The sequence below is a fragment of the Nostoc sp. DedVER02 genome (assembly GCF_034530675.2).
Taxonomy (GTDB): domain Bacteria; phylum Cyanobacteriota; class Cyanobacteriia; order Cyanobacteriales; family Nostocaceae; genus Nostoc.
Genome location: NZ_JAVRCP020000001.1, coordinates 803,145 through 859,175, shown reverse-complemented (window position 1 = coordinate 859,175; position 56,031 = coordinate 803,145). Strand labels below are relative to the sequence as shown.

Annotated in this window: 57 protein-coding genes, 1 tRNA gene and 1 pseudogene; 23 read left to right on the top strand and 36 right to left on the bottom strand. The window is 41.2% G+C overall.

Annotated elements, in window-relative coordinates; translation table 11 throughout:
- Positions 1-77: 77 nt before the first annotated feature.
- Positions 78-965, bottom strand: coding sequence for an alpha/beta hydrolase (locus tag RMZ41_RS03835; protein ID WP_322644175.1), 888 nt, complete (start codon positions 963-965; stop codon positions 78-80).
- 285 nt (positions 966-1,250) lie between these two features.
- Between RMZ41_RS03835 and RMZ41_RS03830 the strand changes: the two genes are divergently transcribed.
- Complete coding sequence (locus RMZ41_RS03830) at positions 1,251-2,906, top strand: metallophosphoesterase family protein (RefSeq protein WP_322644176.1); 1,656 nt, start codon at positions 1,251-1,253, stop codon at positions 2,904-2,906.
- Positions 2,907-2,951: 45 nt separating this feature from the next.
- Here the strand turns inward: RMZ41_RS03830 and RMZ41_RS03825 are convergent, their stop codons facing one another.
- Positions 2,952-3,884 (bottom strand): serine hydrolase, encoded by a 933-nt coding sequence (locus RMZ41_RS03825; RefSeq protein ID WP_322644177.1) that lies wholly within the window; start codon positions 3,882-3,884, stop codon positions 2,952-2,954.
- Between the two features lie 9 nt (positions 3,885-3,893).
- Between RMZ41_RS03825 and RMZ41_RS03820 the strand changes: the two genes are divergently transcribed.
- The 3 genes from RMZ41_RS03820 (at position 3,894) to RMZ41_RS03810 (ending at position 7,025) form a co-directional block, all read left to right on the top strand.
- Entirely contained in the window at positions 3,894-4,601 is a 708-nt protein-coding gene (locus RMZ41_RS03820) for a C40 family peptidase (RefSeq protein ID WP_322644178.1), read from the top strand.
- A gap of 14 nt (positions 4,602-4,615) precedes the next feature.
- Complete coding sequence (locus tag RMZ41_RS03815) at positions 4,616-5,629, top strand: glycosyltransferase family 2 protein (RefSeq protein ID WP_322644179.1); 1,014 nt, start codon at positions 4,616-4,618, stop codon at positions 5,627-5,629.
- 142 nt (positions 5,630-5,771) lie between these two features.
- Positions 5,772-7,025, top strand: coding sequence for an MFS transporter (locus tag RMZ41_RS03810; RefSeq protein WP_322644180.1), 1,254 nt, complete (start codon positions 5,772-5,774; stop codon positions 7,023-7,025).
- Between the two features lie 71 nt (positions 7,026-7,096).
- Here RMZ41_RS03810 and RMZ41_RS03805 read toward each other — a convergent pair.
- A tRNA-Arg gene (locus RMZ41_RS03805) sits at positions 7,097-7,170 on the bottom strand.
- A 34-nt stretch (positions 7,171-7,204) separates the two neighbouring features.
- Here RMZ41_RS03805 and moaC point away from each other — a divergent pair.
- Positions 7,205-7,714 (top strand): cyclic pyranopterin monophosphate synthase MoaC, encoded by a 510-nt coding sequence (gene moaC, locus RMZ41_RS03800; RefSeq protein WP_322644181.1) that lies wholly within the window; start codon positions 7,205-7,207, stop codon positions 7,712-7,714.
- Positions 7,715-7,785: 71 nt separating this feature from the next.
- On the opposite strand, the gene RMZ41_RS03795 is transcribed toward moaC, so the two are convergent.
- Positions 7,786-8,478, bottom strand: coding sequence for a Uma2 family endonuclease (locus RMZ41_RS03795; RefSeq protein WP_322644182.1), 693 nt, complete (start codon positions 8,476-8,478; stop codon positions 7,786-7,788).
- Positions 8,479-8,620: 142 nt separating this feature from the next.
- Between RMZ41_RS03795 and RMZ41_RS03790 the strand changes: the two genes are divergently transcribed.
- From RMZ41_RS03790 to RMZ41_RS03780, 3 genes are all read left to right on the top strand, one after another.
- On the top strand, positions 8,621-8,878 hold the full coding sequence (locus RMZ41_RS03790; RefSeq protein ID WP_322644183.1) for a hypothetical protein: 258 nt from the start codon (positions 8,621-8,623) through the stop codon (positions 8,876-8,878).
- A 119-nt stretch (positions 8,879-8,997) separates the two neighbouring features.
- Positions 8,998-9,306: a DUF3181 family protein gene (locus tag RMZ41_RS03785; RefSeq protein ID WP_322644184.1), complete on the top strand. Its 309-nt coding sequence runs from the start codon at positions 8,998-9,000 to the stop codon at positions 9,304-9,306.
- A gap of 275 nt (positions 9,307-9,581) precedes the next feature.
- Positions 9,582-9,797, top strand: coding sequence for an acetyltransferase (locus tag RMZ41_RS03780; RefSeq protein WP_322644185.1), 216 nt, complete (start codon positions 9,582-9,584; stop codon positions 9,795-9,797).
- Positions 9,798-9,929: 132 nt separating this feature from the next.
- Here the strand turns inward: RMZ41_RS03780 and RMZ41_RS03775 are convergent, their stop codons facing one another.
- The 8 genes from RMZ41_RS03775 to glmM all read right to left on the bottom strand — a co-directional run bounded on the left by RMZ41_RS03775 (position 9,930) and on the right by glmM (position 20,097).
- Complete coding sequence (locus RMZ41_RS03775) at positions 9,930-10,400, bottom strand: ABA4-like family protein (RefSeq protein ID WP_322644186.1); 471 nt, start codon at positions 10,398-10,400, stop codon at positions 9,930-9,932.
- 117 nt (positions 10,401-10,517) lie between these two features.
- A complete protein-coding gene (gene cobW, locus RMZ41_RS03770; RefSeq protein ID WP_322644187.1) occupies positions 10,518-11,558 on the bottom strand; it encodes a cobalamin biosynthesis protein CobW in 1,041 nt (346 codons plus the stop codon).
- A gap of 266 nt (positions 11,559-11,824) precedes the next feature.
- Complete coding sequence (gene hpsP / locus RMZ41_RS03765; protein WP_322644188.1) at positions 11,825-13,003, bottom strand: hormogonium polysaccharide biosynthesis glycosyltransferase HpsP; 1,179 nt, start codon at positions 13,001-13,003, stop codon at positions 11,825-11,827.
- Positions 13,004-13,144: 141 nt separating this feature from the next.
- Entirely contained in the window at positions 13,145-14,320 is a 1,176-nt protein-coding gene (gene hpsO / locus RMZ41_RS03760; RefSeq protein ID WP_322644189.1) for a hormogonium polysaccharide biosynthesis glycosyltransferase HpsO, read from the bottom strand.
- An 81-nt stretch (positions 14,321-14,401) separates the two neighbouring features.
- Positions 14,402-15,382 carry a hormogonium polysaccharide biosynthesis glycosyltransferase HpsN gene (gene hpsN / locus RMZ41_RS03755; protein ID WP_322644190.1) on the bottom strand — a complete coding sequence of 327 codons (981 nt, stop codon included), beginning with the start codon at positions 15,380-15,382 and terminating at the stop codon, positions 14,402-14,404.
- A 76-nt stretch (positions 15,383-15,458) separates the two neighbouring features.
- Entirely contained in the window at positions 15,459-17,114 is a 1,656-nt protein-coding gene (gene hpsL / locus RMZ41_RS03750; RefSeq protein WP_322644191.1) for a hormogonium polysaccharide biosynthesis protein HpsL, read from the bottom strand.
- Positions 17,115-17,303: 189 nt separating this feature from the next.
- On the bottom strand, positions 17,304-18,071 hold the full coding sequence (locus tag RMZ41_RS03745) for a glycosyltransferase family A protein (protein ID WP_322644192.1): 768 nt from the start codon (positions 18,069-18,071) through the stop codon (positions 17,304-17,306).
- Positions 18,072-18,624: 553 nt separating this feature from the next.
- On the bottom strand, positions 18,625-20,097 hold the full coding sequence (gene glmM, locus RMZ41_RS03740) for a phosphoglucosamine mutase (protein WP_322644193.1): 1,473 nt from the start codon (positions 20,095-20,097) through the stop codon (positions 18,625-18,627).
- A gap of 556 nt (positions 20,098-20,653) precedes the next feature.
- Here glmM and RMZ41_RS03735 point away from each other — a divergent pair.
- Positions 20,654-21,370, top strand: a complete 717-nt coding sequence (locus RMZ41_RS03735) for a heme oxygenase (biliverdin-producing) (RefSeq protein WP_322644194.1) — start codon at positions 20,654-20,656, stop codon at positions 21,368-21,370.
- Positions 21,371-21,545: 175 nt separating this feature from the next.
- On the opposite strand, the gene RMZ41_RS03730 is transcribed toward RMZ41_RS03735, so the two are convergent.
- Positions 21,546-21,782, bottom strand: coding sequence for a tetratricopeptide repeat protein (locus RMZ41_RS03730; protein ID WP_322644195.1), 237 nt, complete (start codon positions 21,780-21,782; stop codon positions 21,546-21,548).
- Between the two features lie 306 nt (positions 21,783-22,088).
- Here RMZ41_RS03730 and RMZ41_RS03725 point away from each other — a divergent pair, with 306 nt between their 5' ends.
- Positions 22,089-22,727 carry a peroxiredoxin gene (locus RMZ41_RS03725; RefSeq protein ID WP_012412697.1) on the top strand — a complete coding sequence of 213 codons (639 nt, stop codon included), beginning with the start codon at positions 22,089-22,091 and terminating at the stop codon, positions 22,725-22,727.
- A 114-nt stretch (positions 22,728-22,841) separates the two neighbouring features.
- Positions 22,842-23,426 (top strand): Uma2 family endonuclease, encoded by a 585-nt coding sequence (locus RMZ41_RS03720; protein WP_322644196.1) that lies wholly within the window; start codon positions 22,842-22,844, stop codon positions 23,424-23,426.
- Between the two features lie 222 nt (positions 23,427-23,648).
- Here RMZ41_RS03720 and RMZ41_RS03715 read toward each other — a convergent pair.
- Positions 23,649-23,876: pseudogene (locus tag RMZ41_RS03715) on the bottom strand (ATP-binding protein); the annotation flags it as partial.
- Between the two features lie 78 nt (positions 23,877-23,954).
- Between RMZ41_RS03715 and RMZ41_RS03710 the strand changes: the two are divergent.
- Positions 23,955-24,029 carry a hypothetical protein gene (locus RMZ41_RS03710; RefSeq protein ID WP_409874716.1) on the top strand — a complete coding sequence of 25 codons (75 nt, stop codon included), beginning with the start codon at positions 23,955-23,957 and terminating at the stop codon, positions 24,027-24,029.
- Positions 24,030-24,041: 12 nt separating this feature from the next.
- Here RMZ41_RS03710 and RMZ41_RS03705 read toward each other — a convergent pair whose 3' ends face one another.
- From RMZ41_RS03705 to RMZ41_RS03680, 6 genes are all read right to left on the bottom strand, one after another.
- Positions 24,042-25,295, bottom strand: coding sequence for a DUF4336 domain-containing protein (locus tag RMZ41_RS03705; RefSeq protein WP_409874704.1), 1,254 nt, complete (start codon positions 25,293-25,295; stop codon positions 24,042-24,044).
- 152 nt (positions 25,296-25,447) lie between these two features.
- Positions 25,448-26,149 (bottom strand): DUF305 domain-containing protein, encoded by a 702-nt coding sequence (locus tag RMZ41_RS03700; RefSeq protein WP_322644197.1) that lies wholly within the window; start codon positions 26,147-26,149, stop codon positions 25,448-25,450.
- A 108-nt stretch (positions 26,150-26,257) separates the two neighbouring features.
- A complete protein-coding gene (locus tag RMZ41_RS03695; RefSeq protein WP_322644198.1) occupies positions 26,258-28,504 on the bottom strand; it encodes a dynamin family protein in 2,247 nt (748 codons plus the stop codon).
- A gap of 700 nt (positions 28,505-29,204) precedes the next feature.
- Entirely contained in the window at positions 29,205-31,286 is a 2,082-nt protein-coding gene (locus tag RMZ41_RS03690) for a dynamin family protein (RefSeq protein WP_322644199.1), read from the bottom strand.
- 16 nt (positions 31,287-31,302) lie between these two features.
- A complete protein-coding gene (locus RMZ41_RS03685) occupies positions 31,303-31,623 on the bottom strand; it encodes a DUF3040 domain-containing protein (protein ID WP_322644200.1) in 321 nt (106 codons plus the stop codon).
- 202 nt (positions 31,624-31,825) lie between these two features.
- Positions 31,826-32,218, bottom strand: a complete 393-nt coding sequence (locus RMZ41_RS03680; RefSeq protein WP_322644201.1) for a hypothetical protein — start codon at positions 32,216-32,218, stop codon at positions 31,826-31,828.
- A 630-nt stretch (positions 32,219-32,848) separates the two neighbouring features.
- On the opposite strand from RMZ41_RS03680, the gene RMZ41_RS03675 reads away from it, so the two are divergent.
- The gene (locus tag RMZ41_RS03675) at positions 32,849-36,328 is read left to right on the top strand and encodes a tetratricopeptide repeat protein (protein WP_322734402.1); all 3,480 of its coding nucleotides are present in this window, start codon (positions 32,849-32,851) and stop codon (positions 36,326-36,328) included.
- Positions 36,329-36,451: 123 nt separating this feature from the next.
- On the opposite strand, the gene RMZ41_RS03670 is transcribed toward RMZ41_RS03675, so the two are convergent.
- On the bottom strand, positions 36,452-36,847 hold the full coding sequence (locus RMZ41_RS03670) for a type II toxin-antitoxin system VapC family toxin (protein WP_322644203.1): 396 nt from the start codon (positions 36,845-36,847) through the stop codon (positions 36,452-36,454).
- Positions 36,844-37,086 (bottom strand): hypothetical protein, encoded by a 243-nt coding sequence (locus RMZ41_RS03665; protein ID WP_322644204.1) that lies wholly within the window; start codon positions 37,084-37,086, stop codon positions 36,844-36,846. The genes RMZ41_RS03670 and RMZ41_RS03665 overlap by 4 nt, the downstream gene beginning before the upstream one ends.
- Before the next feature lie 433 nt (positions 37,087-37,519).
- On the opposite strand from RMZ41_RS03665, the gene RMZ41_RS03660 reads away from it, so the two are divergent.
- Genes RMZ41_RS03660 through RMZ41_RS03650 form a run of 3 tightly spaced genes read left to right on the top strand, consistent with a single transcriptional unit; the run spans position 37,520 to position 39,842 of the window.
- Positions 37,520-38,494 (top strand): cysteine synthase A, encoded by a 975-nt coding sequence (locus RMZ41_RS03660; protein ID WP_322644205.1) that lies wholly within the window; start codon positions 37,520-37,522, stop codon positions 38,492-38,494.
- A gap of 52 nt (positions 38,495-38,546) precedes the next feature.
- Positions 38,547-38,879: a (2Fe-2S) ferredoxin domain-containing protein gene (locus RMZ41_RS03655; protein WP_322644206.1), complete on the top strand. Its 333-nt coding sequence runs from the start codon at positions 38,547-38,549 to the stop codon at positions 38,877-38,879.
- Between the two features lie 54 nt (positions 38,880-38,933).
- Positions 38,934-39,842: a DUF5331 domain-containing protein gene (locus RMZ41_RS03650; RefSeq protein ID WP_322644207.1), complete on the top strand. Its 909-nt coding sequence runs from the start codon at positions 38,934-38,936 to the stop codon at positions 39,840-39,842.
- Positions 39,843-39,847: 5 nt separating this feature from the next.
- On the opposite strand, the gene RMZ41_RS03645 is transcribed toward RMZ41_RS03650, so the two are convergent.
- The 7 genes from RMZ41_RS03645 to RMZ41_RS03615 form a co-directional block, all read right to left on the bottom strand.
- Positions 39,848-40,843: a folate-binding protein gene (locus RMZ41_RS03645; RefSeq protein WP_322644208.1), complete on the bottom strand. Its 996-nt coding sequence runs from the start codon at positions 40,841-40,843 to the stop codon at positions 39,848-39,850.
- A 116-nt stretch (positions 40,844-40,959) separates the two neighbouring features.
- Positions 40,960-41,055 carry a type II toxin-antitoxin system RelE family toxin gene (locus RMZ41_RS03640; RefSeq protein WP_409874715.1) on the bottom strand — a complete coding sequence of 32 codons (96 nt, stop codon included), beginning with the start codon at positions 41,053-41,055 and terminating at the stop codon, positions 40,960-40,962.
- A gap of 166 nt (positions 41,056-41,221) precedes the next feature.
- On the bottom strand, positions 41,222-41,629 hold the full coding sequence (locus tag RMZ41_RS03635) for a type II toxin-antitoxin system Phd/YefM family antitoxin (protein ID WP_322644209.1): 408 nt from the start codon (positions 41,627-41,629) through the stop codon (positions 41,222-41,224).
- Between the two features lie 43 nt (positions 41,630-41,672).
- Positions 41,673-41,969: a hypothetical protein gene (locus RMZ41_RS03630; protein ID WP_322644210.1), complete on the bottom strand. Its 297-nt coding sequence runs from the start codon at positions 41,967-41,969 to the stop codon at positions 41,673-41,675.
- On the bottom strand, positions 41,956-42,249 hold the full coding sequence (locus RMZ41_RS03625) for a BrnT family toxin (protein WP_322644211.1): 294 nt from the start codon (positions 42,247-42,249) through the stop codon (positions 41,956-41,958). The genes RMZ41_RS03630 and RMZ41_RS03625 overlap by 14 nt, the downstream gene beginning before the upstream one ends.
- Positions 42,250-42,317: 68 nt before the next feature.
- A complete protein-coding gene (locus tag RMZ41_RS03620) occupies positions 42,318-42,887 on the bottom strand; it encodes a hypothetical protein (RefSeq protein ID WP_322644212.1) in 570 nt (189 codons plus the stop codon).
- The gene (locus RMZ41_RS03615; protein WP_322644213.1) at positions 42,884-43,315 is read right to left on the bottom strand and encodes a helix-turn-helix transcriptional regulator; all 432 of its coding nucleotides are present in this window, start codon (positions 43,313-43,315) and stop codon (positions 42,884-42,886) included. The genes RMZ41_RS03620 and RMZ41_RS03615 overlap by 4 nt, the downstream gene beginning before the upstream one ends.
- Positions 43,316-43,451: 136 nt before the next feature.
- Here RMZ41_RS03615 and RMZ41_RS03610 point away from each other — a divergent pair, with 136 nt between their 5' ends.
- Positions 43,452-43,712, top strand: coding sequence for a hypothetical protein (locus RMZ41_RS03610; protein ID WP_322644214.1), 261 nt, complete (start codon positions 43,452-43,454; stop codon positions 43,710-43,712).
- 62 nt (positions 43,713-43,774) lie between these two features.
- Here the strand turns inward: RMZ41_RS03610 and RMZ41_RS03605 are convergent, their stop codons facing one another.
- Entirely contained in the window at positions 43,775-44,263 is a 489-nt protein-coding gene (locus tag RMZ41_RS03605) for a hypothetical protein (RefSeq protein ID WP_322644215.1), read from the bottom strand.
- Between the two features lie 165 nt (positions 44,264-44,428).
- Here RMZ41_RS03605 and RMZ41_RS03600 point away from each other — a divergent pair, with 165 nt between their 5' ends.
- Positions 44,429-46,318, top strand: a complete 1,890-nt coding sequence (locus RMZ41_RS03600) for a serine/threonine protein kinase (protein ID WP_322644216.1) — start codon at positions 44,429-44,431, stop codon at positions 46,316-46,318.
- Positions 46,319-46,413: 95 nt separating this feature from the next.
- Here the strand turns inward: RMZ41_RS03600 and RMZ41_RS03595 are convergent, their stop codons facing one another.
- From RMZ41_RS03595 to ndhL, 4 genes are all read right to left on the bottom strand, one after another.
- The gene (locus RMZ41_RS03595) at positions 46,414-47,082 is read right to left on the bottom strand and encodes a heterocyst differentiation related protein (RefSeq protein ID WP_322644217.1); all 669 of its coding nucleotides are present in this window, start codon (positions 47,080-47,082) and stop codon (positions 46,414-46,416) included.
- A 241-nt stretch (positions 47,083-47,323) separates the two neighbouring features.
- Positions 47,324-48,151, bottom strand: a complete 828-nt coding sequence (gene trpA, locus RMZ41_RS03590) for a tryptophan synthase subunit alpha (RefSeq protein WP_322644218.1) — start codon at positions 48,149-48,151, stop codon at positions 47,324-47,326.
- A gap of 92 nt (positions 48,152-48,243) precedes the next feature.
- A complete protein-coding gene (locus tag RMZ41_RS03585) occupies positions 48,244-48,555 on the bottom strand; it encodes a DUF3007 family protein (protein ID WP_289797391.1) in 312 nt (103 codons plus the stop codon).
- A gap of 25 nt (positions 48,556-48,580) precedes the next feature.
- Entirely contained in the window at positions 48,581-48,793 is a 213-nt protein-coding gene (gene ndhL / locus RMZ41_RS03580; RefSeq protein WP_322644219.1) for an NAD(P)H-quinone oxidoreductase subunit L, read from the bottom strand.
- 1,048 nt (positions 48,794-49,841) lie between these two features.
- On the opposite strand from ndhL, the gene RMZ41_RS03575 reads away from it, so the two are divergent.
- Complete coding sequence (locus RMZ41_RS03575; RefSeq protein WP_322644220.1) at positions 49,842-51,161, top strand: hypothetical protein; 1,320 nt, start codon at positions 49,842-49,844, stop codon at positions 51,159-51,161.
- A 12-nt stretch (positions 51,162-51,173) separates the two neighbouring features.
- Here the strand turns inward: RMZ41_RS03575 and RMZ41_RS03570 are convergent, their stop codons facing one another.
- A complete protein-coding gene (locus RMZ41_RS03570) occupies positions 51,174-52,091 on the bottom strand; it encodes a lysylphosphatidylglycerol synthase domain-containing protein (RefSeq protein WP_322644221.1) in 918 nt (305 codons plus the stop codon).
- Positions 52,092-52,432: 341 nt separating this feature from the next.
- Here RMZ41_RS03570 and RMZ41_RS03565 point away from each other — a divergent pair, with 341 nt between their 5' ends.
- The 4 genes from RMZ41_RS03565 (at position 52,433) to RMZ41_RS03550 (ending at position 55,246) form a co-directional block, all read left to right on the top strand.
- Positions 52,433-53,002 (top strand): DUF6658 family protein, encoded by a 570-nt coding sequence (locus RMZ41_RS03565; protein WP_322644222.1) that lies wholly within the window; start codon positions 52,433-52,435, stop codon positions 53,000-53,002.
- A gap of 99 nt (positions 53,003-53,101) precedes the next feature.
- Positions 53,102-53,704: a hypothetical protein gene (locus RMZ41_RS03560; protein ID WP_322644223.1), complete on the top strand. Its 603-nt coding sequence runs from the start codon at positions 53,102-53,104 to the stop codon at positions 53,702-53,704.
- 251 nt (positions 53,705-53,955) lie between these two features.
- A complete protein-coding gene (locus RMZ41_RS03555) occupies positions 53,956-54,435 on the top strand; it encodes a YbjN domain-containing protein (protein ID WP_322644224.1) in 480 nt (159 codons plus the stop codon).
- Positions 54,436-54,577: 142 nt separating this feature from the next.
- Positions 54,578-55,246 carry a biotin/lipoate A/B protein ligase family protein gene (locus RMZ41_RS03550; protein WP_322644384.1) on the top strand — a complete coding sequence of 223 codons (669 nt, stop codon included), beginning with the start codon at positions 54,578-54,580 and terminating at the stop codon, positions 55,244-55,246.
- 2 nt (positions 55,247-55,248) lie between these two features.
- On the opposite strand, the gene RMZ41_RS03545 is transcribed toward RMZ41_RS03550, so the two are convergent.
- On the bottom strand, positions 55,249-55,851 hold the full coding sequence (locus RMZ41_RS03545) for an HD domain-containing protein (RefSeq protein ID WP_322644225.1): 603 nt from the start codon (positions 55,849-55,851) through the stop codon (positions 55,249-55,251).
- Positions 55,852-56,031 lie beyond the last annotated feature (180 nt).

Below are 56,031 nucleotides of genomic sequence, written 5' to 3'. Positions count from 1 at the left end.
TTATTCTCCTTGTCCCCCTGCCCCCTTGCCCCCTGCCCCCTGCCCCCAGTCCCCAATCCCCAATCCCCAGTCCCCAGTTACCCAAGATATCGTTGCAATAGACCAATCACAATTTCTGGCATTTCTAAATGAGGTAATATTCCGGCATCTGCGATCGCATAAAAATCTCGAATTGCTCTTGGATTTAAATTTGCTAACCGTCGTCCTAGTTTGATCTTGGTAAATTGTGCTTTTTCTCCCCAAAAAATCACAGTAGGAATTGTCAATTGCTGAATATATAAACTCAGATCAAAGTAAAGATCGCCACGTAAAAATGCCAAGGCGGAAAATTTGGCATTCGGCTGTTGTGCAGAGGTTAAATAAGCATCCACCATTTCTTGAGATACTCGTTGTGACTTAGCAAACAGAAAACTTTGTAAAAAATTTCTGACTGCAATTTCATTTTCAGCACCAAGGATATAAATAAAATTGTCCAACAGAGGCGCATTGATTACCGAAAGCGGAAGTCTGCGTCCAGCACCTTGCCCAAAATCATCAAATCCAGAGGGAGACACTAAAAACAGTGCTTTGAATAAATTGGGTTGAACAATAGCTAGGCGGATAGCAAAAGCGGCTGTTAGAGACGAGGCTACCACCGTTACTGGCTGGCGACACGTTTCGATGATAAACTCTGCGATCGTACTGAGATAATCTCTAATTTTATAATCCCGGACGGGATGAGCCGATTCTCCCCAGCCGATTAAATCGGGGGCTAAAATTTGGTAATTAGAGGCAAAAGCCGGATAAACTTTAGACCATTCATAGGCAGATGCCCCACCACCAAAGTTATGGAGAAACAGCAGTGGAGGTAAGTCTTCAGTAACAGCGTTCGCCCAAGGTGCATTCGTTTGGGTATAGTAAACCATTGCCCCTAATGATGTATGGATAAGTTTATGTCCAAAGCCAGAAGGTTGAAACTGAAGCATAAAATTAGAGAGTTAGTTTAATAGCACTTTACCCGAAAGCAAAATTAGTCAGCAGCGTTCAGAGGGTGTAAAGAACACGAAAAACAGCCCCAAAATTAAGCAATAAAAATAGGCCGCTTTCAACAAGCTAATAATAAAATTGCGTTCAGTCATAGACACCCGATAAAATTTGGTATGTTACTCATGCTCAAACGTTTACGCAGCCGTAAAATTTCCTTAGTGGCTATATTTGCGCTTGTTATATGCTTTACTCTGGTAAGCGTGCGTTCATTTGGGCAAACAATTATGACATCAGCACCCCAACTACTCACCGATCCATTTTTGCAATTGCCAACTAAAACCTCAGTGCGAGTAGTTTGGTTTACTGAGTTTGCTGGTGTTAATCACACAGTAACCTACGGTGAAAATCTTAAACAAACTGCTAAGGCAAATACTACCAAACTCAGTCGCACTCGTGAAGACCAACAATCAAGAGTTGGAAACCAAACCAAAGACGGCGAAATTTATCAAAAACCCGTCTGGCGTGACATTTGGCGACATGAAGCTGAGGTAACTGGGTTAACTCCTGGTGTGCGGATAAACTATCGTGTTACGAGTGTGCGAGAGGATAAGGAAAGTATTAGCAGTGATGTTTTTAGTCTTGCAGCTACTCCCAAACCAGATACACCACTAAAAATTTTACTTACCTCTGACCATCAATTAAAGCCGATGACAGCAGCAAATCTGCAAAAGGTGGTAGAAACCGTTGGACGAGTTGATGGAGTGTGGTTTGCTGGTGATTTGGTCAATGTTAGCGATCGCGCCTCCGAATGGTTTGATGATAATGGTGGTGGTGCGTTGTTTCCCGGTTTACAAGGTCGTGCTAAATATGAAATGATGCACAACAACGTTAAGACAACCTACACTGGTGGACAAATAATTCAAAATGCACCCATGTTTTCTTGCATTGGTAATCATGAGGTGATGGGGCGATTTGCCAGAACGGGAAGTTTAAATGATGAATTTGATGATACAATTCCCCGCGTTGTTGCTCAAAAAATTTATCGAGACAAATCTTTAATAGATAATTCTTTTAATACTAAGACTTACGAAGAAATTTTCTCTTTACCAAAAAGTAAAGAGGGTGAAAAAAGGTATTATGCAGTTAGTTTTGGTAATGTACGTTTGGTAGTACTATACGCTACGAATATGTGGCGGACTCCCAGTTTAAATGGGAAGTATAAAGGTAGATATCGAGAAGCCGAAAAGGATTTAAATAATCCTGAAGATTGGGGTTATGGACAGGTGATTTATGAGCCGATTGCTAAAGGTAGCAAACAATATAATTGGCTAGAAGCAGAACTCAACAGCCCTGAGTTTCAACAAGCAAAATACAAAGTTGTGATGTTCCATCATCCGCCTCATACTCTAGGTGATAACATAGTTCCTGCTTATACTGAACCTGTTCAAATAGTTGAACGGGATGAGGATAATATCAAAGCTGTGCGTTACGAATACCCCAAAGATGCAGATTATATTATCCGCGATGTTGTGCCTTTATTAGAAGCGGCTAATGTGCAATTAGTATTCTATGGACATTCCCATTTGTGGAATCGTTTTGTTAGTTCTAGTGGAATGCACTTTTTAGAAACATCTAATGTGGGCAATACTTACGGTGCTGCTTGGGGTGACAGAAAGCGAGAAGTGCCAACTGGATATCAAGAGGATTATGTTAAGCTTGGCGATCCCAATGGTTTAGAACCGATAGTGCCAACAATTTCCCCCTTGTTGGGTGAAGATGGTAAGCCGATGCCTTATATTTCGAGTAATGATATTACAGTTTTTAGTATTTTTGATACGGGAACGGGTACGATAAGTAGTTATCGATTTGATACTCGTAAACCTGATTCAAAAGTAGTGAAGTTTGATGAATTTAAGTTGAAATATACCAATCCTATCTGAAGCCTCAGATCCCCGACTTCTTGAAGAAGTCGGGGATCTTGCTGTTCATAAACTAGCGATCGCTTCGGCAACTAACTTAGAAACAAAGGGCAAAATATCCCGATTCTTAGCCTGGGCTTTACCTTCAGTAAATACCACTAAGAGGTAAGGGCGTTGTTCTGGTAACTCAATATATGCAGCATCATGGCGAACTTGACTTGTCCAGCCTGCTTTTGACCAAATTTGAGCATTTTTAGTCAGTCCGTCTCCCAAAAAACCTGTTATCTGATTTTCCTCAGTGTCAGGGGACAAATCGTTGAGAGGACGTTTCAGTAAAGCCATCATTGCTTGCGATCGCGTACTAGAAACCGCCACTCCACCTACAATACTATGCAGTAACCTAGCGATCGCATTTGTTGTCAACATATTACGATTTTCTAGTAACTCTCCCACAAACGCCCGTTCCCGTCCATAAGGGCCATCACCCCAAGTTTTTTGACAGACGTTAATCGTCTCCATTTCTTCCCAACCCAAAGATTGGTAATAGCGGTTAATGATATTACGTTGATATTTCCAAGTTTCAAAAGGCCCGATTGGTAATTCTGGCCCTGATGTAGTACCACTTAAAATATCTACAACTAAGCTAGTAGCATCGTTACTAGAATCGACAATCATATCCCGCAAAGCGCGTTCCAACTCCTTGGAGGTTTGACTCATGCCTTTTTCTAGCCATTCATTTACCGCCACTAGGTAAAATAACTTGACTACACTGGCGGGATAAATCCGTTCAACACCGCGATAAGTAAAACCACGGACTGGATGATCCCAAAAAGCATTGGGAGTCAGCGCCCCACCAGTATTTACTAGCACTGGTGGATCGTAAACAACCCAAGTCAAGGCAATTTGATTCCGGGCTAAAGTCGGAAATTCTGCCCAAGTTGCATCTAAAATGCCATTACCAATATTTTCGAGTTGTTCGTCTTTATTAAAAAAAATCATTCTCTAGTAATGTCCTTTAATCTAAAATCCGACATCCAAAATCCAAAATCAGGGGAGTATCAGTGTTTTGCTGACCTTAATTTATATGATTCTCCTGAATGTACACGTTTATCAACTCAATCTGCATCTGGAAGACATTTGTGGGTAACATCAAATCATCAAAATTTAGCGGTCGAGGTGTATTTGTGCGAAGATGACTATCCGGGATGGGTATCTCTTTCAGATTTTGATTCATTACAACCTGCTACTGTACCTTATCAGGCGGCAACATTTTCTGAATCTGAAATTAAAAAACTCCTAGCAGAGGTTATTGCTTTTACCCAAAAAGCGATGCAACAATCCAATTATTACCTTTGGGGTGGTACGGTTGGGCCAAATTATGATTGTTCTGGGTTGATGCAGGCGGCGTTTGCTTCGGTGGGTATTTGGCTACCTAGAGATGCCTATCAACAGGAAGGTTTCACCCAACCAATTACTATTGCAGAATTAGTGGCTGGGGATCTGGTATTTTTTGGCACTATTCAACAAAAGGCAACTCATGTCGGGCTTTATTTAGCTGATGGTTATTACATTCATAGTTCTGGGAAAGATCAGGGACGAGATGGGATTGGGATTGATATTCTCTCGGAACAGGGAGATGCTATTAGTCAGTCGTACTATCAGCAGCTACGAGGGGCTGGTAGAGTTTTTAAGAGTTACGAACCACAGAGACGCTGAGGGCGCAGAGGTATATGAGGAGTGGGTTTGTTGATCGAGGGTTGAGTGAGGAAAATGGGGCGATTTCAGCAATTGTCCCAGATGTTTCGGTGGTGCTACCAATCCATGATGAGGTGGAGAGTTTGCCGCTTTTATTAGAAGCGATCGCATCTACTTTATCTTCTAGTCAGGTAAATTATGAAATAATCTGTGTTGATGATGGTTCTACAGATGGTTCTGGGGATTTTCTGAAAAAAGAGGCGCAAACCCGCACTGATTTAAAGGCGGTGATTTTGCGTCGTAACTACGGACAAACTGCGGCGATGGCTGCTGGGTTTCATTATGCAGTGGGGAAAGCGATCGTTACTTTAGATGCTGATCTCCAGAATGATCCGGCTGATATCCCTATGTTATTAGCAAAGCTGGATGAAGGTTACGATTTAGTAAGTGGTTGGCGGCAAAATCGCCAAGATGGTGCTGTAAATCGGTTACTTCCTTCCAAAATTGCCAACTGGCTAATTCGCCGCACCACTAGCGTGAATATTCATGATTATGGCTGTTCGCTGAAAGCCTATCGTGCAGAACTGTTGGCAGATATGAACCTCTACGGCGAACTACACCGATTTTTACCTGCTTTAGCGTACATCGAAGGAGCTAGAATTACTGAAGTACCCGTGCGTCATCATGCCCGTCGCTTTGGTCGTAGTAAGTATGGAATTTGGCGGACATTTCGGGTGTTGATGGATTTGTTAACTATTCTGTTTATGAAAAAATTCCTCACCCGCCCAATGCACGTTTTTGGGCTGTTGGGCTTGATTTCAATGGTTTCGGGGACTGCGATCGGAATTTACTTGACTTTCGTCAAATTAGCTTTAGGTGAAATGATTGGCAATCGCCCGTTGCTAAGTTTAGCAGTTCTCTTACTAGTAACTGGAGTGCAGTTATTTTGCTTCGGTCTTTTAGCAGAGTTACTCATGCGTACATACCATGAATCCCAAGGGCGGCCTATCTATCGCGTGCGAGAAGTTGTAGCAAAAAATGTTAAGTAACGTAACAATAGTCATTAGTCATTGGTCATTGGTCATTGGTCATTGGTCATTAGCAAATAATTAAGAGTAAATATTGGTTGACTCTATACAAATGACAAAGGACAAATGACAAATGACAAAAAACCATTAAATTGCATCTACCTTGAAAGCATTTAATACTTTTGACACCGAACTGCGGCGCAACCTGGTAGTTTTATTTACGGCAGGTTTATTATTCTGGTCGAGTTTGTCTGCACTCTTACCAACCTTACCGCTTTACATCGATGATGTGGGCGCAAGTAAGCAAGAAATTGGGATTGTAATGGGCAGTTTCGCCATTGGCTTATTGCTATCTCGCCCAACCCTGGGACAGTTAGCCGATAAACGTGGTCGAAAAATTGTCTTGCTGATTGGTACGATAGTAGCCGCGATCGCACCCTTTGGTTATTTGGCAACCCAATCAATCGGATTATTAATCTTGGTGCGGATTTTTCACGGTATTAGTGTTGCCGCTTTTACCACTGGCTACAGTGCCTTAATAGCAGATTTAGCCCCCGCAGAACTTCGTGGCGAAATCATTGGTTACATGACTCTCGCAACTCCCCTTGGTTTAGCGATTGGCCCCGCGTTGGGAGGATATTTAGAAGCTACAAGTGGTTACGGAATATTATTTCTGTTATCCGCCGAATTGGGTTTTCTTGCTTTCTTGGGGATTATACAAGTCACGAATCCGCCAGTGCAAACACAGGAACAAACTGAGGAAAATAATCGCAACTTTTGGCAAATTTTGAATAGTCCACAGGTAAGAGTTCCAACGATAGTAATGTTGTTGGTTGGTTTGTCTATCGGTGCTGTACATACCTTTGTGTCATTGTTCCTCAAATCCAGTCAGGTAGACTTCAACGGCGGACTATTTTTTACAGCTGCGGCAATTTCTAGTTTTAGTATCAGGGTGTTTGCTGGTAAGGCAAGCGATCGCTTTGGTCGTGGTTTATTTATTACCTTTGGTATTTTTTTCTACGTTCTAGCGTTAATACTGCTATGGCAGGCTGACAGCGCGATGTTTTTCTTATTGGCTGCGATCGCTGAAGGTGCTGGTGGTGGTACACTAATCTCGATGATGATTACGCTGATGGCAGACCGCTCGCTGCCGCAAGAACGAGGGCAAGTTTTTGCTCTATGCGTAGCTGGGCTTGACCTGGGAATTGCGATCGCTGCTCCTCTTTTGGGTAGCATCGCTGAACTTGTAGGCTACCGCGATATGTTTGGCTATGGTGCTGCAATAACTTCTCTTGCACTTGTCATCTTCCTCACCCAGTCGAGCAAAAACCTATCTAACTCCCTGCGCTTTGCACTAGGTTTAGCTCCAGATGTTTATGCCTTGAAAAACTTAAAAATTAGGAGTGAGGAACTTTAATTTCTCACTCCTAACTAGGAGTGAGGAACTTTAATTTCTCACTCCTAACTTTCAACTCTTAACTTTTAAAACGGGCGAGGAGGGATTCGAACCCCCGACACCGTGGTCCGTAGCCACGTGCTCTAGTCCACTGAGCTACACGCCCTCACCGACAATCTATATTAACACGTTCTAACTAAATGGCGCAAGATAATTTTTCATCTAATTTTGCCAGCTTAACCCATCTAGATCAACACGGACAGGCACAGATGGTAGATGTGTCTGAGAAAGCACCCACCGCCCGCCAAGCAGTAGCCGAGGCCAATGTGCGAATGCTGCCAACAACCTTTGCTGCTATTCAAGCCGGAAATGTCCCAAAAGGCGATGTATTAGCAACTGCAAGATTGGCGGGGATTATGGCAGCCAAGCAAACAGCCGCTTTAATTCCTCTATGTCATCCGTTGCCTTTGCAAAAAATTGCGGTCGAAATCATACCCGATCCCCAATTACCTGGTTATCAAATTCAAGCTACAGTCAAAACTAAAGCTGAAACAGGTGTAGAGATGGAAGCCTTAACTGCTGTTTCTGTGGCTGCACTGACTTTATACGATATGGCAAAAGCCTTAGAAAAGTCGATTCAAATTGAATCGATTCGTTTAATAAGTAAGAGTGGGGGGAAATCAGGAGATTATTTCCCGCCAGGGCAATAAGCTTTTAGGAAATGGGAAATTGGGAATGGGGAATTGGTTATTAATTCTTCTCCCTCATCCCCACTCGATACTCACGGGAGATTGTCAGGATCAATGCCGAGATTACGCAAATATGCTGCCAGTTGTTCAGCGCGTTGGCGTTCTTGTTCAGCGCGTTGACGTTCTTGTTCTACCAATAACTCAGCTTGTTCTGCCCGTTGATTGAGTTCCAGGGAATTCAAAAATCTTTGTCCATCTGGACGGTAAATTACCAACTCTCCAAGCCCCGTTTGAAATCTAATTCCTAACCGGGGGCTGACCCAACCATCCATTTGCCATAGTTTATTCAAATGGTTGTTTTGCCGCAACCAGCCATCTAGTTGAAAGCTTTCAGGATCGTATAAATAATATTCTTCAACACCGTAAGTATCGTAAAACTCTAGCTTCCGCTCCATTTCCTTAGTATCATTACTATAAGAAAGAATTTCAAAGACTACTTGCGGTGGAATATTATCTTCTTGCCACTGACGGTAAGAACGACGTTTTCCCTTTGATCTACCGAAAACAACCATTACATCAGGTGCAGTTGGTGTAATCAGCCGAGAACGGACGGGATACCAAAGTAAATCTCCTGCAATTAAAATATCGTCATTATTAGCAAACAGAATCTCTAAATTCTCCTTAATCAGGACAATCCAACGATATTGTTCTGTATTGTCTGCCATTGGTTTGCCGTCACTATCTGGATAGAGGAGATCGGGGTCTATTTGCTCAAAGATCGTCATCGGATTTAATCTAGTAGCTCTTGACTTACAATTCAATTATGACTGGCAATTCAATTATGACTGCTTGTAAGGGTCTAATAGCAACCAATGCCACAAAAACCTTAGAATGAATAGGGTGTATTTAAATCTGTAACAAATATTTATGCCTCCTCGTTGGCCTCGCAAACCCGATCGCAAAGACCCTGATTACCGCAAGATCGATGACCGGATGAATTTTGCTGTGCATGTAGCGATCGCTGCTACGATTAACTCTGGATTGTGGTTTTTCCACATTTTGAAAGACACTACCTGGGAGTGGCTGCCTTTGCTGACGTTAAGTTGGACAGGAATCGTGTTAGCGCATCTGATTTATATTAGTGCGATCGCTAACTACACCGAAACTCCACCAAAATCCACCTGAAGATGGATTACTCATGCTGGGGCGATTGTAACCTCTGGTAGTAGGATTAGGCTGTTAATTGAGCCATAATGTAAAAAAGCCTGAGATTTCGCACTTTTTCTTAATGTAGGGTTATTTTTATGGCTAAGACTAACACCACAGAACTACTGGAAGCCCTAGCAGCTGAAATTGGCGAAAATGTCTACATAGACGTTGCCAAATGGCATCTTTATTTATCTAATGCCAAACTGCATACAGTTGTTGCCGAGCAACTGTATCCTTTAATTACTTCTAACTCTGTAAATGAAGACCGAGTTTTACAGGTTTTGGGAGCGATTCCAATAAAAATTGGCGGCGGGAAACGTGAAGTTCCTTTAATTGATTTACTACCCCTACAATGCCAGGTTACTTTAGTTGATATTTTGGAAAAATATCAACGGGATTTTTAAATAGATAAAACTAAATTTATCTTAGTTAGACAATTTTGTTAATCAGCATTTCCTGATTCTAGTTTAAATTAGGGATCTGTTTATTTATATTGTCAATTTTATATAAATTAATACAGATACACATAGATGAATCTCGTGTAATTTATGTGTGAATATCTGATAAAAATTTCCTTTAACAATTAAGGAATCTCCGCGTTCAAAATCAGTTTAGATTTGAGCGAGTTTATATTGGGACTCGCTTTGAACTTTCATGCAAACTCATTGAGGCAATTTCTATGCTTTTACAAGTCAAAGATAGTGGTGAATTAGTCAAGATTGTTGAAATTCAGGAATTACTTGACCCGAATAATGATGTTGTTCACGCAAAAGACCAAGAAGGTCAAGAAGAACAGCAACCTGAAACTTTTAAGAAAGAAAATCTCGTTTTCCCTTCAGGTGAAGTTTTACCACGCTGTTGGTTAGATGCCGATTATAGACACGACAACGGTTAATGATTTTAAAATCAGGTAATTGGTAATGAGAGTAAACTGATTCCCTAATTATTAAGTCATAAATCCCCGACTTCTCAAAGAAGTCGAGGATTTGGTTTTTTACAATTTATGATTGCTAAACTATGTGCCAAATTATGAAGTAGCTTTTTCTTCTACCGTCACCGTTTCATTCTGCTGAGAATTAGGGAAAAATGCCTTAGTAATCCAGTCAGTCAAGACGTGAGACAGTAATCCCATAGGGCCAGCAAACAAACACAGTGCAAGGGAATGAATTGTCCAAACACCTGTTTTTTGCCCTTCCCAATAAATCCAACGACCAACGAATAAATCCATCACTAAAAAATGAATCCAACCCGTTGCAGCAGCCGTTTCGTCTGCAAAAAATTTAGCGATATCAGCTAATTGTGGATTCGATAAAGCTTGGGCATTTTCTGGTGTAATACTGCTGATAAACAAATATAAATACGCTCCAGCCAACAGCACAAATGGTAAATATGATGACATTATCTGCCGTGTAACTTTCCAATTTGGCAATAAAATCATCAACGCCCAAAAAGGCAACACAAAAAGGTTGGCGAAGTTAAAAAGTTGAGAAATCGTCATATTGTTGTAAAGTGAATAATTTTCAGTTATTGTTTTGAATTCATTAATTATTCATAGCTCGTAACCTCAGCTTTATAGATCCCCAACTTCTCAAAGAAGTCGGGGATCTAGCTATACTTATAAAGCTACAAGTTGCGATTCGATTTCTGAAGATTTCAAATCACGTCCGATGAAAACTAAGCGGGTTTGCCGCGCCTCTTCGGGTTTCCAGGGGCGATCGTAAAATTTATCAAATCGAGTTCCTACACCTTGCATCACTAAACGCATGGATTTATTTGGCACTGCCACAAAGCCTTTAATCCGGTAAATTTCTTGTTGTTGTGCTAATTTCTCTAACTGCTGTTGCAGCTTTTCTGGGTCGAATGTACGATCCAAAATTAAATTAGTTGAGATAATTTCTTCGTCGTGATCGTGGTCTTCTTCGGTATCGTGATGACTAGGACGAGAATCTAAATTGTCTTCGACTGCGGCTTGAAATCCTAATAATATAGATGCGTCTAGTTGAGAACGATCGCTCTCGACAATCTTCACCACTCTGGGTAACTCTTGCTTAATTAATTCCTCAACTCTGGCTTTTGTCTCGGCATCCACCAAGTCAATTTTATTTAACACCACTAAGTCTGCACAAGCAAGTTGGTCTTCAAACAGTTCTTGCAAAGGTGTTTCATGTTCTAGATTATCATCTGCTTGTCGTTGGGCTGCGATCGCATCTGGATCGCTAGCAAATGTCCCGGCTGCAACAGCCGCACAATCCACCACGGTAATCACAGCATCCACAGTGGCGGCGTTGCGAATTTCTTGCCAGCGAAAAGCTTTCACCAATGGTTTTGGTAAGGCTAAACCAGAGGTTTCAATCAAAATGCAGTCGATGCTTTCTCGCCGCTTGATTAACTCTTGCATCGTCGGGTAAAATTCTTCTTGCACGGTGCAGCATAAGCAACCGTTAGTTAATTCAAAGATATTAGTGTCGCCCTCAGCATCTTCCGGGCAAATTTGACAAGATTTTAACAATTCGCCATCAATACCGAGTTCGCCAAATTCATTGACTAAAACAGCAATGCGGCGGCCTTGGTTGTTTTGTAGCAGGTGGCGAATTAGGCTGGTTTTTCCACTACCTAAGAAGCCTGTAATCACTGTGACAGGAATTTTCGTAGCCATATTTTTGCCTGATTTACTCAGTATGAAAAGTTTTAAGGGTTACAAACTTAAATACTGAGATTAAGCTTGATTTGAAGATTGACTTAGTTATTTTAAGCTGAAAGTCTATAGTAAGTCTGAAAATATCTCAAAACAAGCATCAACAACTCAGGGAGGGTGAGTTGAGAAAAATATATATTAATTGGGATTGGTTTTGTGATTGCGGATATCGTTGTCAAAGCAGTTCTAGCAACTATTTAGGAAAAACTGCTCTTGTCTGCGTTGGGTTAAATTCGTTTGTTTGTGAGAATTTTTTGGTAGGCTTGGATTGTTTGCTTTGCGATCGCATCCCAGCTAAAATTCTCCAAGGCATATTTTTGGGCGTTTAATCCCCGTCGTTGTCGTTCTGCGGGATTTTGCAAAGCTTCTTGCAGTAACTCTACCAGTACTTGGACATCTGTTGCACCCACCCAACCCGACTCGCTATCGCGTATCTGTTGACAAATATGCACTTGGTCAGAAATGACTACGGGTACACCTGCAACCATTGCTTCAGCTACAGCAATCCCAAAATTTTCGTAGTAGGAAGGCAAGACAAATAAATCAGCAGCTTGTAGTAAACTAGCTTTGAGTTCACCAGTAACAAAGCCTGTAATCGTAGTGTGCGATCGCAATAATGAATTTTGAATTTGAGATATGATCTTTTGTTCGTAATCTGGTTCTTGAGGATTAGTCCCAGCTAAGACAAAATGAAACTTATAACCAAGCGCTAACAGCTTCTCTAGCGCCGGAATCAACAAATTTAACCCTTTTTTCGGGTCAATTCGTGACATAAACAGCACCAACGGTAAATCTTTTGGCAGTTCTAATTGACTACATACATTTTTAATAGAAGATTGACGTGGAATCACACCCAAGGGAATCACCAAATCTGGTGTAGATACTCCAAATCGTTCTGATATTTTAGCTTCTTGATCGCTGGTAAAATGAATTGCTGCCGCACCAGCTAAATTTTGACGTTCTATAAGTGCAACATAAAGCTGTTTTAATTGCTTCTTCTTGCGTAAATCAGCCGGATCGAGAGTACCTAAAGGACGGAAAATATAAGGTAGCTTTTGCTGACGACACACAATAGCAGCAGCGCTAATTATTGGGGAGAATAGAGCATGAATATGTGCTATGTCAAACTCGTGAGCATGAAGTTTTAGCCAATTTAATAAATCTAGAGAAAATTTGTAGCGACGAAACGGCGCACAACGAAAGTAAATTATTTCATAGCCATCTTGTTTGATTGGGCGATTTAAAGGAACATCCAGAGGAGTTTGACCATTATCGCCATTACTATCAGTTGTGAGAATTGTAACTTCCGCTCCCTCTTTTACCAACGCTGGAGCTAATCCTAGTACCATTTGACTAGGCCCGCCGTAAATCAGAGAAATTGAGGGAACAATTTGTAATATTTTCATTTATTTGTCATTTGTCATTTGTTATATCATGTCCAGTTAAAGACTTATCATAAGGGCAGCAGAGGAGAAAGTTTTTCTGCATATAGCGCGTTCATTATAACTAATTAGCCGGAATTAATATTATTCACTAATGACCAATGACTAATGACTAATGACTAATTCTTGATAAAACTCTAATTGTTGTTTAGCCAAAGCTTTATTTGTATATTTCACCATTGCTTTCTGATAACCCATTTTTCCCAGACTATGAGCAAAAGCTGGTTTATCCATCAATTGAACTAAGCAATTAGCAAGGGCTTGGGCATCACCTTCAGGAAATACTAAACCGGCATCACCAATTACATAGGGAATTTCACCAGAATCAGAACCAATAACAGGTACTTGGCAAGCCATTGCTTCAATTAGTACATGACCAAATTGTTCTTTCCAGCCAGCAGAAGTTAAAGTTTTAAATTTATAAGTTGTTTCTGAAGGCAGTACTAAAGTACTCATTAAATTGATATAGTTTGCAACCTCATTATGAGGAACGCTTTCTATCAAAATTACCCGTTCTTCAATATTGTTTTCTGCTGCAATTTTGACTAATTCAGTTTGCAATTCTCCCCGTCCCAGCAGCAATAATTTCCAAGGTTTATTCTTCAATGCAATTAAGGCTTGTAAAAGCGTTAGCAAACCCTTTTCTTGTACAAATCTACCAACAAAACCTACGACAAAATCCCCTTTATCAATACCAAACTTAGCTTCTAATTCTGGTTGGGCTTGGGGAGTAAATAAACTTTCATCTACGCCCAGTTGAGGCATGACTTTAATTGCCCCTTTATATCCTCGTTGTCGTAAAACTTCTACCCCGTCTTGATTGCCAGAAATAATGCCGTGGCTGTGGTTGAGGTTATATTTTTCTAATAAAGCAACTGGTAATTTTAGATTATATGGTAAATTCCACCAGGTAAAAAATACATTTTTTGCCTTAAGTCCTAATAGCTGATTTAAGGCAATCATCTGAGTATAAGCCAGTCCCCTAGATCCTTGTTCTACTTGGATGATTTGCGGACGAAATTGTTTTAGCAAAGATATCAAATCAGCGCCAAAGGTAAGTAGTCCCTGATGGTTTTGACTAAAATTAGAAACGGGAACTATTCTAAATGTGCCTTCATCACGGTATTCAGTTTCAATAATTCTGTTTTGCACGCCGCCTGGTTTCCAGCGTTTTGGGACTACAACTGTCACTTCAACTCCCGGTTCTAATTGAGATAAAGCGCGTAATTTTTCACAGTTGAGGTCTACGATATAAGTGTGACTAGCAACTAAGATTTTCATTGTTATTTGTTATTTGTCATTTGCCATTTGTCATTTTTTTAAATAACTAATTCCCAATTCCCAATTCCCAATTCCCAGTAACTAAACTTGTTCATCCAATCGGCTGTAAACTTGGCCATCGTTCCATAGTGATTGGATGACAGTACCCAAGGCTTTGAAAAAACCCAAAATGTAGAAAATAGCGCGAGTGGCAATTTTGACGGGTGAACCACTTTTGTTACAAGGTGGTCGTCCCAGAACGTGACAGTCAAATAAACGACCATATAAACGCAAAGCTTGAGTCACAGTCAGGTTTTTCAGCCCTAGTAGGAAATGATTGTGATAGAAGGTGAGTTGATATTTTAGCGATCGCATACTAATATCATGACAACCCCCTGTTTCTTCGCCTAAATGCACCAAATGGGCTTCTGGGTCGTACCAAATCTTATACCCAGTTTTTCGCACTCGCAAACAAAAATCTGACTCTTCACGCACTGCACTACCGCGAAACCTCTCATCAAACCTCAGCCCATACTTAGTAAAGATTTCACGGCGGAATGACATATTACAACCCCTAGCTGTCAACACTTGCTGGGGTTTTATCGTATGTACTAAATCAATATGATACCAAGCAATTCCTGGGTCCATAGCTTCGGGAGGCAGATATTCAATCTGTAAATCTCCTCCAGAATCACCTAATTTCATTCTGTCAAAGACCCGACCGGCTACAGCCCCCACCTCTGGGTTTTGCACATAATTTTTCGCATGGGCTGCTAACAATCCAGGGGTTAACTGAACATCATCATCAATAAATAATATTATTTCACCAGAAGCTCGCCGCACGGCATAATTTCGCGCTCCTGGTAAACTTGCCCAATCTAACCGCAACCATTTAATTTTAGCTGCGATCGCCATCTCTTCTAGGTAAGCTTGAATTTCTGGTTGGTGCGTTGGAGTTTGGTCTACTACTAAAAGTTCAAAATTTGGATAGTCTTGTTTCAGCACATCTACAATACTATCTCGTAGCGCTTCCTCTCTACCATAAGTCGGGATAACTACAGAAATTAAAGGAGAATTATCCATGAGTTTTATTAAGTGATTTTTCCACTTTGATAATAAGTTTATAAGAATTAATTTTCATTAACTATTTTCCTCTGACTTAAATTGTTTTAAGACGTTTTTTCTTGTTTTTTTGGTGAGGGTTGGCATCTTCTTTATCTTGTTTCTCCAATTCTGGCAATTTAAAAAGAACTCCCGCGAAAAACCAATAATAGACAGCAACAGGATCGACATCTAAAGGATAGTAGTAGGTGTTGTAGCTAATAAACAATATAAACACCCATAAAGCCGCTCCGTAACTGCGGAAATTACGGTTCTTTATGGAGCGATAGGTTTTAAAGCCAATAACTGTTAAAGTTGTTACCAAACCTAGAAAAGATAGTATTCCAGGAATTCCAACTTCAAAAAGTACTTTCGGGTAGTAGGTTTCCACCAGCTTAGTTTTACCCATGACGCGGGCAGAGTTAGTTGCTCGACCTAAGCCACTTCCCAAAGGGCCGTCTACGTCTTTCCAATTCTCTTGAAATTGCTGGATGATAAAATCTTGAGGTGGTGAAGCGTCCCAGCGACTGGTAAAACTTGCAGTTCTCTCTTCGACGACGGTAGGGTTAGTTACCATTACAATTCCTAGAACCATAGCCAGTCCTATCCCTATGGGGATAAATCGTTTAAGGTTGCCAATTTGACCAGTTAGCAATAGCAAAATCCCGAAGCAGATTGGTACTAAGGCTAAGGCGATTCTTTGTCCAGAAATTACAGCATTGATAAAGACTGTCACTAAAGAACCTAAACCGACTAGCCGCCAAACTATGGAGGGATCGGTGAAGCCGGTGGCAAAGGTAAAAAAGGTGCTGGAAATTAAGAACCACGCCCATTGCCAAGGGGCTACAAATGTTCCTGGTAGACGAATCACTCCTTCTTCAGGACTATATAAGAGCGCTCCACCAAAATAGCACCGGGCTTCTAATGATGTGACAAATAGGGCATTGCCTTCAAGACCTCTAGTACCTTGACATATACCTGTTAGTAGTAAAAGGTATTGGATAAATCCCAACACGCAACAAACCAGTATGAGGACAATCTGGAGGCGCGATAAAAAGAGAAAATCCCGCTTATCTCGAATTAGATAATAAGCACAACCAAGTAGGGGGACATATCCTAAAAATACTTTCAGTCCTAGAATTCCCATACCTAAAGGTATTTCTTTCTCTGCTTTTCCCAATAGTCCTACACTAGGCGGGTTAAACTGCTGCCCACCATTGACAAATAATAGTGTTAGAAGACTGCAACCCAAGACAATATAAAGTGGAATTTTAATTCCTTTGGGAATAATTAGGGGTAGCCCTTGTTTTCGGCAAGTTTGCCAAAGTCCAATTAGCGCAGGGACATAAAAGGCATCTTTAGCTAATTGGAGTATGGGACTATTACCTAAGTAGTAAGTGATAGTCCCACCAATAGGGACATAAATGATGAAAGCATATAGTGCTTGGCGCGGGTATTTGTAGGAAAGAGATATAACTATTATCCCCAATACACCAGGGACTGCTGCTTTTATTCCAGCTACAAAAAAAAGCACAATGCCAATGAATATACCGCTCAAAGAAGCGGTGGTGAATAAACTAATGAGTTCTTTTCGTGCTAGGGCTGCTTTGCGTTTTTGGGCTAACTGTTCTTTGAGGCTAAGAGTAGAAATTTCCTTAGAAGCCTGCTTTTTCGATTTTTTAGATTTCTTGGATTTTGACTTTATTTTCGGCATATAGGATTACTATTTGATTTTTGAACGAAATTAGGTAGGTATTGTAGAGTGTGTTAGAACAGAGTTCGTAACGCACTATTGTCATGGGTTTGATGCCGTACTCTTTGCGCTCACATCCTACGGATATTTTCTCCAAATCAAACCGGATTCCTATAGTAGCGCTGTCGTCTCTCAGCATCGAGAAATATATTATACTTGAGAAATTTCTTTGGATTGCTGTAAGTTGTACAATCCAAATTCATCTCTAACTGATTGATTTAATAATTTGCGATTAAAAATGCTAAATTTCAACCTTTTAGAATTATCAAAAAGGTTTTCTCCTGTATCCAAGATATAAACTGCTCCGGGAAATGGTAATGATTTAATCGCTTTTCCTTGATTCTCTAAAATATCCTTAACTTTGCCATGATCTATATAATATCTATAGTATCCGTAGCCACGATTATATTCGGCATTTTCAGGCAAATAGTTCAAATCATAGCGAATAATGTTACAGCTGCCGCACATTTTATAAAAATTTCTTCTTTTAATATATATATATTTACTGGCTTCCTGATATTTATAACCTTTGTTGATAACCCATCCATCAGAATCAGGATGTTGTTGAATAAATTGGGCTAATTTTTTGCTAACACAATCATCAGCATCAATTGCCATAGTGTGAGTAGGAGAAAATTTTTGAGCATAAATCAATCCTTTTAAGACTTTACGCCCTTTGTCTGTATCTCCTTTAGCCACAGGGTTAGTTTCATTGGGAGGAGAAAAATCAACTGTAAGGTATGTAATATGAGAATGGGTGAATTCGATTTTTGGCTTTTCGTGACAAACAACAATAACGTGAAAATTAGGTGAGGTTTGATTGCAAACTGATTTCAGGCATCTTTCAAATAATTGTGTAACACGTTCCCAGGAATTGGAGACTTTTGCACTTTTGAGTGGGATCACAAAAACAAGCATGATATTATCTTTAGAACAAGTATAGGAATCTGCTTTGATTTCTGAAGTTACTGAAGGCAGGAGGTAGGAGGTAAAAGATAGGAATTATTCTCTCTGCCTTCATAGTTTAGAGCAACTAAATTTATTTAGTAACAAAGATAAAATATTTTTTTAGAAATACGTAGTATAAGGAAAATACGTCATTATTAAATCCCCTAAATTTCTTTATCGGGATTACTTATGCAATAACTACTTTCTGCTTCCTTAATTGGCTTAAGAGGCAATAGGTAAAAGGCAAAGAAGTATTTTTAAGTGTTGCTGAGTTTTTTCAAAAATCAAACATCAATCCTATATAACAATACAAATATCACAGCTTCTACAGTTAACCAAGGCTGGTCAATTTGTAGAAGCTGTGACAGAAAATTGGCGTTTGTTAAAAGCTGAGATAAGTAGGTGGGCGTAATTAAATATAAGATCAAACCTCACCCTCAATCCCTCTCCTTAGTAAAGAGAGGGAAGCCGGAGGCAGGGTGAGGTTTGATATTTAATTTGATCCACTTACTTAATAGCTAATTTAGTCCATCAGATGTTGCTGGACTTTTGAAACTAATTCATTTGTCCAGTAGTTGGTAAGTTCGGCATTGGCGGCTTCTACCATAACTCTGATTACTGGTTCTGTACCAGAGGCGCGAACCAAAATTCTACCGGAATCACCCATTGCGGCTTCAGCAAGGGCGATCGCTTGTTGCACTGGTTCGCAATCTTGCCATCCCAAACGGCGATCGCGATCTACAACTCGCACGTTCCGCAATAGTTGCGGATATGTTTGGAAGCTTTGATCTACTAATTCGCCAAGAGAAACACCCGCCTCTTTCACCAAAGCTGCTATATGCAAGGCTGTTAACAAGCCATCTCCAGTAACAGCATAATGACGGCAAAGAATATGACCTGATTGTTCGCCGCCTAACATTCCCCCAGTTCGCTGCATTTCGGCTTGCACGTACTGATCGCCAACTGCGGTACGAATTAAGTTACCACCAATTTCTTGCCAAGCTTTCTCAAAGCCTAAGTTGGCCATGACTGTAGATACAATCAGGTTGTCTGGCAGTTGTTGGTTTTGTTGTAAATGCCGTCCCCATAGATAGAGAATGTAATCGCCGTTAACTTGCCTACCAGTGTTGTCTACTGCTAAGACGCGATCGGCATCCCCATCGAAAGCAAAGCCGATGTCGGCGTTGTGTTCTTGGACTGTGGCGGCAAGAATATCTAGGTGGGTGGAACCGCAGTTAACATTAATGCGATCGCCATCTGCTTCGTTATGCAAACAGATGACCTCTGCCCCCATTTCCGTAAATACTGATGGTGCTAACCCGACTGCTGCACCCCACGCCAAGTCTAAAACAATCTTCATTCCCTGAAGATTTAGGGCACTGTTCAAGGGTTTTTTCAACGCCTCGCCATAATGCCCGACTAACTCAGAACGTGAGTAATGCCGTCCACAATTACTAACTTTAGTAATAGGCGATATTTTCCCACGCAGCCCCGCTTCAATTTCTGCCTGTAGTATTTGCGGTAACTTCCCACCATTCGCACCAAAAACCTTAATTCCATTGTCCTCTGGGGGATTGTGACTGGCAGAAATCATCACTCCACCGATGGCATCACTGATACTGGTGAGATAGGCAACGCAAGGAGTGGGACATAATCCCAAATACCAAACCTCTAATCCTGCTGCTGTTAACCCTGCACTCAAAGCCATCGCCAGCATATCGCTAGAGTTTCTAGAGTCCTGTCCAAGAATGACTGGCCCTATTTGAGTCGCATGGTTACGTAAAACAATCCCCGTCCAAAACCCAACTTGCAATGCTAAGGGTGCATTTAGTAATTCTCCAACTCGTCCGCGAATCCCATCTGTACCAAATAAAGGATTTGTCGGTAGTGGAATTAAATTCAACCCAAAACTGCTTTCAATCCCTTTGCTTAATCCTTCAACTTCGGAAGCAGAACCCCCAGGAATGCCCGATGTTCGAGTTATAGATGAAACCATATATTTAAACACTCCACACAATCACACTGAAAAATAGCACTTAAGACTTTATTCAGCAATTTTGACATGCTTTTTCTCTTTAGAAATTCATTTTAAAATAAAGCCACTTTTACGTAATTATACTGAATTAAGAAATTTAAAATTGTAAATTTTCCATAAATTCAGTATTAGCTTTTACGTTATTAGTAAAGTTTCCACATTTTAGCTAATAATTTCTTTTATGCCCTTAACTTGAGTTTTGATTATCTGTATTAGTTCACACTTTGCAATGCTATTAACTGAAAATATGATGTTATAAATATTACTTAAATGTTTTTTAAGAAAACTCAGAATGAAAGCTAAAGTTAGCTAATAACAACAAAAAATTAAAACCCGGCAATGTAAAGTTATATTTCCACAGTCTTGCTGTTGTGTAAAAAAATACAAAATTTTCGCTGCTTAAAAAATTTTAATATAAATTCTCATCAAATAGTTTTAAGGTAACGTTTTAATGGCTTTTTTAGCCGTTAGTGAATTAAAACTCGGCAGTTAACTTTTTAAAGTTGAGAAATTTAGCATGAGCAGCAATTTAGCAACCAAATTACGTGTAGGCACTAAGAAAGCCCACACAATGGCAGAAAATGTAGGTTTTGTCAAGTGCTTTTTAAAAGGAGTAGTAGAAAAAAACTCTTACCGGAAACTAGTTGCTAACTTCTACTTCGTCTACTCAGCGATGGAAGAAGAAATGGAAAAGCACCGCCAGCACCCAATTCTTTCTAAAATCAACTTTCCCCAGCTAAACCGCAAGTATACCTTAGAGCAAGACCTGAGTTATTACTTTGGTGCTAACTGGAGAGAGCAAATCAAACTATCTCCCGCAGGTGAAGCTTATGTAAAGCGCATCCGAGAAATATCTGCCACAGAACCGGAACTGTTAATTGCTCATTCATATACTCGTTACTTGGGCGACTTATCTGGAGGACAAATTCTCAAAAACATTGCTGTAACGGCGATGAATTTGTCTGATGGGCAAGGAACAGCTTTTTATGAGTTTCCAGAAATTCCTGATGAGAAGGCATTCAAAGCAAAGTATCGTCAAAATTTGGATGAATTACCCCTTGATGAGGCGACAACCGATCGCATCGTTGAGGAAGCAAACGCCGCCTTTGGCACGAACATGAAGATGTTCCAAGAATTGGAAGGCAATTTGATTAAAGCGATCGGTGTAATGTTGTACAATAGCCTCACACGGCGACGGACACGCGGTAGCACTGAACTGGTCACTGCTGAGTAAACTTTGTTATAGCAAGGGACTAGGGACTGGGTGAAAAGTCTTTTTGTGTCTAAGTTTCATCATTTGTTGATGTCCTAACCACCAAGGCTTGTGCTATAAGTAAAATTTTGTAAGTCTAGGGGCAACCTCCCTGGGTTCACCTGAATAAAATCAGGCGATCGCGGGGATGTTGCCCCTACTGCTGTTGAAGTTTGTTAAGAGCTTGTGCTGCGTGTTGATGACCAGGATTCAGTTTAAGTGCTTCTTGAAAAGCAGCGATCGCCTCATCGTTTCTATCGTTGTAATAAAATAATATATAATTACCTAGTCTGTAATAGAAACCAGATATCGCCTTTGGGTGAACTTTTGCAGCAAATTGGCGATAAGCAGCCATAACAGACGAGAATCCCTGCTGATCAATATATTGCTTCACTAGTAATTAAACAGGTTTGAAGGTGATAATTAAGTTCAATTACTTGATGGCAAATAGCTAAAGCTTCATCTAGTTTGCCCTGCTGTATGAGTGCTGTAGCTAGCATTCTGTATATATTCATTATGACCCATTAGGTTGGTATTTTAGTCAATAGTTTTTACCTACTTTTTATCCCTTATACAAGAGCCTTAACAACCTAAAATTTTGTTTCAAACTGCTAAAGCCCGATTGGGAAATGGGGGTTTTATGTCATGATGGCATAGCATACTAAAATATATATGCCTTTCTAACTACAGGGAATCTCTCATGGCTCTCCGTCTAGGTGACACAGTACCCAACTTTACGCAAGCCTCAACACACGGCGACATCGATTTTTACCAATGGGCAGGTGACAGCTGGGTTGTGCTGTTCTCTCACCCTGCTGATTTTACACCTGTTTGTACAACAGAACTCGGCACAGTTGCCAAGCTCAAACCAGAATTTGACAAGCGCAATGTCAAAGCGATCGCACTCAGCGTTGATGACGTAGAATCTCACAAAGGCTGGGTGGGAGACATTGAAGAGACTCAAAGCACCACCCTTAATTACCCAATTTTGGCGGATGCGGATCGTAAAGTTGCTGACCTTTACGACATGATCCACCCCAACGCTAATGCGGCTGTAACAGTGCGATCGGTTTTTGTAATTGATCCCAATAAGAAACTCCGCCTGAGTTTCACCTATCCTCCCAGCACGGGACGCAACTTTGACGAACTTTTGCGGGTGATTGATTCTCTGCAATTGACTGATAATTACAGCGTGGCGACACCAGCCGATTGGAAAGATGGAGAGGATGTTGTAATTGTTCCCTCCCTGAAAGATCCAGAAGTACTTAAAGAGAAATTCCCCAAAGGCTACGAGGAAATCAAACCATATCTGCGGATGACTCCTCAGCCTAACAAGTAAATCTGAAAATGATTTCGGATAAAGCAAAGGCGCAAAGATATAATTTTGCGTCTTTGTTTTTTTGCGTGAGAATATAGTGAATGAGCTAGGCATTTAAAGCTGGAGGAAATACTTATGTTCTCATCTCCTTTGGTTTTGCAAATCCCGTCATCAATGCAAATGACAGACGAACAATTTTTTGAATTCTGTCAGGTGAATCGTGACTTACGCATTGAGCGAAATAAATTTGGAGAATTGGTAATTATGCCTCCGACTGGTTCAGAGACAGGAAATAGAGAAGTTAATATCTCAGGGCAGCTATGGGTGTGGTCGGAACAAGATGGTACAGGTATAACTTTTAGCTCTAGTACCGGGTTTAAGCTATCAACAGGTGCAGAACGCTCTCCAGATGCTTCTTGGATTCAACTAGAACGGTGGAATGCTCTTTCAGCAGAACAACAGAAAAGATTTGCACCCATTTGTCCAGATTTTGTAGTCGAACTCAAATCTCCTAGCGATAACCTCCAAACTTTGAAAGAAAAAATGGAGGAATATATGAATGAGCCAGGAATACAGTTAGGTTGGTTGATTGACCGTAAGCAGCGTAAAGTCTATATTTATCGTCCTGGCTTGCCAGAGGAATGTTTAGATAATCCTGCTAGTGTTAGTGGCGAGTTGGTATTGCCTGGGTTTCTTTTGAATATGAGTAAAGTTTGGTAAGAAAATTTTATCGAACAGAATTCAGGAGTCAGGAGTCAGAATTCAGAATGAATTTTGACCGAAAAAGCGGATGAATAACCGGGTTTAAAACCCCCACTAAATTGAAAATTTAGTGGTCTTCAATTCCTGCGCGGTATGAATCCCCGACTGATAGCGCCGGCGGCAAGCGAGCCTGCGAGCGTCTTGATTCTGACTCCTGAATTGTGACTTCTGAATTCTTCTTCAATTAAATTTTGGCTGGCGACGATACAGCAATTTAAATCGGGAAATTGGCGTGACATCAAAGGGTAATTGAATAGTAAAAGTGCTACCTTTGCCTAATTGACTCTGCATGTTGAAACTACCTTGGTGTGACTGAATAATTGCTTTAGCGATCGCTAATCTTAATCCAGAACCGCCAGTTTTACGAGAGCGTAGGCGCAGCCCGCCGTAGGAATCGCTATTTACTCTTAATTCTGAGGGCCCCTCAATGACAGGCGATGAGAAGATGGCAAATTAATAGAGTTCAAGAGTGATAATCATCGGGTGATGACATCTCATGTACTAGGCGATGACGGGCAGTGGCATCAGTTTATGACCATGAACTCTCAACGGAAGCAGTAGTAAAATACCAGATTACACCTTTTCTTTAGGTGGCGTTGCAATACCGCGCTTAACTAGGCTCGCTTCAAGTTCCTTAATGAATCTTAAGTCTTCCTCCAATAGAGGCTGGTTTTCGCTAGAAGAAAAGTTCTTACTTACAGAAGGATTTTTCTCAAGGAAAGCAAATGCTTGCCGGAATTGATGCGGGTTTGCCAAAATTAGCGAGTCAAAATGACAGGGAATAATCTGCTGAAAATCCCAACTTGCAACAGTATCAGCCCAGTTGAGGACTTGTCTTGGTGCTTGGGGAAAAATCAGGATTTGCAGAATCGGTGCAACAAATGGTCGCCCCTGACCTCGTAGAGCATCGAATGCCTGCTTCCAGCTTTCTCGCCAGCGAAAAGGAAATAAACCAAAGTACGTTTTTAGCGATCGCTGTGGTGCTTTAAAAGCATCACGAAACATCTGTCCGATTGCAGTAACTTCCAGCGCACTTGGACGGAAGTAAAGCGCAAACAATGAAATGCGTTGCCATCCCTTGCGGCGGTTGTCTTCATTGTCCTCAATTGTCTCCAAGGCATTATCCCTTGCATGAAACAGTAAGGGATAAGGATCTAATTGTACGATTTCTGGTGGGTCAACTGGAACAGAAAGTATAGAATCAGTTACAAGTAGAGTGCGCGATCGCTTGTGAAATACTGCAACTTCTGCAAAAGATCCTCGTCCCAAATTGATGTCCAATATTGCATAGTCAAACTCCAGAGCAAAAGGAGCAAGGCTTGAGTCCTCTGGGAGTTCTTGAGTTCGTTTTTGGGGAAAGCCTAGCCAACTAAGCGGCAGGTTGAACGGGAAACTCCACTGGTGCGGGGCAACAAAGACTTGTGCTTGAGGAAAGTGGCGAGAAAAGGGGCCAACAAAGACTTTATGCTCCAGACCAGAACTGGTTGGCAATATGATGTACTTAACTTCACCATGCTTTGCTACCAACTCATTAACCAAGCGGACACACTCAGCTGTCGGAGCAACAGGTGCATAGACTAGAAGACCTCCGGCAGCGAGTTTGACAACAGTCATACGAATCGGCACTATGGTGTAGAGAATGCCTTGAAGCTGCTCGAAAGTCCAGATAGTGTCAAAAACTATTTCCTTGCGAAGTGTCCGCCGCCTGCCATAGGGGTATAGTGGGACAGCAGCCCAGAATGGCCATGACCAATCTTTTGGGTGGCTCAAAGGATACATTCCTTGCTCTTGTAGTTCTACCCTCGACTTAGATCCAAGTGAATTCATAGTCGTTCCATTGTGCTGGCGCGGGCCAGTTGTGAGATTGCTGTAGTTGCTACAACATTGGTATAGCACGCTTGTCGGGCGAGAGCAATTGGCTAGAATTGCAATCACAATAGAAGCGGTAGCGACGAACAAACGTCATTACGAATTATAAATTACTTGTTGTACCAGGTTTTTCGCCACTGCTGCATTTGCTTAATTTCTGTATTTTGGGCTTTGATAATTTCTTGGGCTAATTGCTTGACTTCAGGGCGCTTAGACTTACTTAAAGCATCTTGCCCCATTTTTACAGCCCCTTCGTGGTGAGGAATCATCGCATTGATAAAGCGCAAATCAAACTCAGCATCAGCTGCACCTAAATCTTGACTCATCATCATGGCTTTCATTTGGTCAGACGACATTTCCATCGTATGACCCATTTGACTATCGTAAGCCATTGGTTTATCTTCCGCCTTGGGATACCGAGCTTGTCGCCACTGCTTCATTTGAGTGATTTCTTGGTTCTGCGATTTGATGATATTGTCTGCTAGCTTTTTGATTTCAGGACGTTTTGATTTCTGCTGCGCTTCTTTCGCCATTTCCACAGCCCCTTGATGGTGCGGTATCATAGCGTCGATAAATCGTAAATCAAAATTAGCATCGGCTGGGCCTAAATCCATTCCCATACTGTGATTCATCATGCCACCACCGTGATTTATCATCTGCTTGTCGTTAGCATTGGTGGTGGTGGCTGCCTTTGGTGCTTGGCTTTGGTTCTGGGAAGCAGTACTAGTACAGCCTGTCATGAACCCGCTAGATGAGGCGATCGCACTAAAGGTTAATGCCAAAAACCCATTCCTCAAAGATAGCAATTGCATAAGTCTCACCTCATAGTTTCCTAATTCTATATTTACTTACTACTTTGGCAGCCAGAAATGAAATTAGGATGAAATGTAACTTTTTAAATAAGTCCAGTATCTAGTTGTTTATTTATCACTCAAAATTGTGTAAGCATCGTTAACTAAGTGCATTTTCTCTTGTGCTTGTTTTAGCAGTTGCGGCTGATTCACAAATAAATCTGGATGCCATTTTTTAACTAAAGTTCGATAAGCCTGTTTTACCTCAGCCTGAGAAGCATTTGCTTGTAATCCTAAAATACCGTAGGCGCGAGTAATCTTATCTTTTTCCGTCTGGCTTTTGGGTTGACTGGGTGCTTTGTTGCTTTGAGTTGAATTTGGCTGTTTACCAGTTTGAGAACCAGGCGATGTCTGACGATAAGCGTTAGGACTACGCATCTCTGCTTTCATCCGCGCTATTTCCTCATTGAGTTCCCAATCACGAAATTTCGCCTCCACCTCTTCTGGACGCGGTGATGGAGAAGCTTTTGGCGGTGGCGGTGGAGAAACAGATTCTACCGTTGTGCGAGTATTCTTAACAGTATTTTCCTGTTGTTGTTTAATAACAGGATCTTTTTCCGGGGAAATTCTAACTCTCTCTGGCTGTGGCGAATATTTTCTATTAATATTTGTGGATTTTGGTAGTTCTTTATAAGATTGATGGTTTGAGAGTATTTTGACTTTTTCTAACTCTCGTAGCAACCGATTAAAACCATTTTGTAATTGCTGCAAACTTGCACGTTTATTAGTAAGTTCTATCGGTTCTTGGCTGAATTCAAAGCAAATTACTTTTTCAGATTGCCGTTCATATTCAGCCAAAATGGATAACCCTTGGCTGCTAAAACTAGAAAAATAATCTTCAATTGCAGTTATACAAAGTTTAGCAACTTCCTGATGATAAGATTCCTTTACTAATTGTTCGTCTTGTTTTTGGATATTCTTGTTTAACAAATAAGAAATACTTCCGACGACAGCAGCACCTACTGGGCCGCCTAATAACCAACCAATACCACCACCAACAGCAATAGAACCAGGTTCACTCAAATCATCGCTATTGTTTGGCTTAGGGGGTAATATCACTTGTGGTTCGCTAGGAAAAGGAATTAATAAATCTTGTGGTCTTTCTTCTTGGAAAAATTCGTAAGCTTGATAAAGCCATTTTGCCGCCGCCAATTGTAATTGATTCAGGTCTTTTTTAAGAGTATCTATTTGCCAATCTTTAAATTTATTTTCTGCCAATGCGACTGCCGCATCAGCTTGATATTTTGTGAGTAGCTTGGGTAACGCTAGCCAATCGCGTAGTTCTCCTATGCTGGTAGCAAAGCCTTTATAAATTAAGTTAGCTGCTTTTTGTTTGATTTCGATTTTACTATTTTGTTTGTCATCAAAAGATTTTATTTCAAGAGCAAGTGGGTCAATTTTAGCTTTTAATGAGAGTTGAATTTGAGAAGCGATCGCTTCCACTCTTGGCAAACGCACACTACCACGATTTGGTTGCAAAATCCCCACAATATTTTGCAAAGCTGTTTCAAAAGCCGCTAACCCGCTACTATTGGCAGCCGCAACATCGCCTTTTAATCTGGCTCTTAAGGCAGGTAAAGCATCAACGCGATATAAATTACTAAAACCTGGAGGTAATTCGGCTCGAAAGCTTTCTGCGACAAACAACAAACGATTTTGGACTTGTTTTTGCTCGTCGAGTTCAAGTAAGTTAAGAAAATTGGCAACAAATATAACTGTTTTAATCCCGCGATCTAATAGCCAATCTCGTAAGTTTTCGCGCTCACCTAAAGTCATTAACTTACGTGCATCTAATAATTGTATAACTAAATCTGCACTTAAAAGCTGTTCTTTGACCAAATTATCTTGTTCATCTCTATCATTTGTTCCCGGTAAATCGAGGAATTCTACACCTGTTTCTAAGAAGGGATGCGGACAAAAAACTTCTACAGATGCTACATCTTTTCGCATCTGTCTATTGCCATCAAGAATTGCAAATTGTTGTAAAATTTCTGTGCCACTGCGATAGATTTCTGTACCGTCTACCAACATGATGCGAGTTCGTACATCAGAGCCATACTTGACAGTAATAGATGCACCTGTAGTAGGAATTAAATCAATTGGTAAGGTGCGATTTCCTAGCATGGCATTCAGTAACGTAGACTTGCCATGATTAAAAGGGCCAAATACCGCAATGCGAAAGCTAGGATTAAGGAGATGATTGCAAATGGTAATTATATCTTGATGCAATTGTGACTTGCGTTCTAAATTCAGTAATGCAGATGCAGATTTGAGAGAATCTGCTAAATCCTTATAACCTTCATATTGTTGTTGCATAGTTCTTCGTTCTCAGGCTCCGCGTGGTAATACAAATCATTAGGGCTACTGTCTCACAGTATTAAGTAGTTAAGCATAATTCAACATCTAATAAAATCCTAGATCCTAGTGAGCAATTAATCGCTGATAGTAAACGTTATTAGGACTAAAGCCCTTACTACAACAATGCTAAATGAGTGGTGAAAATAAATCTTTGATTCTTCCCTCTGCGCTCTCTGCGTCTCTGCGGTTAGTTTATTTTTACAAATGATTTAGGACTGCTATAGGAATCCGGTTTGATTGCTGAAAATATATGTAGGATGTGTTAGCGACAGCGTAACGCATCAAACTCTTGATACTAGTGCGTTACGAACTCCGTTCTAACACAACGCCAGTTGCTACAACGGATAGCGTAGCGTTAGCGAGTCATCGAGCGTCGGGAACCTCCGCAACGCACTGGCTCCTCTACAATACTTAATTTTGTTCAGAAATCAAATACTAGTCCTATATACTTTAATTTATTTACGTTTAGCTACTTATACTTTAATACGGTTCAGTTAAGGCTAAAACTCTTTGTCAAAGTTTGTTTTTTTACTAACCACAGAGGCGCAGAGAACACAGAGGCAAGAAAGAGATGCTTAACTGAACCGTATTGATTTATACTTATGAGAAGCAGAGCCTCCCAATAGCCATTATCTGCTAAAAGCTGGTAACAGATATGTTAGCTATAGTAAGCTAATAAGTTACTATACGCCGCCTCTATTTTTTGCAATTGAGCTATTACATCTTCTTGTAAGCTTTTTAACCGATTGAACTCACCTTCACGATTTATTTCGCGGGTTTGTTTCTGCTTAACTAAATTATCTAATTCAGATTTACGAGAGACAATATCATCGTTAATCCGCTTACTCACTTCTCTTTCATAAGAGTCAAAACACTCTTTCACCGCACTGTATACAACCTGAGATTGCTCATGTGCGACTTGTGGTAAATGTTTTACTAACTCTTTCTTTGCTGTTTTAACTAACTCTTTCCGTGCTTGATCTGCTTGTAAAAACCCTACTCCTAAACCTAGCAACGCAAACCCGATTGGCCCAAGTAAAACACCTGTCACGGCTGTAATTATGCCGCCAATACCAATTACAGTAAAGTAGTTTAACAAAATATTTTTCCAATCAAATCCAGCCCCGGCTAGTGCAAAACCAGCCAGATTTCCTTTAGATAAGGATAACAATCCCATTGCCCATTTTGCCCAACCAGGAGAGTTATCTTCTTCAGCAGTAGCAGTGGTATGTACCTTTACGTCTTGTCCGGTGAGCTTTTCTGTAATTTGATCTGTGATTTGATTGTAAGATGCGCCATATTGTGCAGCACTGCGAGAAAGTTCTTTAAAAGCTGCATTAATATCTTTTTCAGCAGTCAATGTCCAAGCAGCAGATTTGTCGGTAATATATTGCTCAAAGGCTTTTTGCAGTGCGGTGTTAAATGCTTCTCGTTTACCACTACTGAGAAAATCAAACAAATTTAATTCTGGCTGATAACGTAAGAAATCGGTTTCAAAGGTATCACCTAAGTTTAAAACGTAGCCGCGAAAAGATTCAGAAATCGTTCTTGCTTGAGTGTCTCTGGCATTGATAATTTCTTTCTGGAATTCATCTCGGATACCTGTGAGTTTGTTAAACTCAGGTTCTACTGAATCAATCCGTTTTTTTAATTCATTTACATCTTGATCGAGTAATGGGATACGTCTTGCAACTGCTTCGCGGGTATGATTGCAAGCAAGTCTTGCCAAGGTTCTGACTTGACGGAGTTCTGCGATCGCACGTTCTTTGGTAAGAAATGTATTAAGGGAATCCATAAACTTCGGAAAGCCAGTCCCCTCTAAATCAGCTTGGGGGTTCTTCAACCGTCGTCTGAGTGCTTGAATTGACGAAAGCTCAAATACCCGTTCGTCATAAATATTCTGCCCTTCTACAGCACAATATTCTGCCAAATTTGCCTTAAATACTTGCCGCAATCTATTCTCAGATGCTTTTAATTCTTCTACATCATCAGGATCGATCAATGATTCTCGTACCTGATCCCAAGCATTAACTAAGAAGAAAACTGTCAATCCTCGACCTTTGATATAATTTTCTAGGTAGCGACGCTCACCCAAGGTACAAGGTTGGGAAGCTCTCATTACAAACAAAATTGCATGGCAGTTATTTACATAACCCAAAGATAATTCGTTTCGCGCTTCTGTATCATTCAATCCTGGGCTATCAACAATTTCAATTCCCTTTTCTAGCAACGTTAAGGGATACTCAACTACTGCATACTCAACATCTGGAAAAGCTTGTTTTTTCTCCTGCTCTAGTTTTTTAGCTTCAGCCGGATCGATAGTATATTTATATTTAAAGTTTTGAAAATCTAGCTGTTGCGGGCTTTTACTATCATTAAAATGAATGGTAACTTTCTTTTCTGGGCCATAGCGTAGAACTGTTAAGATTGCGGTACAAGGATTAACATCGCTCGGCAATAAGTTTTCACCAATTAAGGCATTAAGAAAGGTGCTTTTTCCCCGCTTCATATCGCCCAAGACTAAAAGCCGAAATACACCTTGGCGAAGGTTTTTACTAGCTACTGTAATATCTTCAATATCTCGTTCTAAGCTGAGTTTTCCTGATGAAGAGTCTCCAGCCAACTCAGCTTTATTAATTGTTTGGGCCAATTGACTCAAACATACAGACATCTCCGATCGCACTTGAGCAACCCGCTCTAAATCTTGGATAAATCTGTCAGTTGCTACCTGATTACTCATAAAATTTACACCTTAATTAAAGATTGGTTTTTTTAGATTCCAAAAATAGTTTGTAAGACACCCATCCCAGCGCCCCAACAATAATCAACCCAGCCAAGACTGAGGCTATTCTTACTGCAACTAGCGCTACCACACCAAGAGCAAACAGCTTTCCACCCAGAATCAGTTTTTTCATCCAAGGTTGCTGATCTGGCTGATGCTTCACGGTTTGATGAAAAGCTGCATCAGTAGCATGGATATTAGTTTCCATTTCCCGGAGTCGCAATTCAACTTCTCGTTCTCGTAATGTGCGTTCTCGCTGTTCAAGTTCTCTTTGGCGATCGCTCTCAGATGTCATCTGTGTCCATCCCGTTTAAGATCATGAAAAGATGTCAGCAGTCACTTATCAATCTGCTGTATCGTAACTCACGTAATTATTTAAAAACACCAGTAAAATTACTATTTAAATTTGATCTTTACCCCCTTTTTAAGGGGGTCGCCGCAGGCGGGGGGATCTTATCCGAACCGTATTAGGTGTAATGATGCTTACTTGTCGCTCATTATACTATCTGCGTAGCAGCCGCTTTTGAGTCTGCGGTGGTCTTTAACCGGGTAATGGTGGCTTTACGAATGCGATCGCTTTTGCGTACCCCGCCTGTCATTTCGTATTCCCGGCTATCTTTGCCATACTTCAACACCACACCACTAACTAAGCGTTCTGAGGTTTCGCAAATGCTCTTTTCAAGGGTTTCTATTTTTGCCTTTGCTGTGTCAATAGCGGTTAGCATCATATTATACTGGTCAATTTGGTTGCGGAGTTGTCCGGTTAACTGGGTTAAGTGGTTTAAACTGATAGAATCACCAAAGTCAAGGCTGGAATCAATCGATTTAAATCCGATTACTCTCTTTTCGGTTTTTTCTAGCACAGAAGAGCTTCTTTGTTTGCGTGGCATCAATTTATGCTTCTTACTAAACTTTATCTTTCTAGAGTGTCTCAATGGGACAATGTAGCGGTTCAGTAAAGCTTGCAAAAATAGGTGTTTTTTTTAATAAGATTGGATTGCTAGCTCAGTAATTGCACGATGCTAGACAAGAAATTGTTGAGAATAAACTTGTGTTCTGACAGAATAAACTTGTGTTCTGACAGAATGAACTTGTATTCTGACAGAATGGACTTGTGTTCTGGCAGAATGGACTTGTGTTCTGGCAGAATGAACTTGTGTTCTGACAGAATGAACTTGTGTTCTGACAGAATGAACTTGTGTTCTGGCAGAATATAACAATCAATATAGCTACAGCCCTAACAACAGCAAAGATTTGCCCCCATCTGTCCTGATTTTATAGTTGAACTGCGATCGCACCAATGCAGTATCTCGCCAATCACGCAATTTGTAACAGCTTATAGCGTTTCCTAGTCTGCTGAGGTACAAATCTCTGCGTACCTCTGCGCTTTACTTTGCGTTCCTTTGCGTTTCAAAATATTATCTGTACTTCACGTAACAGGGAATCGCTATATCGGCGATAATTTCGGGAAAAGGGTGATAATACGGTGAAGGTTACTGTGGAAACTCCTGCTGTCAGCCATGCCCCTAAACTTCACCTTCGCCCTCAGTCAACAGCAAACTTTTGAACTACGCTGTGATTATGGCTCGCGTCGCCTGGATAAAACAGAGTTGGCAGCGCTGATTGATTCGTGTGAGCAAAATTATTATGCTCAACAAAGAGATCGTTTACCTTATCTCACCCAGTTGGGACGGCAACTTTATCAATGGCTGGATGGTAAAGAAGGATGGCTGAGAAAGGCGCTGGATGAGACAGATGAGCAAACGATTTATCTAGATTTGATTCAAACCAGCGAAGCGCAGGGGTTAAACCCGGAAACAGAACGGGTGGCGTTGGGTTTGGCGCATCTGCCTTGGGAATTGCTACATGATGGTGCAGGGTTTTTAATAGAACGCCAGAATCTTTCCGTCTTACCAGTGCGTTCTGTGCAGCAGCGTCAAACTCAAGTGATTGGCGTGCAAAATCGCCCCTTGCGGTTACTTTTTATAGCGACTTCTCCTGAAGATCCCAGAGTTCCACCACTGGGGTTTGAGCAGGAAGAAGCAAACATTTTGCAAGCAACTAAGAATCAGCCTTTGGCGTTGATTGTCGAGGAAAGCGGCTCGGTTGCAGAGTTAGCCAATTTGGTGAAATCCTACCCAGAAGACTATTTTGATGTCTTTCACCTCACGGGACACGGGATAATTTATACCAAAAAAGATTATGGCTCTTTGCTGTCAACAGGTGCAACACTGCCAGACAATACCCCCTGCTTCATCACTGAAGATGAGGTGGGGAATATGCAACTTACTACCGTCAATGATTTAGCTAAAGCCTTTCGCGGACGCTGGCCGCGTGTAACTTTTCTCTCTGGTTGTCATACGGGACAGGTTGCTAATAAGGGAACAGTACCATCGATGGCGCAAGCATTGGTGAAGGCTGGGGCAGGTATAGTTTTAGGCTGGGCGCGTCCGGTGTATGACCGCACGGGTATTGTAGCAGCACAGGCACTTTATCAAGCTTTGGCGACGGGGGCAACTGTTGAAGAAGCAGTCAAAGCGGCGCAGCAGGAAATGATTGAGCAAGAATGCACCGACTGGCATCTGTTGCGGATGTATCGGGATACGCGCCCCATTGCAGAACTGGTAACACCTCTGAGAACAAGAAATCGTGAAAAGCTCAAGTTCACACCGTCAGAGCAAGAATTTTTGGATGAGAATAATCAAGTTAAAGTTGCCAGTCAGTTTGAGTTTGTCGGACGCAGACGACCTTTGCAACGGTGTCTCAAGGCTTTGCAGGAAAGCAGCGACCAAATCGGCGTATTTATTGCGGGGATGGGTGGACTGGGCAAAAGTACCCTGGCGGCGCGGTTATGTACGCGGGTGCAGATGCAGCGTTCTAACTTTGCGCGAGTCGTGGTGATTGGGCCTTTGGATGAGATAGGTTTGCTGAATAAGCTTTCTAATAAGTTTGAGCGGTTTGCAGATGTTCCCGCACTTTTGAACGAACCAAAGGTGTCTCTGAAAGGACGGTTGCAAAACTTTTTTGCAGCAATAGAAAAAGAACACAACCAACCCTTACTGTTGGTGCTGGATGACTTTGAGCAAAACATTCCCGATACTAGCGTTAAAAATGGTTCACTGCGGATGACGGCGGAAGCTTACGAAATTTTAGGGGCGATTTGTGCGGCATTGGAGGAAAATGGGGCAGAAAGTCGGCTGATTGTCACCTGTCGTTATTTGAAATCAGACACCTTGCCACCTCATCGCCTGCATTTGGAATCTTTGGCAGGGATGAGCAGCAGTGATATTGATAAAATCTGCTTTCCTTTAGATAAAGAAGTTAGGCAACAGTTAAAAACTCAGAGGATTATCCACATTGCCGATGGTAATCCCCGGTTGCTGAAGTGGTTGTTAGAGGTGATTCAGGAACCAGGAATAGCGGCGGATGAATTATTGAATCGGCTGGAGGCGACTGAGCAGAAATTCCGTGAAGACATTTTGGCACAAACTCTGCTGGATACTTTGGAATTGGAAGAACAAAAGTTTCTCGCACGGTTGAGTGTGTTTCATCTGCCCGTTACTGTTGAAATCATCAATGCCATTTGTCCCTCTCTTGCTTCTCTGCAAAAGCTTGTCAGCCTCAGCTTAGTCGAATCTGCCACCACTCACCCCATTCAGCCAGCTAATTATCGGGTGACGACAATTTTAGAATCGTTGCTAGAAACAGTGTTGATTCAGGAAGAATGGCAAGCAACGCGACAGCAAGCTGTTAGGGAAATCTATAAAGTTTGGTGGGAGGAGAATGAGCAAACAACGGTAGCAGAAGGACTGGAAATTGTACGTTTGGGATTGCTGGCAAAAGAGCAGGAGATTGCTGTCAGCATTGGACATAGGATTGCAACCAATTGGGTAAACAATTCCCGCTTTGTGGAAGCTTTGGAGTTATGTAAGCAAGTTCTGGCAGTTTTTCAGGATTACCGCATCTTGGGAACCATTGCCCGTGCTGAAAGATTTTTGGGTTTTGTGCAAGAGGCTGTTATCCATTATCAGCAAGCTTTAGACCTTTGCCCTGAAGAGGAATTGCAAGAAAAAGCCACTACCCTCAACAATATGGCAGTGGTATTCGCCGACCAAGGGAACATCCCAAAAGCGATTGCACTCTGGGAGCAAAACTTGGAAATATCTGAGCAGATTGGCGATGTCAAACTTAAAGCCGCTACACTCAACAATATGGCACAGGTATTCGCCGACCAAGGGGACATCCCAAAAGCGATCGCACTTTGGGAGCAAGACTTGGAAATATCTGAGCAGATTGGCGATGTCAAAGGTAAAGCCACTACCCTCAACAACATGGCAGGGGTATTCCGTCAACAAGGGGACATCCCAAAAGCAATTGCACTCTACGAGCAAGACTTGGAAATATCTGAGCAGATTGGCGATGTCAAACTTAAAGCCACTACACTCAACAACATGGCACAGGTAATCGCCCAACAAGGGGACATCCCAAAAGCAATTGCACTCTACGAGCAAGTCGTTTCCACACTTGCACAAATAAGTGCATACGGTAATTTGGTAACAGCTCTGAGTAATTTAAGCTTAACGGATGAAAGTAACGGTTTAGTTTACCTAGCTCAAGCAGTCTGGTTGACGCTGAGAATTCAAGCACCTTTAGGACAAACCATTAGACTTATCCGTGGTTTATATAATAGAGTGCGTCAAGGCGATGAACTAAAAGCTGTGTTAGGAGCAACGGCAAGATTCTTTTGCAACTACCGAGGTGAAGGTCATCCCCAGTTAGAGGAACTTCAAGAGCATAGTTTCAAGATGATAGCAGGTGCGGCAAATGCCCAAGGAATTGAGACACAGGAAGCGTTTGGTGCTTGGTTTACTCAGCAAAAGCTTAACGATCCAGAATATTTCCTCCCCCGACTCAAGCAACGCCTAGAGGAGATTGTCGGCGATGGGTGGTTGTTTGACCGCAGTCAGGTTGTAGGAGGACGCGGGGACGCGGGCACTTGAGGACGCAAAGACGCGGGGATAAGGGGGACGTGGTTCGGCTTCGCTCACTAATCAGTCTAAGGCTTTGTTGGGTTTCGTTCCTCAACCCAACCTACAATATTAGCGATACAAGAGCAACCACACTTACCAAATTGTTTTGATGTGTGGATAATTGAGAATTTTTTGATCGCAGGTCATGAGTTCTATATTGCGGCGGTAGGCGATTGCAACAATAATGCGATCGGCTGGATCTTTGTGGAAATCGCCGGGTAATTGAGTGCTGGCTATTGCATCTAGTGGATCAAGTGGTTCTATGGTGATTCCAGGTCGAGTTTTTGCAATTGCAAACCATTCATTGATGGCAAGGGGGAGTGTTAGTTTTCCTGCACTATGCTTGACTGCAATTTCCCAAACAGAAATGGCAGAAACCATGAGCGAGTTTTGGTTTTCGCCTATGGTTAATAGGGTACGGCCACGTTCGGAAAGCTGCTCTGGAGTATGGAGCCACCAGAGCCAAGCGTGAGTGTCAAGTAAAATCATTGATCCATTGCATCCCATAATTCAGGCATGGGTTCGTCAAAATCTGGAGGAATAGTAATGGGGATTTTGCGTAGGGGATGCTGAGGACTGCGATCGCGGGTTAAATCAAGTTCGTCAGTGGATTGGGATGGCTGTGATGCTGAGGGCACTGTCAGGCTTTGAGCCAAAAGTTGGAGAATGCGAATCCTCCCTGCTAAATCGAGGCTGAGGAGTTGCTGCTCTAGTTCTTGAATGCTCATGGCTTCGCGCCTTATAACTGTGTTATTTATTTTAGCTGAAACAGTAAGAAGCACATGTCTTCTTGTATATGAGTCAAGAGTCAAAAGCCAAGGGTCAAAAATAGAGGTTTTTTCAACCCTTCGCTTCTCCTAAGAGAGACGCTACGCGAACGCTCAAGGGCAAGCTTTTGACCTTTGACTTTGGACAGCCTCCACGAAAAAATATGACACTTGCGTAAGTTAGATGATTATTTGTTGGTTTGGTGAAGGGGAGAGGCGATCGCGTTAATCTTAAATTAATTGCTAACAATATAACCAGCTTATGCAATCCCTAATTATCACACTGCCAGATGCGATCGCTTAGGCAACTATGATTATTATTGGATTGCCGAGTGGGGAAATGCGATCGCTATAAGCCAAAATTTTTATAGATACTCACACAGGTATAGTCAAAATGGATATTAAAAATGGCTTCGTCGGCGCTGTTGGCAACACACCCCTGATTCGCTTAAACAGCTTCAGTGAAGAAACAGGATGTGAAATCCTCGCAAAAGCTGAATTTCTCAATCCTGGCGGTTCCGTCAAAGACCGCGCCGCACTTTACATCATCGAAGATGCAGAAAAGAAAGGTTTACTCAAACCCGGTGGCACTGTTGTAGAAGGAACTGCTGGTAATACTGGCATTGGACTAGCACATATTTGCAATGCCAAAGGCTACAAATGCCTAATTATTATTCCCGATACTCAGTCACAAGAAAAAATAGACGCACTGACAGCATTAGGCGCAGAAGTCCGTCGCGTTCCTGCTGTACCCTACAAAGACCCAAACAACTACGTCAAGCTATCTGGCAGAGTTGCAGCTGAGTTAGAAAATGCTATTTGGGCAAATCAGTTTGATAACCTAGCCAACCGCCACGCCCACTACGAAACCACAGGGCCAGAAATTTGGAAACAGACAGATGGTAAAATAGATGCATGGACAACTGCAACTGGTACTGGTGGTACTTATGCTGGTGTAGCGTTGTACTTGAAAGAACAAAATCCGGCGATTAAATGCGTTGTTGCCGATCCACTGGGTAGCGCACTTTATAGCTATGTCAAAACTGGCGAACTCAATGTAGAAGGAAATTCCATCACCGAAGGCATCGGTAACGGTCGTGTTACAGCCAATATGGAAGGCGCACCTGCTGATGATGCCATCCAAATCGATGACCAAGAAGCTTTACGGGTAGTTTACCAACTGTTAAGAAAAGATGGGTTGTTAATGGGCGGTTCAACAGGTATTAACATTGGTGCAGCTGTTGCCCTAGCGAAGCAGTTGGGGCCAGGACATACCATTGTCACCATCTTGTGTGATAGTGGTTCCCGCTATCAGTCGCGGATATTCAACCCTGAATGGCTAGCCTCAAAAGGACTTTCAATAGATTAGTCATTGGGCATTGGGCATTGGGCATGGAGTATTAGCTTTTGACAAATGATAAATGACAAACATAACTCAACCATCAAACTTTCCGACAATAGACCAACCTTCTTCTTCTAAATGTGTACGGGTTTGTCAAAATCGCACTTGCAAAAAACAAGGTGCAGCCAAAGTATTAGCAGCTTTTGCAGCTTTACCAATCCCTGGTGTAACGATAACGGCTAGCAGCTGTTTGGGGCAATGCGGCAATGGGCCAATGGTACTAGTGTTACCCGATATGGTCTGGTATAGCGGTGTTCGACCTGATGAAGTATCTCTACTGATAGAAAATCATTTGCTAGGTGGTGAAAGAGTCAAACAGATGCTCTATTATCGGTTTCATCCCCAGCAATAAAGCTAATTCCGAAAATCAAGGTCTGTAATCTTGTTGACTGAAGCGAGGCATCCAATGAATATCCAGCAGCTGCGTCAATCCTTAAAACAAAAGTGGCTTATTTACTACAAGCAAAATATTACCTGGCTGGTCAAAATGCGAATATGGGCCACTTACGATGGTCTGCGCCGTCCTTTGTCCGGTTTTATTTTGGCAACACTGTCTGTTTTAGAACCCCAGTTTGATGAAATACTTGCTTTTATGCTGGATCTGAATAACGATCCAGATAAAATAGTCGCTGCTTTAGGTCTTAACTTCAATCCTGATGAAGAGTTACGTTTAATAAAATCAGAGGATTCTATTGATATCAGCCAACTTGAAGACGAGTCGCCAGATGAGAAGCATTTTGAGGATAAACATCTGTCATCGGCTGTAACTGCCAGTAAAATTGCGCTTCATTCTCTTGCCAAGACTCTATACTCTAACTTGTCACGCGCCGAGCAAGTTGCGCCATCATTTCCAGCTGCAACTGAGGTAGTTCCCACACGCAAGCCTGAGTTAGCAGTTGCATTTGCAACTAAAATTGCTCCAGATACTCCGGTAAAAACGCCAGCCTCCGATTTTATAAAGGAATATCAACCAATAGGGTCGCACTCGGCGCTGACAATGAGCAGTGAAATCAACAGCAAAGCCAAAACTATGCCATCTGTAGCGTTAGCTACGGAGATTAAGAGCAACGCCTCATCTGTCAGAATTCCTGTAGGTGCATTGCTGGCAATTAGCACTGAGATTAATAGTGATGGCAAAGCAATGCGATCGCTAGCAATTACTACTGAGGTTAAAAACAACAGCAAAAAACCGAATATTCAACCGCAAGATGTTAAAAGCAAAGTGATACCAACCACTAATGCCCGTAGTCTAGCTTCTTGGGTAGATGAATTTTGTTACGGCACTAGGAATAAAGAAAAAGATATTTTGGCTTAAATTACTTATGGGTAATCATGAGAAACAAAGGGTATTTCTATGACTTCACCCTCAGTTTGTCCCACTTGGACTTTTAAGCCTACGCCACCAGCCTTGGTGCGAATATAACCTAGTCCAAAGTAACCATCAGCCGTTTCTGTGTAACTGGTAAGTTTACCAACCTTTTCATCTCCAACTGCGATCGCACTTCCAACTTCCACAGGGGCACTGAGGCGAATACCCAAAAGGTGTTGTTTTACACCTTTATATGTATTTAATCGAGCGATGGTTTCTTGTCCGATATAGCAACCTTTGTTAAAAGAAATTGTCTGCCACAAACCAACTTCTAGAGGATTGTAATCGTCTGTGAGTTCGGAATCTGGGGCTGGACGGCCTTGTAAAATTCGCAACGCATCCCAAGCGCGATCGCTCATCTCTACTGCCCCAGCTTCTAACAATTTGTTCCACACTATCGCTTTGTCAGTATAGGGGAAAGTTAAGGTGTATCCGGGCGCAGCTAATCCACTACCCACAGCAATCCGTACTCCTTCGGCGGAAGCTATTGTGTATACTTTGTGACTTCCATAAGGTTGACCGATGAGTTCGCCAATACCCAACTTTTCTAAAACAGCATCGCTTCCTGGACCAATCAGGCTGAAGGTGTTGGTATATTGTGTGATATCAGATAATTCCACCTTGTCGGCAAAGAAAATATATTTATCCAGCCATTCCATGAGAAACTGGCGGCGATTGGGTGAAACCAGGAGGATTACCGCATCTTCTCTAACGTAGGCGGTGACTAAATCAATTGTTCTGGCTGTGGAGGTGACAAAAACTGTATCGCAACCTTGCCCAGGCTTGAGTATTTGGAAATTGTTAGTACTTTGGTTGTGTAAGAAATTGAGGCGATCGTCGCCAGCTACCTTGATACGTCCCCAGGCGGTGCGATCGCATATAGCAACCCCAAATTTGGCGGCTTGGATAGCTGCTGTGTCTTTATCGTCAATTATAGATGTTGGCATAGTGATGAGAAGTTGCCCTGTTTCAATGTTGTCGCACTGGAAATCTTAGCAAATAAGCGTTTGCAGCTTCAATGGCTTAGGGTTGAAAGGGGTTATGCTTAAAGCGATCGCTTACACTACGGAAAGTATCTGTAAACATCTTTCCTGTGCAATACCTTTAAAAAAAGCACTACAGTCTCTGATACTGCAATTCCAACTCTGTAGTCTCCAATTCTGATGCGATAATAGTTACCATCTGCTTGGAGTTTTTTAATATTACTTATATCCGCTAGATTTTGGCTATTTTCTACTTTTCAATAACCACCTTAATCTTTTTAAGTAAGGCTTCATCCCGAATATTATTTAAATCTTTCTAAAAACTTTTTCTGAACTCTATATTTATCCTTTCCTGTCCAAAATTTTGAAAATAGCTTCGCGGCTGACAGTTTCAGTATTTTCACCTTCTTTAATTGCCCTTTCTAAGGCTATATCTTCCATAATTTCTGCCAATAAATCATAAAGTACTTCTTTCTGCTCTTGAAGTACCTCAACAATTGCTCTTTTCAAGAGTTCTTTATTAGTCTTAGCCTTAACACGTTGTAAAGCATCTAAAAGACGTGCTGCATTCTCAGGTGATTGAAATAAGTATGCTGTCTCTATGATGCTATTAAGTTCCGCAGTAGGAATTACGGACACGCTTTCAGCACCTTCATGAGTAACAACTACAGGTTCACGATTGCTAATTGCCTCTTCGTAAATTTTTTCAAAATTATTGCAAGCTTCGGTGTAGTTTGTTTTATTAGACATTTTTTGTTCCTTAATTTATCTGTTACTCTTCGCTGGTAGGTAACTAAAGAGTTGCTTTAGCTTGAATTTCTTGAATAATGGTTAAAATTTCCTCTTTTGATTCAATATGCCTTGCTAGAACTTCAGCAGTTGATTCAAGTACGCGCTCAGAAAATAATTTAGCTAAATCTTGCCGCAAACTCTGCCCAATGTAAAACTTGATTAATGCTTCAAGTGTCATATCTCGATTAGCTGCAACTTTTTTGAGCGATTCCAATGTATCTATTGGTATCTTTATTGATAGTGTTTCTGTAGGACGAGGTTTTAAGTGTAGTTCGAGTTCTTCATCAGGCTTGTTCATATAACTTTCTTTCAGTGCTAGTATCTGGACGGGCGGAAATTATACGTGTTCGCCTACTGCGTTCTAGATAAACTACGAGCAATAAGCGTTGAGAAAGAGAATAACCCAAGATTAAATCACGCTGTTCATTATTAGCGGTAGCATCACCCACTTGGTAGAAAGGGTCAAAAAATACCTCTGTCGCTTCTTCAAATTTAACACCATGTTTTTCAATGTTGCTTTGTGCTTTATTTTCATCCCATTCAAATTCAACACCTTGTAGGCGATAAACAATATTCATCTATAAATTTTGTTTTTGGACTAAGCGCTCTCCGTAATATTTTATCAAGATTATATTCCTTAACTTCTTTAAAAAGGTACATTAATATCATCAGACATATCGTACAACTCCATATTTAGTAAAATTTTCCCAAAGTACGTAATAAATTCTTGTAATATCTCTCTCGAATTTATAAACATTTGCCATGTGTAATCAAATTCCTTATCTTCACGAATACATAGATAAGTTTTACTGTCACTCACATTATATTCACTAAACCCATTCAAACATATTGTAGTTAATTCATCTTTATTATGATCATAATACTCTGGTTTCTGTTGATCATTCAGATAAAAATCACCTGATGTTTTCCTTTCTACTTCTAATGTGTTCCAGTATTTAGGATTAAGTGAATCCAAAAATAAATTTTCTTTACTGGGTAATACTAAAAATCTCGCTGCTATACTTTCGGAAAAAAGTTTATATTCATAAATATATACCCAATATTTAAAATTTAGCAGATATGGATCTAAAATAAGCTTATTAATAGAAACACTTAAACCACCGAATAAACTTTGTTTTAGAAATAGTTGATATCGTTTATCTCTCTCTCCAGGATTTTTAAGTCTATACCCTATACATTGTGATGCTTTGTTCATCTTAAAGTGTTGCTCAAAACCGAGCGCCTCAAGTATATTGATAGCCAAATCAATTCTTCTCCAGATTCTTCTAAAATTTTGTCATCTGACAAAACTAAAGAAGCCACGCCGTCATAGTTTATCTTTTCCGATTGGTTGCTAGTTTCATTAGTAATAGCAGGAGAGCAATTACTTACCCACTCAGGTTTGTGCTTGAGAAATAGATCCTTTAACTTGTCTCTTAAAGTATGATCGCCTGGAAATTCGCTTTTAATACCAAAATCTTTATATACATTTGAGATTTGCTTGCGTACAGTTCCTTCCGCACGTCCTCTAGACTGAGCAATCTCATTATTAGTGTGTCCAGCCAGCAACAACTTTAACACCTCTACCTTACGAGGTGCTTTCTTTAGCATTTCTAAAGCTTCATTAAACTGCTGACTATTCATACTTTTCAGAATACCGCATTTCCCCTAATCTGCGTACTTTGCGTATTGCGCGTACTCATGTTTGCTTGATAAGTGTCCATTGCGTTGCGTATCTGCGTAATGAGCATGATATACACAGGAGTATTTGAGTGAACCAATGAAAAATGATTCTAGATTTGTCCAATTAGAAATACCAGGAATGGAAGAATTTCTTCTCCCAAGGAAAACTGGCTCAGAAACAACCAAGATGACTCTACAAGCTATTACAGATATTTCGGCTAAGAATTCAGATAATCAAATCACATTCCATCAATTAGAAATACCAGGGATGGAAGAATTTATCGCCAAATTGAAAACACAGCCAGAACCTAACAACTCAATTGACTACAGCCGCGTGATTGAAGATTTTGCTGCTTGAAGAAGCGATCGCCTTACCCCATAAGCCCACGTATGTGGGCTTTGTATTCTATTCTGAGGGCTTCAACCCTCTGGCAATTTAGCAAACGCCTGTTCAACTAGCTCTTTTGCCTTAGCATCCAAACGCAGCCAATCCACCTCACCCAGTTCATCGATTAAACTAGTATCAATATCAGCGCCTTCCTTGTTTGGGCTGTATTCAATAAAACACACTTGATAACACAATTCCCATAAATCGATACTCGCTTCTTGCTGTTGACGCTGCAAACGTAGATGATATCCTGGATGGGGCATCGGCAGACGAGCCAGAGTCTCTCTGATTTCATCTGCTTCTTGGGGTGTTGCAGTTTCCATTGCTTGCAACAACTCAGTCACCAATGCTTTGATTTCATCAGTGGTGCTAGGCGGCCAAATCAAGACATCGTGGTAAGTTCCAGTCCAGGAAGATTCATCAAGGGACTTGCGGATATTGTCGATAACGCGAATGAAAGCAGGCTGCATGAGGATTTCAGCCTGCTGCCATGCAACTGAGTTTGTTATTTTAGGTGGCATTTGGTAATAAACAGGGGCACTAAAAGAGAAAATAAACAGTCTGCGTTTATTAAAAAGCTGCGTTTTTAATCTAAATCTTTTCTCAAGATAGCGGATTTCATTGAAGAAAATTTGGAGATATTTATTACTAGCTGGAAAATTAGGTAATAACTCTGGGGAGTGAATATGATAGGCAAGCTACTAGACCATCGTTACCAAGTAATTCGAGTCCTCGCAATGGGAGGATTTGGTCAAACTTACATTGCCCAAGATACAAGGCGACCCGGCAACCCGATTTGCGTTGTCAAGCACCTCAAGCCCGGAACTGACCCCAGAGTTTATGATACTGCTAAACGCCTATTCAACAGCGAAGCCGAAACCTTAGAAAAACTAGGCAACCATGACCAAATACCCAGGCTTCTAGCATACTTTGACGAAAACCAAGAATTTTATTTAGTTCAAGAATATATTGAAGGACATACCCTAGCTGAAGAACTTATATCTGGTAAGCCCTGGAGTGAAAGCCAAGTAATTCAATTGTTGCAGGAAGTTCTGGAAATTCTCGAATTTGTCCACCGCCAAGGCGTGATTCACCGCGACATCAAGCCGGATAATATCATCCGTCGCGCCTCAGATAATAAGTTAGTTTTAGTAGACTTTGGCGCAGTGAAACAGCTGCGTACACAACTGGTAACAGTGGGCGGACAACCATCTGCCACAGTAGTTATCGGCACTCCTGGCTATATGCCTACAGAACAAGGGCAAGGTAAACCCCGCCCCAACAGTGATATTTATTCTCTTGGTATCATTGCCATTCAAGCATTAACAGGATTACAGGCAACAGAATTGCAAGAAGACCCGGAAACGGGCGAGATCATTTGGCAGCAATCAGTAACCGTAAACTCCCGATTGGCGGCAGTCTTGTCAAAAATGGTGCGTTATCACTTCAAAGACCGCTACCAAAACGCCACGGAAGCACTGCAAGCATGTAAAGATGCGATTAATCCAGTACCTACACTTTCTCCACTCCAAGAATCCACCAAATCCCGACCTCAAGTATCTCGGCTGCAAACGATTGCAGTTGCACCAGCAAATCCTGTCAAGCCTGCCCGTCAAGACTCTGGTAAATCCGATCCTTGGCCAATAATAATTGGCATATTATTAGCTGGTGGTGCGGCTGCCTTGGTAGCAAATGTCTATCCAAATGTGAAAAATTTAGCTTTAAATCTTACAGGTAAGGATACCGTTTTAGCAAATAAATGCTCGGCTGTTGTCGTCGGAGATTCTAATATTCGTTCTGAACCTAGTTCAATAAATTCTGATAATGTTCTGCAAACAGTTGGTGATAATACCAGTTTCGAGGTAACTGGTAAGCGAACAAAAGCAGGTTGGATAGAAGTTAAACTTAAATCTGGTCGTTTGGCTTGGGCACACTCGGATGTGATAACCAATAATCAAGAATGGGCTTCTTGCCTGCGCGAAAAAGGCATTGCAACTAAGACAGTAAATGATAGCAGCCTGATTGCGACTCGACCGACTCCCAAGGCAAAAGCAAAATCTAGGGATGTAGCAACTCCATTACTAGAATTGCCGAAGGGGTCGAATCCCGACGTTGGGAAATCGCAGCCTAATGATAATAGTGCCAATATTATAGAACAAGCAAAGCAGAAGTATGATTCAGGAGATATAGTTGGAGCGATCGCACTTTTAAAATCGGTTCCGGCAGATGCTGCTTCTGGTATCCAAGAGACGGGCAAAATGATTGCCCAGTGGCAGGACGATTGGGCAAAAGCTGAGGCATTATCTAATGAAATCAATAAAGCAATAGATGATGGAAAGTGGGATAAAGTTTTAGATTATAGAAATCATCCAGAAAAATTGCCTAATACTAAATACTGGCGCAACAAAATAGAACCATTATTTAAGCAAGCAGCCGCAAATCTGGCAAAACAGGCACTAACTCAGCTAAAAAATCAAGGTAATCAGAAGAGTACTCAACAGAAACTTCCTGATACTAACCAACCTGCCACTAAGGAGAATCCCAATACCACAGAAACTCCTAAAAGTGGCTTTTAACAGTTAGAGGGTGTTTATAAATAAAAAACGTTTCCAGGTAGAATCTGGAAACGAGATTTTTAATCGGTGTTTATCTATTAATTTGATTTTCTCGATTAATGCATTTCGTCGTATTCTGGGGCTTCAACTCGTCTTGCTTCCATCCGCGAAGCAGGCAAAAACTCAGCGCGACGGACTGGAACCAAGGGCGGCGTATTTCCTTGGTAAGGGTGAATTACTTGTACAGTACGGGCTGGACGCTGCCGTGGCGAGAATAAAGCCAATACCCCAGCGACGACAACACCACCACCAATAGTCAGAGTTGCGCCTCCCACAGCCCAAAGCATGGGTGAAGACCACCAAGAAGGATTTTGCTGCGGCTGGAATGCTGCTGCTTTTTGTTGATTCAACTGCTGGGCTTGTTGCCACTGCTGCTGAGTATTGAAATTTTGAACTTGGCCTTGAAGTTGTTGATTTTGAGCCTTCAGCTGTTCGTTATCGTTTTTTAAACGCTCCAACTGCATCTGCGTGTTCAGCTTCTCCATCTCTAGGCGCTGGTCAGCACTGGTAGCGGTCGGTGGCTGATTAGGATTGGGATACATTGGTTGCCCATAAGGGCCGTAAGGAGAATACATTTGTGGCTGCATTCCCGGTGCTACTACCCCTGGCATTTGCGGAGCAACAGCAAAGTTGGGTTGTAGGGGGGTATTTGTTCCTTTGAGCAATACGAGAGCCGCCAGACCAGCTACGGCGACCCCGCCGATAAACGCCATACTCTCACTCATCGCCTATGCTCCTCGGTTGCGACGTAACTATAATCATTTGTGACTGACTCACTCTCACACTCACACTCATAAATTATGCCTACTTGACTTCACATAATACTCAAACTATAAGCGACCGTATCAGCTAGTTTTTTTACATCATGATATCTGATGTTAATATTCAAAACCATAATGGTCAAATTGTCTACCAAACAAGGCTAAAAAAACTACACTGTTATACTTTTTAATCTACTTTTCTCGTCTAATCAAGAGGAGTATTTGTGCTGGTGTTAGTAGTCTTGATGGCTGCCTTGAGACTTTGGCAAAATTGGGCGATCGCCAAAAGTCCTTGCTCTGGTGTACCTTCTGCTAAACGTTTCACAACAGCGCTCCCCACGATCGCAGCATCTGCCCCCCATTCCTTTACCTGACGGGCTTGTGCAGCTTCAGAAATCCCAAAACCTACACCGATGGGTTTCTCAGTAACACCACGAATTTGTTTGAGTAAATCGGACACGCGGTTTTCCAGTTGCGATCGCACCCCTGTAACCCCGGTGACGCTGACTAAATAAATAAATCCCAGGGATGAATGAGCGATCGCTTTTATCCGTTCTGCATCACTGGTGGGAGCGATCAACAAAATTACATCGATTCCCATCTTTTTAGCTGGTTCGAGCAAGCTTGCTGCTTCTTCCAAGGGCAAATCTGGTACTACCAATCCTGCTACCCCAGCCGCAGCTATTTCCTGGAGAAATTTATCAATTCCCCGATGCAGAATTGGGTTGTAATACATAAATAGGACAATTGGCGATCGCAGTTTGGGAGTAATCTCTTGCAACATTTCCAGCACCTGCTCCAACTTTGTCCCCCTTTGCAGGGCACGGGTAGCAGCAGCTTGAATCACTGGCCCATCAGCCAGAGGATCGGAATAGGGTACACCCAATTCAATAATGTCGGCTCCACTTTGATCTAGAACCTGTAACGCTTTTGCTGTCGTTTCTAAATCTGGATCGCCAGCAGTAATGAAGGGAATCAGAGCGCACTCATGATTGTGCCCAAGGGTTTCAAAGCAATCAGAAATCGCGGTCATTAGTTATTAGTCATTGGTCATTGGTCATTGGTCATTAGTCATTGGTAATTTGTAATTCACAAAGGACAAACGACTAATGACCAATGATAACTTTACACCTGAGATTGCTCTTCTTGTTCGATTTCGGCTTGAATTCGTGCTAGTTCTTCAGGAGTAAGCTCATCTAGCCGCTTTTGCAGAAAGTCTTGCTCATATTGTTCCCGTTGTTGGTGGTAGGTCATTTTTTGTCCCACCGCACGGAAAAAATAGGTCGCTAACCAGCCAATTAATCCACTGACTAGTAAGACTTGGCTCCATATACCAGCTTTCTGGTTATCCAAGCCGACTAGCTGCAATCCTAGATAAGCCAAGCCGCCGGCGATAAAAACACCTAAGCCAATTCCAATAGCGTCAATCCGTCGCATGAGATTTTATGACCTACCAATTTAGTTAAACTTGAACTTGTCGCCGTTGGGGTCGGAAATTTGCAAACGGCGATAAAACCAACAAACCCGGAAAGAAGAAAAACACTAAAAAGTACATCAACAAACGCTCGATGGAGCTAGCTACATACCAACGCTGCTTCAGGTAGAACAATACAGCAAGGGGGATTACCAGAAGGTAAGCTCCAGCCAAAATCAGATATAGCAGGGCGACAATCATAACTTTTTTGGTCTAAGCATCTGTTTTCCATAATAGGCTGAACAGCCAAACTGAGGGAAGTATAATCATGATGCTTTCAAGATTACTACGCCAAAATTCCTTTTTTATCCAGATTGATTGATAAAAGGTAATTTTATGCTAACATCGTAAATCTACTAGCCAATTAATGCTTTAGTCACACCAGATGGAAAACTCCTCTAGGTTAATTACGAAAAAAACTTCCGATTTGGGAAGCGATCGCACAATCTAGAAAAAATATTTTCAATCTAGTTGGACAAAAGACACAATTGATGGTGGAATAGATAAGGCGGTATTTGCTGCCTCCAAAAAATAGCTAGTTATACTAGTTATTTACCAAACACCTGCGGGGGTGTGGCGGAATGGTAGACGCTACGGACTTAGATAACTGAGCCTTGAAGGAGAAATCCCTCAAGTGGAAGCTCTCAAACTCAGGGAAACCTAAATCTGGTGACAGACATGGCAATCCTGAGCCAAGCCGAAGAAAGTCCTGAGTCATGAGTGTTGAGTGCTGAGTAAATTAAAACTCTTAACTCCTAACTCCTAACTCATAACTTTTCGGAAGGTGCAGAGACCCGACGGGAGCTACCCTAACGTAAAGTCGAGGGTAAAGGGAGAGTCCAATTCTCAAAACCTGATTTGGCTATAGTCATCAGGTAGCAGTGAAAACTGCGGGAGGATGAAAATCCGTTGACCGTAATAGGTCGTGTGGGTTCAAGTCCCTCCACCCCCACTAAAAATCGAAAACGCCAAAAGGCTCTTAATATAAGGTATGGGCGAGTTGTATTTAATTGTAAATCAACTCGCCCATATAGTTTTATATTGGACTTACTTCTTAAAACTAAGTAATTTCACTGCTCTTTTTGATGAAGCATTAAACAATTTTGGTTTAATACTTTATTTATGGTCAAATTTTATCAAATTTGTGTAAAAAGATTACTGAATTTCATAATAATAGATTGATCTATTGTTCACCAAGGTTAAGCTGATAGTAATAAGAACAGGAAGTCTTTTTATCCTGATAACTAGAATGAACGCTAATAGTTTATCAATTAGTCAGGAAGATACCCATAGTGTTACGTCTAGCTCTAGCCAGATAAATGTCCAAATTGCACAAGAAGAGGTTTATAGCTTCTTCATGGAAATTGTCAAAACTTTGTCGCCAGATGATGTTTTACGAGAATTCAAAGGTTTATTTATAGAAGGGCTGGATTTAGAGGATTCCGATTATATCCCTGGCATATATAGTGTTTTTTTAGATGATAATGAACAAGAGCTATGTAATACATTAAAACGGTGTTGCTACATTATAGTTAATAATTGGAAAACTAACAGAAAAGATAAATATATCCAAGAATTAGTTAACTTATTTGTTAATGAAAATCTCAAGATTAAGGAAAATAATGCTCCCATAGTAAAAACTTGTAAAACTTGGTTAGAAAATTTTGTCAACAGCAAAGACTACCAAGAATTGAAATTGTTTGCTGCTAAATATGATGAATCATCGAAAGGCCATTGGGCTAATCGCTATAGTTCTTATTTATTAATCGATCAATCTGTTAATAAAAATAATCCCATAGAGCAACAAGAGGCTGCTAGAAAGCTTTCTAAACAGATAAAAGAAAAATTTAAGTTTGAACTAGCAATGTATATTGCTCGTTCTCAATCGCCCGTTTCAAGCGCAACACGTTATAAAAATCCTAGTGTTTTAGGAGACCAGGCTCTGCGTTTAATAAAAGCAATTGTTTTAAAAAGAGGTGTTTTTAGCCATGAGAATATTGCCCATATATTTATTAAACAAACTCAAAATCAGACACTGGAGGAATTTAAAATTAATCTCGAAAAATACCTCTTTCTTTCTGTAGGCAAACAAGAATCAGTAGAGGCTTGGAAGCAGCAGTTTATAACTATTTTATCATCATGGAAGAAGGATTACGATCGGGAATTTGTTACTAAAGAATTGTTTTTGAGAACCTGTAATCGAGTAATTGATTGTTTGACAATAGAAAATGGGAAAGAGCCTTCATCATTATTTCTGTTATTAATTACTCAAGGTCATGCTTTAACATTGGTAATTATACTTTTAAAAATTATTTTAATTTGTAAAAATTCTCGTAGACATTTAGAAACTCGAATTGCTCATTTGATTAGGTTTTACGAAAACTATCCGGAAGAGGAGTGTAAAGGTGTAATCAATTTTATGGAGATTTTTAATATCACGTTTGCGATCTATGCAGAAAACGTAGAGTATAACTTGATTAAGATGGAAGAAAAACAAAGCAGTAATCCGCAATTGAATTTGGATGGTTATCGTGTGTTTTCACAGATGAAGGTAGATAGACACAAATAATTTTTGCCTGATTCATGATTTAGCAAGGCGTTCGTCTAACCAAGCGAAAGCAGCACCCGCAGTTTCAGCTAGAATACTAATAAGGCGATAGAGAGCGATCGCACTAAATACTACAGCTGCTGGAAAGTGATGTTGCAAAAGCTGATATGCAGTCGCTTCAAACACACCCAACCCACCAGGCGCACCCGGAATCACAAACCCCAACAGCCAAGCGCAACTAAAAGCCCCTAACAACAAAGGAATTTGATTTACATTCAACGAACCTAGCGCCAACATAGTTAATATAAACCCAGTGGCGCGTAGCCCCATAAAGCCCAATTCTCCTAACAATGGGCGTACAGGGTAATTTTTAAGACTGAAAGGAACAGTTGGTTTTGTCGCAGCAGACTTCTTTGCTTTCAATTTGTACAAAAAGCGAATAACTGGGTTTAAAAACCGGGGATGAATCGCAGCAAGAACTACAGCTAAACTCAGCAATTGCAGTATTTGGATAACAAAGGTAGTATCAGCCGCCGCAAATTGGCTACTGCATAAAACAATGATGATTAAAGCAGCCGCTAGCATGAGTAGCGGTTCCAGCAAAACGCTTAAAGTAGCTGCACCAGCAGAAATGTTGGCATTTTTGGCGGCGACAATTCGCCCGTAGTGATGCCAGATATTACCTGGTAAATATTTAGCGATGTTCGTTTTTAGGTAAACTTGGATAAATTGGCGAGATGACACAGGTTGATTTAACTCTTGCAGAATCCAAGTCCAGATCCAGCCTGCCCAAGTATGTGCTAGTAAAGTTACCCCTGTAGCGATCGCTATAATTGCCCATCCTACCCCATCAATGCGGATAGCAGTCACTCCACTCCAATTATCCTTCAAGGCTTTCGCTAAAAAAAATAGCGTTCCACCCAAAATTAGCCAGCGTAAAAATCGCTTCATGAATTTAGTAATTTAAAAGTAGAGCAACAAGGGGCTAATGCCTCAAATATTACATTACATCAGCTACCTATTCAAAGCTTTTGAAGTATCAAATAGGCTGATGTAGTTCTTTTTACTAAGATTATATTACTTTATTTTATATCTCTCTAGAGTTAGATAAAAATATTATTTCTGTACTAATTAAAATGTAGCCTGCGCTAGAGGTAAACAGTATTTTATTCTTCATATCCTTAATAGAGGTTATCGAAACTAAGCCAACCAAAACAAGCACAATAACTTGCTGACCAATTCAATGATTCAGCAAAAGCTTAACTTATTAATATTTTGGTAAGGAGGACTACGTGAACGCTGTGAGACTATTCTTGAAAAAAGTAAGATTGCGCCAGATATTAACTATCTTTTTAGCTGGACTATTGTTGATAGTTAGCACTGCTTGTAGTGGGGCAAATGCTCAAGGTGCAAATCCACAAAATCCTGCTGTCCAAGCTGGTGGAGCAAATAATCCTTATAAGAATGGTGGAGACAAGTATGGCAACTACAGAATGTCTCCCGATCCGAAACTAGCAAATCCAAAAGGTAATCAGGGACACGATCAAGCTAGCTTACAACCAAGTTCGGAATTGTTGATTGCTACAACAAACAGAGAATCCAAGATACTTTATCCTGGTGCTGAGACACCAGCAGGTCGAATCAACAAAGAAGCAGAATTGCCAATTATCACAGACAAGGACTTCCGAGAACCTGAACCAGGTGGTTTAATTCAGGATGAACCAAATGTAGGAAATCGGATTCAAGATCGGATTGAAACTGTCAAAGAGAATGTTGAAGAAGCTTCTGGCTTTTTAAACGATAAGGCAGATGAAGCCGCTGCCAGACCTGAATTACAACCAAATCCAGCAGTAGGCAGATAGAACTCTTATTTTATCTGAATACTGGAATGCAAAAATAATTTCAAATGCCCTCTTGGTTGAAGTTTAACTTAGTCACAAAAATGCAAGGAGTTTCGTACTATGAAAAAAGCAATGAATTGGCTCAAAAGCATTCGTCCCTTGAAAGTTTTAACTGTTTTTTTGGCAGGAATGTTTATATTTCTGACACAAGCTTGTGGCGATCCAGGAATAGCAACACAGCCACCACAACCTGAAGATCAATCACCTTATTCCAAACGATACGATCCCACAAAAGATTATCCTCTATCCTCTCCGGCTGGTGGGATGAATAACTTTAGTGATGTAGATCCTAGAGCAAAATTAGATGATAAGGCAGCGAATGACAGAGGTGATGCGCTGGCGAAAAATGCTCAAAAAAATATTGATCGGAAGGGAATTGACAGCCCAGAGCAATATGGCGAAAATTACAAACAAGGTACACCCTTTGGTCAAAGAGTGAAGAACCTGGGTGAAGATATCGGCAGTTCTGCTAGTGAATTAGGAGAAGGCGTAGCTAAGGGTACTAAGCGAGGAATTGAAAATCTGAAAGGAAATACCCAGAATGCTGCCGAAGATGTGACAAAAAACGTTCAGCGTGGGGCTGAAGATGCTAGTAAAAATGTTCAGCGCACAGCTGAAGATGCAGCCAACGCAGTGAATAAAACAGTCAGAGACGTTGATTAAATTAGTTATTTCATCTTGTGTAAAAAGATGAAAGTGCCCACAGACTAAAGTCTAGGGCTACCTAAAAAAAGCCTGCCTAAGCAGGCTTTTTTGGATTAAAGAGTGTTTAGAAACCACATCTTCTAAACAAGGTTTTACGTCAATACTACTGCCAGATATAAAATCCGCAATAGCAAGCTTAAACTAACTGCGTCCACAAGTTATAAAGTATGTGTAGATAAAACAGCGAGTATGTTGAGGAAAAAATCTGTATGACAAGCTACCAAGAAACTATAACTAGTAACGAATCTGTTAATGAGCTAATCGCCGAGACGACAAGCGTTAACCATCTGGAAGTAATTGAAAATGTCATCGACTCTTTAGAACAAGATGATAGTGCGATGGTTAGCCGTACTCCAGAGGGTGGTTATCTCTGGAAGTTTAAGTACGGAAGTGTGGAAGTATTTGTCCAACTCAACGGGACAACTGATGAAGACACTATAACGGTTTGGTCTGCGGTGCTAAATTTACCAGCTAAAGATGAACCTAAGTTGATGCGGTATCTGTTGGAGTTGAACTGCTCTAGCACTTTTGAAGCACGTTTTGGTATTATTGAAAACCGAGTGGTTGTGATTTCAACACGCACTTTAGCAGAATTATCTCCTGGCGAAGTGTCTCGGCTGATTACCATTGTAGCAACGATCGCAGATAACAACGATGAAGCCTTACAATCTGAATTTGGTGCAACTTGACTAATCGCTTCGCTTCACAGACGCGATGAATCGCGTCTCTACTCCTAACTCCTGTACAGACGCGATTCATCGCGTCTCCTAACCCTTGAATTCTAAAGTGTGGCGACTAATTCCTTTGCTAGAGGCGGCTGGCAATGTGCAGATGGCGATTGACCGATGGTTACTAGAACAGCACCAGCAAAGAAAGCATCCGTCAACTCTACGCTTTTATACTTGGTCGCCATCTGCCATTTCTCTTGGTTATCATCAACGCCAATACCCTGAATATTGGCAAAATTTGACTTGGCAAGGGCAAAAACTGGATTTAGTGCGCCGTCCGACTGGTGGACGGGCGGTTTTACACCAAGGTGATTTAACTTACGCTGTAATCACATCTGGAATTACGGGTAATCGCCTCCAGGTGTACGAAAAAATTTGTGAGTTTTTGATTCAAGGCTGGCGATCGCTCGGCGTAGAATTACATTATGGTAAAGAAGGGCGAGGTTACATCCACAATCCTAATTGTTTTGGTACAGCAACCAGTGCAGATTTAGTTTTGCCAGATGGTACCAAACTCATTGGTAGCGCTCAACTGCGACGTGGTGGGATAATTTTGCAACATGGTTCAATCCGTTTGCAACCGGATACTGAACTGTTTGCTCAAGTATTTGGTGCAGAATCTTTTACGACTGTACAACTATCTCAAAATCTGAGTGTGGAAAAGATTATTGCAGATTTAGTTACCGCAGCTAGCGATTGCTTTGATATGCAGATAGAGTTACAACCCCTCTCACCCTCTGAGTGGGAAGAAATTTTGGCACATCAACCCTGAATTTAGAGTGTAGGAGACTCTTTTAAATACCCTGCTGCGACACAATCATCAATCAATTGCAAAACAAAGGGCCACAGTTCCGGCGCACCTGTTTCTACTGGTGCTACCCGTTTCATCACTTGGTCGCGTCTAATACCATGAATGCGCCAAGTTCCACCCTGAGTTTGCTGATTGTGCAGCAAGGGTTGTATCCGGTCTAGGGCTGCGGCAAATTTAGCTGTGGGTGTTTTTCCTGCTTCAAACTCATCCCAAAGTAAACGCAACTCGCTACCTTGGTCTGCTGGCAAAAGTCCGAATAAACGCAATGCTGCTTGTGCTTCTCGTTCGGCTTTACTGTCATTACCCTGCACATCGTAACAAAAGGTGTCACCTGCATCAATTTCTACCAAATCGTGAATTAGCAGCATTTTGATGGCATGGAATATATCAACACCCTCTGGGGCATAATCTGCTAATGCGATCGCCATTATAGCTAAATGCCAAGAATGCTCTGCACTATTTTCCCGGCGTGACCCATCAATAAGCAGGGTTTGGCGCATCACATGTTTCAATCGATCAATTTCGATGATGAATTGAATTTGTTGAGTCAGCCGAGTGATTTGCACCTGAATTTTTGATTGGGGTGAGGTTTTCTGGATTTTAGACTGTAGGTGATTATCTCAATAATTCCAGCATATTTGCAAGTACTCGTTTTTACATACCAATTAAAAAACGTCTGGGAGTGTTGCCGTGTTTCCACCCCAGACGTTCTTTATTTTTTAACTTGCTCCTCACACAGCTAAATA

What these genes read in the sequence shown, in the direction of transcription:
- RMZ41_RS03835 (WP_322644175.1), bottom strand. Translation starts at nt 965, where the DNA reads ATGCTTCAGTTTCAACCTTCTGGCTTTGGACATAAACTTATCCATACA.
- RMZ41_RS03830 (WP_322644176.1), top strand. Translation starts at nt 1,251, where the DNA reads ATGACATCAGCACCCCAACTACTCACCGATCCATTTTTGCAATTGCCA.
- RMZ41_RS03825 (WP_322644177.1), bottom strand. Translation starts at nt 3,884, where the DNA reads ATGATTTTTTTTAATAAAGACGAACAACTCGAAAATATTGGTAATGGC.
- RMZ41_RS03820 (WP_322644178.1), top strand. Translation starts at nt 3,894, where the DNA reads ATGTCCTTTAATCTAAAATCCGACATCCAAAATCCAAAATCAGGGGAG.
- RMZ41_RS03815 (WP_322644179.1), top strand. Translation starts at nt 4,616, where the DNA reads ATGAGGAGTGGGTTTGTTGATCGAGGGTTGAGTGAGGAAAATGGGGCG.
- moaC (WP_322644181.1), top strand. Translation starts at nt 7,205, where the DNA reads ATGGCGCAAGATAATTTTTCATCTAATTTTGCCAGCTTAACCCATCTA.
- RMZ41_RS03795 (WP_322644182.1), bottom strand. Translation starts at nt 8,478, where the DNA reads ATGACGATCTTTGAGCAAATAGACCCCGATCTCCTCTATCCAGATAGT.
- RMZ41_RS03790 (WP_322644183.1), top strand. Translation starts at nt 8,621, where the DNA reads ATGCCTCCTCGTTGGCCTCGCAAACCCGATCGCAAAGACCCTGATTAC.
- RMZ41_RS03785 (WP_322644184.1), top strand. Translation starts at nt 8,998, where the DNA reads ATGGCTAAGACTAACACCACAGAACTACTGGAAGCCCTAGCAGCTGAA.
- RMZ41_RS03780 (WP_322644185.1), top strand. Translation starts at nt 9,582, where the DNA reads ATGCTTTTACAAGTCAAAGATAGTGGTGAATTAGTCAAGATTGTTGAA.
- RMZ41_RS03775 (WP_322644186.1), bottom strand. Translation starts at nt 10,400, where the DNA reads ATGACGATTTCTCAACTTTTTAACTTCGCCAACCTTTTTGTGTTGCCT.
- cobW (WP_322644187.1), bottom strand. Translation starts at nt 11,558, where the DNA reads ATGGCTACGAAAATTCCTGTCACAGTGATTACAGGCTTCTTAGGTAGT.
- hpsP (WP_322644188.1), bottom strand. Translation starts at nt 13,003, where the DNA reads ATGAAAATATTACAAATTGTTCCCTCAATTTCTCTGATTTACGGCGGG.
- hpsO (WP_322644189.1), bottom strand. Translation starts at nt 14,320, where the DNA reads ATGAAAATCTTAGTTGCTAGTCACACTTATATCGTAGACCTCAACTGT.
- hpsN (WP_322644190.1), bottom strand. Translation starts at nt 15,382, where the DNA reads ATGGATAATTCTCCTTTAATTTCTGTAGTTATCCCGACTTATGGTAGA.
- hpsL (WP_322644191.1), bottom strand. Translation starts at nt 17,114, where the DNA reads ATGCCGAAAATAAAGTCAAAATCCAAGAAATCTAAAAAATCGAAAAAG.
- RMZ41_RS03745 (WP_322644192.1), bottom strand. Translation starts at nt 18,071, where the DNA reads ATGCTTGTTTTTGTGATCCCACTCAAAAGTGCAAAAGTCTCCAATTCC.
- glmM (WP_322644193.1), bottom strand. Translation starts at nt 20,097, where the DNA reads ATGGTTTCATCTATAACTCGAACATCGGGCATTCCTGGGGGTTCTGCT.
- RMZ41_RS03735 (WP_322644194.1), top strand. Translation starts at nt 20,654, where the DNA reads ATGAGCAGCAATTTAGCAACCAAATTACGTGTAGGCACTAAGAAAGCC.
- RMZ41_RS03725 (WP_012412697.1), top strand. Translation starts at nt 22,089, where the DNA reads ATGGCTCTCCGTCTAGGTGACACAGTACCCAACTTTACGCAAGCCTCA.
- RMZ41_RS03720 (WP_322644196.1), top strand. Translation starts at nt 22,842, where the DNA reads ATGTTCTCATCTCCTTTGGTTTTGCAAATCCCGTCATCAATGCAAATG.
- RMZ41_RS03705 (WP_409874704.1), bottom strand. Translation starts at nt 25,295, where the DNA reads ATGAATTCACTTGGATCTAAGTCGAGGGTAGAACTACAAGAGCAAGGA.
- RMZ41_RS03700 (WP_322644197.1), bottom strand. Translation starts at nt 26,149, where the DNA reads ATGCAATTGCTATCTTTGAGGAATGGGTTTTTGGCATTAACCTTTAGT.
- RMZ41_RS03695 (WP_322644198.1), bottom strand. Translation starts at nt 28,504, where the DNA reads ATGCAACAACAATATGAAGGTTATAAGGATTTAGCAGATTCTCTCAAA.
- RMZ41_RS03690 (WP_322644199.1), bottom strand. Translation starts at nt 31,286, where the DNA reads ATGAGTAATCAGGTAGCAACTGACAGATTTATCCAAGATTTAGAGCGG.
- RMZ41_RS03685 (WP_322644200.1), bottom strand. Translation starts at nt 31,623, where the DNA reads ATGACATCTGAGAGCGATCGCCAAAGAGAACTTGAACAGCGAGAACGC.
- RMZ41_RS03680 (WP_322644201.1), bottom strand. Translation starts at nt 32,218, where the DNA reads ATGCCACGCAAACAAAGAAGCTCTTCTGTGCTAGAAAAAACCGAAAAG.
- RMZ41_RS03675 (WP_322734402.1), top strand. Translation starts at nt 32,849, where the DNA reads ATGCCCCTAAACTTCACCTTCGCCCTCAGTCAACAGCAAACTTTTGAA.
- RMZ41_RS03670 (WP_322644203.1), bottom strand. Translation starts at nt 36,847, where the DNA reads ATGATTTTACTTGACACTCACGCTTGGCTCTGGTGGCTCCATACTCCA.
- RMZ41_RS03665 (WP_322644204.1), bottom strand. Translation starts at nt 37,086, where the DNA reads ATGAGCATTCAAGAACTAGAGCAGCAACTCCTCAGCCTCGATTTAGCA.
- RMZ41_RS03660 (WP_322644205.1), top strand. Translation starts at nt 37,520, where the DNA reads ATGGATATTAAAAATGGCTTCGTCGGCGCTGTTGGCAACACACCCCTG.
- RMZ41_RS03655 (WP_322644206.1), top strand. Translation starts at nt 38,547, where the DNA reads ATGACAAACATAACTCAACCATCAAACTTTCCGACAATAGACCAACCT.
- RMZ41_RS03650 (WP_322644207.1), top strand. Translation starts at nt 38,934, where the DNA reads ATGAATATCCAGCAGCTGCGTCAATCCTTAAAACAAAAGTGGCTTATT.
- RMZ41_RS03645 (WP_322644208.1), bottom strand. Translation starts at nt 40,843, where the DNA reads ATGCCAACATCTATAATTGACGATAAAGACACAGCAGCTATCCAAGCC.
- RMZ41_RS03635 (WP_322644209.1), bottom strand. Translation starts at nt 41,629, where the DNA reads ATGTCTAATAAAACAAACTACACCGAAGCTTGCAATAATTTTGAAAAA.
- RMZ41_RS03630 (WP_322644210.1), bottom strand. Translation starts at nt 41,969, where the DNA reads ATGAACAAGCCTGATGAAGAACTCGAACTACACTTAAAACCTCGTCCT.
- RMZ41_RS03625 (WP_322644211.1), bottom strand. Translation starts at nt 42,249, where the DNA reads ATGAATATTGTTTATCGCCTACAAGGTGTTGAATTTGAATGGGATGAA.
- RMZ41_RS03620 (WP_322644212.1), bottom strand. Translation starts at nt 42,887, where the DNA reads ATGAACAAAGCATCACAATGTATAGGGTATAGACTTAAAAATCCTGGA.
- RMZ41_RS03615 (WP_322644213.1), bottom strand. Translation starts at nt 43,315, where the DNA reads ATGAATAGTCAGCAGTTTAATGAAGCTTTAGAAATGCTAAAGAAAGCA.
- RMZ41_RS03610 (WP_322644214.1), top strand. Translation starts at nt 43,452, where the DNA reads ATGAAAAATGATTCTAGATTTGTCCAATTAGAAATACCAGGAATGGAA.
- RMZ41_RS03605 (WP_322644215.1), bottom strand. Translation starts at nt 44,263, where the DNA reads ATGCCACCTAAAATAACAAACTCAGTTGCATGGCAGCAGGCTGAAATC.
- RMZ41_RS03600 (WP_322644216.1), top strand. Translation starts at nt 44,429, where the DNA reads ATGATAGGCAAGCTACTAGACCATCGTTACCAAGTAATTCGAGTCCTC.
- RMZ41_RS03595 (WP_322644217.1), bottom strand. Translation starts at nt 47,082, where the DNA reads ATGAGTGAGAGTATGGCGTTTATCGGCGGGGTCGCCGTAGCTGGTCTG.
- trpA (WP_322644218.1), bottom strand. Translation starts at nt 48,151, where the DNA reads ATGACCGCGATTTCTGATTGCTTTGAAACCCTTGGGCACAATCATGAG.
- RMZ41_RS03585 (WP_289797391.1), bottom strand. Translation starts at nt 48,555, where the DNA reads ATGCGACGGATTGACGCTATTGGAATTGGCTTAGGTGTTTTTATCGCC.
- ndhL (WP_322644219.1), bottom strand. Translation starts at nt 48,793, where the DNA reads ATGATTGTCGCCCTGCTATATCTGATTTTGGCTGGAGCTTACCTTCTG.
- RMZ41_RS03575 (WP_322644220.1), top strand. Translation starts at nt 49,842, where the DNA reads ATGAACGCTAATAGTTTATCAATTAGTCAGGAAGATACCCATAGTGTT.
- RMZ41_RS03570 (WP_322644221.1), bottom strand. Translation starts at nt 52,091, where the DNA reads ATGAAGCGATTTTTACGCTGGCTAATTTTGGGTGGAACGCTATTTTTT.
- RMZ41_RS03560 (WP_322644223.1), top strand. Translation starts at nt 53,102, where the DNA reads ATGAAAAAAGCAATGAATTGGCTCAAAAGCATTCGTCCCTTGAAAGTT.
- RMZ41_RS03555 (WP_322644224.1), top strand. Translation starts at nt 53,956, where the DNA reads ATGACAAGCTACCAAGAAACTATAACTAGTAACGAATCTGTTAATGAG.
- RMZ41_RS03550 (WP_322644384.1), top strand. Translation starts at nt 54,578, where the DNA reads ATGGCGATTGACCGATGGTTACTAGAACAGCACCAGCAAAGAAAGCAT.